We start from the raw sequence: 57,049 nt of genomic DNA on the forward strand, positions 1-57,049 counted from the left end.
CATGCCACGCCTCAAGACCCGACCCCGGTGGTGGCCGGGGTCGATACTCATCAACGCACCCATCACGCGGTCGTGCTCACCGAGACCGGGGTGTTCGGCATCACCGTCCCGGTCAACGGCGGCTGGGCGCCCTGGGTCGATGACGGCAAACCCTTCCCCGATCGCCACGATCTCTTCGACTACGTGCGTTACGAGACCTTCGACCCGGCCGCCTGTACGCCCTATGGCGCGATCGGCGAGCTGGCACGGACCCGGCCCGACCTCGGCCAGCAGACCGGTTGCGAGACCAATGCCGCGGTACCCGGGGCACGGGTGCAGACCTTCCAGAACGGGCGCGTCTACTGGTCGCCGGACACCGGGGCCAATGTGGTGAAGGGCGCGATCCTGGAGGCCTATGACGCCGCCGGCGGCGACAAGGCGCTCGGTCTGCCGCTGCAGAGCGAGATGGCCGTTCGCGGTGGCGCCTCACAGCGCTTCCAGAACGTGACCATGTTCTGGTCCCCGGGGACCGGGGCGCACTGGATGCGTGGCCGGATCCTGGACAAGTACGCCGAGATGGGCTGGGAGAACAGCAACATCGGCTTCCCGACCACCGATGAGATCTGCGGGATCCGTGACGGTGGATGTTTCCAGCGGTTCCAGGGCGAGAACGGGCACATCTACTGGTCGCCGGCCACCGACGCGCACTTCGTCCGCGGTGCCATCTTCGGGCGTTACGGGGCGATGGGTTGGGAGACCGGCTCGTTCGGCTATCCGATCAGCGATGAGATCTGCGGGATCCGTGACGGTGGATGTTTCCAACGCTTCCAGGGCGAGAACGGACACATCTACTGGTCCCCGGCCAGTGGGGCCTGGGGTGTCCAGGGATTGATCTTCGACCACTACGGCCGCGCCGGGTGGGAGACAGGCCGGTTCGGTTACCCGGTCGGCCCCGAGGAATGCCGCAATCTCCCCGATGCCAGGGAATGCACGCAGACCTTCCAGGGTGGCCGCATCGTGTGGAACTCGCGGTACGGGTTGAGCGGCTGACCTCCACGGTCCTCGAGTAGCTCGCGCAGCGAGCGTTCGTTCCCACGGTCCTCGAGTAGCTCGCGCAGCGAGCGTTCGTTCCCACGGTCCTCGAGTAGCTCGCGCAGCGAGCGTGTCGAGAGGACCTGCGTTGGTCTGGCTCATCTCGACACGCGAGCCATTGCTCCGCTTCGCTGCGCATGGCTCGCTACTCGATGAGCGTGGGTGGGGTGCTGCGCATGGCTCGCTACTCGATGAGCGTGGGCAGGCTTGACCCTGACGTGGCGTCAGGGTCGGACGATGGGCGGCATGCCGCGTACCCGTCTGTCCTTACCGTTGTTCCTGCTCGCCGAGGCGTCCTCGCTGTTCGGCAATTCGGCGATCTCGATCGTGCTGCCCTGGCTGGTCCTGGCGCGTACCGGTGATCCGGCCGCGGCCGGTCTGGTCGCCACGATCTCCAGCCTGCCGGCGATTCTCGCCACCCTGGTCGGTGGCCACCTGATCGACCTGATCGGCCGGCGGCGGATCGCGGTCCTCGCCGACTGCGGGTCGGCGATCTCGGTCGCCGCCCTGGCGATCGTCGACGCGGTCGTCGGGCTGAACCTCGGGTGGTTCATCGCGCTCGGCGTCCTCGGGGCGCTCTTCGACGTGCCCGGGATGACGGCCCGACAGACCCTGATCGCCAACGTGTCCGAGGCCACCGGGATCAGCGTGGAACGGATCTCCGGGCTGCGGCAGACGGTCTTCGGGCTCAGCTTCCTGGCCGGCCCGGGGATCGCCGGTGCGCTGATGGCGGTCCTCGACCCGATCCGGGTGGTCTGGTTGACCGCCGGTTGCTCCGCCCTGGCCGCGCTCTGCACCGCGCTGATGCCGCTGGCCGGATCGACGAACACACCGGCGGCGGAGGCCGACCGGAATCCGTTCAGCGGCTTCCACCTGATCCGCCGCGACCGCGGGCTGTTCGCGATGCTGCTGATCGGCTCGCTCGCGACCATCCCGGTGGCTCCGCTGCTCGGGGTGATCCTGCCCGCCCACTTCCAGCGGATGGGTGCGCCCACCCTGCTCGGGGTGACCCTGTCGGCGTACGCCGTCGGCACGGTCGCCGGATCGGTGCTGTGGACCGCCGGCATGTCGCGCTGGCGGTGGCCGACCTGGCTGGTGGCGAATCTGCTGCTCGGCGGCTCGTTCTTCCTGATCGCCACCCTGGCCGGCTTCTGGCCGGTGGCCGTCGGCATCTTCCTGGCCGGCCTGGGCGGTGGTCTGGTCGGCCCGATGTTCACCGTCGCGATGACCGAGAAGGTGCCGGATGCGTTGCGTGGCCGGGTGATGGCGGTCTATGGCGGGATGACCATGCTCGGTGCGCCGATCGGGCTCGGGCTGATGTCGATGCTGCTCGTCGGTGGGTCGATCGGGGTCGGCGCCTGGGTCTGCGCGATCGCCTACCTGCCGGTTCTGGTCTACTCGTTGGTGGCGCCGGGGCTGCGTGATTTCGTGGTACCGCCGGTGGAGCCCGAGCCCGAACCCGTGGAGGATGCGTGCTGACGATCGGCCAGCTGGCGGCGTACGCCGAGGTGAGCGTACGCACGGTGCGGCACTACCACCAGATCGGCCTGCTGCCCGAGCCGGACCGGGACGCGTCGGGCTATCGGCGGTACGCCGCGGCGGACCTGGTGGCGCTGGTCCGGATCCGTACCCTGGCCGACTCCGGCGTACCGCTGAGCCGGATCGCCGAACTGATCGATGCCCCGCAGGCCGAGCTGGACCAGGCGGTGACCGAGATCGACCGCGAGCTGCGGGTCCGGATCACCGAACTGCAGCAGACGCGGAAACGGTTGGCCCGGTTGCGCGAGGGTGGCGAGCTGGTGCTGCCGCCGAATGCGGTCCGGTTGTTCGAACGGATGCGGGAGATCGGGGTCGATGAGGACGCGGTACGGATCGAGCGGGAGTCCTGGATCCTGATGCGGGCGGTGCATCCCGACGGTCTGGACGACTGGGCCGACCGCCAACTGCGCGCGCTGGAGGATCCACTCGGGCAGCGGCTCTATCCGCTGATGACCGCCTGCCGGAGCTGGGCGGCCGACGATCCGCGGCTCGAGGAGGTGATCGAGTTGTCTGTCGAGCTGACCCAACGCCACTTCCCGCCCGAACTCGCCAACGACCCGCGCTGGCAGATCAACGACCAGGTCGGGATCGACATGGTGAACACCCACTCGCTCGGGGATTCACCCGCCTGGCAACGGGTCTCCCGCGAGGTCGCCGCGCGGCTCAAGGAGCACGGGTACGGCTGAACCTTCGTAGGGGCTCCTCTCGACACGGCCGCGGGCGGCCTACTCGAGGAGCGTCAGAGTTCGAGGCCGGGGTAGAGCGGGTGGTTGCCCAGCAGCTCCGTGGACTGCGCCTTGACCCGGTCGGCGACGCCGTCGGCCAGGGTGTACTTGGCCTTGCCCGGCTTGCCGGTCGAGGCGGTCACCGGCTCGGTGTTCTGCAGCACCTCGACGATCAGCTCGGCGACCTTGTCGAACTCGTCGGCACCGAAGCCGCGGGAGGTGAGGGCCGGCGTACCGATCCGGACACCGGAGGTGTACCAGGCGCCGTTCGGGTCGTTGGGCACCGCGTTGCGGTTGGTGACCACCCCGGCGTCCAGCAGCGCCGACTCGGCCTGCCGCCCGGTGAGCCCGAAGTTGTTCACATCGATCAGCACGAGGTGGTTGTCGGTACCGCCGGTGACCAGCTTCGCGCCCCGGGACAGCAACCCCTCTGCCAGCGACTTGGCGTTGTCGGCCACGTCCCGGGCGTACGCCTGGAAGTCGGGGGTGCGGGCCTCGGCCAGCGCCACCGCCTTGGCCGCCATCACATGCGACAGCGGACCGCCGAGCACCAGCGGGCACCCGCGGTCGACGCTGGGGGCGTACTCCTCGGTGGCCAGGATCAGGCCACCGCGCGGGCCGCGCAGCGACTTGTGGGTGGTGGTGGTGACCACATGGGCGTGCGGCACCGGATCCTCATCACCGGTGAACACCTTGCCGGCGACCAGGCCGGCGAAGTGCGCCATGTCGACCAGCAGCGTCGCACCGACCTCGTCGGCGATCTCGCGCATGGTGGCGAAGTTGATCCGCCGCGGGTACGCCGAGTAGCCGGCGACCAGCACCAGCGGCTTGAACTCCCGCACCGCCTCGCGGACCTTGTCGTAGTCCAGCAGCTGGGTCTCGGGGTCGGTGCCGTAGGAGCGCTGGTGGAACATCTTGCCCGAGATGTTCGGCCGGAAACCGTGGGTCAGGTGACCGCCGGCGTCCAGCGACATGCCCATCAGCCGCTGCTCACCGAACTCCTTGCGCAGCGTCTCCCAGTCGGCCTCGGAGAGGTCGTTGACGTTCTTCGCGCCGAACTCGGCCAGCCGCGGCTGCTCCACCCGGTGCGCCAGGATCGCCCAGAAGGCGGTCAGGTTGGCATCGATACCCGAGTGCGGCTGGGCGTAGGCGTACTCGGCGCCGAACAGCTCGCGGGCGTGCTCGGTGGCCACCGACTCGACGGTGTCCACGTTCTGGCAACCCGCATAGAAGCGGTGTCCGACGGTGCCCTCGGCGTACTTGTCGGAGAACCAGGTGCCCATGGTGGCCAGCACCGGCAGCGAGGCATAGTTCTCCGAGGCGATCAGCTTCAGCGACTCGCGCTGATCGGTCAGCTCGGCCCGGGTGGCGTCGGCGATCCGCGGCTCGATCTGGTCGATCACCGACAGGATCGTGCGGTACGCGCTGGACAGCTCCCGATTCACATCGGTTGAGGACACATCTGCTCCTGAAGTTCGGCGGCACACGCAAATCTAGTGTGGACCTCCCACTTACCGGGCATTAGGGTGACGCGGGTCTCACAGGGAGGTGTGCAGGATGAGCGTGCTGGACAAGCAACACATCGTAGCCAGACCGGGGTACAGCAAGTGGCTGATTCCACCGGCTGCGCTGGCGGTGCATCTGTCCATCGGACAGGTGTATGCCTTCTCGGTCTTCAAGAACTCGCTCGTCGCCCATTTCCAGTCCTCGCAGACCGCGGTGGCCTGGATCTTCTCGATCGCGATCCTGATGCTCGGCCTGTCGGCCGCGATCTTCGGCACCTGGGTGGAGCGCAACGGACCGCGCAAGGCGATGCTGGTCGCCGCGATCTGCTGGTCGGTCGGCTTCCTCGTCGGCGCCGCCGGCATCGCCACCGGCCAGCTGTGGCTGCTCTATCTGGGTTATGGCGTGATCGGCGGCATCGGCCTCGGCATCGGCTACATCTCGCCGGTCTCCACGCTGATCAAGTGGTTCCCCGACCGGCCAGGGCTGGCCACCGGGATGGCGATCATGGGATTCGGCGGTGGCGCGCTGGTCGCCTCGCCGCTGTCCAACGCGCTGCTGCGGACCTACGACCCGGCCTTCGATCCGAGCGGCCGCGGTGCGCTCGCCAACGGCACCGCGCTCTGGCAGACCTTCCTCACCCTGGGCATCGTCTACGGGTTGTTCATGATGATCGGGGTGGCGCTGATCCGGCTCCCACAGGGTTATGCCGACGATGCGACCGCACCCCACAAGGCGGGCCGCGGCGGGGCGCTGGTGCGGGCCAATCTGGGCATCCGTACGCCGCAGTTCTGGCTGTTGTGGGTGGTGCTGTTCTGCAACGTCACCGCCGGTATCGGCATCCTCGAGCAGGCCTCGCCGATGATCCAGGACTTCTTCCGCAACGAGAACGGCACCTCCACGGTGACCGCGGCGGTGGCCGGTGGCTTCGTCGGCATCCTCAGCCTGGCCAACATGGGCGGCCGGTTCGCCTGGTCGACGCTGTCCGATGTGATCGGCCGGCCGCGGATCTACATGTTCTATCTGGGGCTGGGGGCGGTGCTCTATCTGATCCTGGCGTTCCTCGGCAGCACCCATACCGCACTGTTCGTGATCCTGGCGCTGTTCATCATCTCCTTCTACGGCGGTGGTTTCGCGACCGTGCCGGCCTATCTGAAGGACCTCTTCGGCACCCTCGAGGTGGGTGCCATCCACGGCCGGCTGCTCACCGCCTGGTCCGCTGCCGGCATCGCCGGGCCGCTGATCGTGAACGGCTTCCTGGACGCCGCCGGCAAGCCCGGTGAGCTGATGGCGGCCGACTACCGCCCGGCGCTGCTGACCATGGTGGTGCTGCTGGTGATCGGCTTCGTCTGCAACCTGCTGATCAAGGACGTGCCGGAGCGCTTCCACGACACCGAGGCCATCGCCACCCTGCGTGGTGCCGGCGATCACGGGGCCACCCGTCACCGCGAGTCCGCGGCCGAGACCACCGGAGGACACGAATGAGCGAGCACGATCAGACGGCCGGGGATGCCCGGTCCACACCGGCCTTCCTGGTGCTGCTGGCCTGGCTGGCCGTCGGCATCCCGCTGGCGTACGGCCTCTGGCAGACGCTGCTGAAGGCTTCCGCGCTCTTCCTCGGCTGACCCGCTTCCAAACGCTACGGAAGTGCTGCCACAGCGGCAGCACTTCCGTACACGTTGGCGGGCCTACTCTGGGGAGGCAGGGGAGGTAGCGGATGAGCAATCCGGTGGAGCCGAGCGTCGCACGGGTGCTGTGGTTGGCGCGGGCCGAGTGGCCCGATGAGGTCGCGGGGCGACAGGCGTGGATCGGTGCTCTGGGGTTCGAATCGGCGGTGGTGTTCGACCCCTTCGACAAGAACCCCGGTCTGGCGGATGGGCTGGTCCATGTTCATGGAACGAAGGTGGTCTCGGTCGGCTGGTTCGAGAAGCACCCCCGCCATGCGGCCCGAACTCGAGCGAGCGGCACGCGAACGCAGCCGGCGTGAACAACGCTCGCGGCGCGACGGCCGGTAGTCACAGGCGCAGCGCGGCGTACGCCCGGTGGCTCGGCCATGTGGTTGTCTGGGTCGGAGCCGGCAGACCTGGAGCAGTTGCGTGACATCTCGAGCAGCCGACGCGGATGAGAGCGTCGACGAACCCACCGCGGGTGCCACCCGGGTCACCGGGCCCGGACCCGGACCCGGACGATGGCGCCCGGATCTGGCCAAGTGGCGCAAGGTGCTGCTGATCTTCCTGATCTGCAAGGTGGCGGCCTTCGGGGTCGGTGCGGTCGCGGTGACGGTGATGGAGTTCCCGCGCCAGCAGCTCCTGCCGAGCGGCCAGCTGTGGCCCGACGAGCTCAGCGAGGCCAACTTCGGCCCGGTGATGATGTGGCAGCACTTCGACTCGGAGCACTACATCGCGCTCGTCGACCGGGACTATCTTGCGCCGCTCACCCCCGAGGAGCAGACGCTGATCCAGCGCGCGGAGGCGGGGGAGCGGTTCTCGGTGCCCGGTTCGCTGCATCGCTTCACCTTCGGCCCGCTCTATCCGCTGCTGGGTAAACCGCTGGCCCCGCTGGTCGGCGCGGCCACCTCGCTGTGGATCGTGTCCAACCTGGCGATGCTGGCCTGCATCGCGCTGATGTACGACCTCACCCACACCGTCTTCACACGGCGCGGTCCTGGGTCGTCACCGGGCGCCGAACGCGCCGGCCCGCGCGCCGCCGGGGTGACCCCGCTCGATGCGACCACCTGGCTGGTGGTGCTGCCGAGCGCCTTCCTGCTGCAGGCCGTGCTCACCGAATCCCTGTTCCTGGCGCTGGTGCTGGCCGCGTTCGTGCTCGCCGAGAAACGTCGCTGGGGCTGGGCGATCCTGGCCTGCGTCGGGTTCGCGCTGACCCGATCCTCGGGCTTCGTGCTGGCCCTGCCGCTCGGTCTGATCGCGCTGCGCCAGGGCGGCTACTCGTTCGTCCGTTGGGAATCCTGGAAGAACTATCTGAAGGCCGCGCCGGCGGTGCTCGCGCCGATCCTCGCCTGGGCCGGGTTCCTGCTCTACTGCCGCTGGATGACCGGTGACCTGCTCGCCTACAGCCATCTGCAGTACGCCGGTTGGGGGGTGGTCGCCGAACCGCCGACCGATTTCTGGCAGCCGCTGCTCACCGGCCAGTTCGGCCGACCGATGGTCAAGATGCTCTCGGTGCTGCTGATCGGGGCACTGCTGATCTCCGGGATACGACTGCTGCCGCTCGCCTACCAGGTGACCGGCTGGCTGCTGCTGCTCATCCCGCTGATGATCGGGGAGAAGTGGCAGCAGTCCATCTGGCGGTACGCCGTGGAGATCTTCCCGCTGGCCTGGGTGCTGACGCACTGGCTGCGCACACCCGGCAGCCGGCTCGCCGGCATCGCCACCTCATCGGCCTTGCAGGGCGTGCTGCTGCTGGCCTGGCTGATGAGTTGGACCCGGATGATCGTGTGATCCCGGCCTCGTTGATCGGTAGTGCTGGCAGCCGACACCGCTCTGGGATAGGTTCGCCGATGGCCGGGGCGCCTCGTCGCGGTCACCGGGGGGAGGGCCGATGGCGATGACCGAGCTGTCCTCTCGGCGTACCCTTTTCGACCGCGCCCGCTCCGCACTGAGCCGCGGCAACAACCGGGTGCTGGCCCAGATGATCCGCTACGGTTTCGTCTCCGGGCTGGCCTTCCTGGTCGACTTCTTCAGCATGTACGCCGGCATCCACGCCTTCAAGCTGCCGGTGCTCCTCGCCACCACGATCGCGTTCAGCCTCGGCATCATCGTGAATTTCATCACCAGCACGCTCTGGGTGTTCGACTCCTCCGCGCGGCGGCGGCACGTCGAGATGGGCCTGTTCCTGCTGGTCGGTGTCACCGGACTCGGGCTGAACGCCCTGATCGTCTGGTTCGGCCACGAGGTGCTCGGGATCTGGGCGATGGTCGCCAAGCTGATCTCGACCGCGGTCGTCTTCTTCTGGAACTTCCTGCTCCGCCGTTTCCTGATCTACACCCCCAAGCCTTCATCCCATGCACCAGAGGAATGACCAGATGTCAGACAAGAAGACCGCAATCATCATCGGGGCCGGCCCGGCCGGGCTGACCGCGGCCTACGAACTGCTGCAGCACACCGACATCCACCCGATCGTGGTGGAGGCCTCCGACGAGATCGGTGGCATCTCGAAAACCGTGAACCACAAGGGGAATCGGATCGACATCGGCGGTCACCGGTTCTTCTCCAAGTCCGATCGGGTGATGGAGTGGTGGACCTCGATCATGCCGATCGAGCAGACGCCCGAGGGCCGGAAGTTCACGATGCGCTACCGCGGTCAGCAACGGGATCTGCCCGCGGGCGGGACCGCCGACCCGGAGCAGACCGACGAGGTGATGCTGGTCCGCAGCCGGCTCTCGCGGATCTACTACAACCGCCGCTTCTTCAACTATCCGGTCACGCTGGAGCCGGAGACGATCCGCAACCTGGGACTGGCGAAGATGGCGAAGATCGGCTTCTCCTATCTGAAGGCGCGGGTGCATCCGCTGACCGAGCAGTCGCTGGAGGAGTTCTATGTGAACCGCTTCGGCCGCGAGCTCTACAACACCTTCTTCCGCGACTACACCGAGAAGGTGTGGGGGGTGAAGGTGAACCAGATCGCGCCCGACTGGGGTGCGCAACGGGTCAAGGGGCTGTCCATCTCGGGCACCCTGGCGCACGCCGGCAAGAAGATCTATTCCGACAAGATCGCGCCGAGGCTCGGCCGCGAGGTCGAGAAGGACCTCTCCCAGAAGGATGTCGAGACCTCACTGATCGAAGCCTTCCTCTATCCGAAGTTCGGTCCCGGTCAGATGTGGGAAACCGTGGCCCGCAAGGTGGTCGAGGCCGGTGGCGAGGTGCGGATGAAGCAGGCCGTCACCAAGGTCTGTGCCGAGCAGGGCCGGATCACCGCGGTCGAACTCACCGACTGGGACGGCAACGTCGAACGGCTGGCGGGGGATCACTTCTTCTCCACGATGCCGGTCGCCGACCTGATCGCCGCCGTCGACGGTGTCCAGGTGCCGGCGAAGGTCGCCGAGATCGCCGGATCCCTGCCCTACCGCGACTTCCTGACCGTCGGCGTACTCGCCAAGCAGCTGAAGATCCGCAACAACACCGACCGGGAGACCCGCTTCCACCTGGTGCCGGACAACTGGATCTACATCCAGGAACCGGATGTGAAGGTCGGCCGGTTGCAGATCTTCAACAACTGGAGTCCGTGGATGGTCGCCGATGAGCGCAATGTCTGGCTGGGCATGGAATATTTCGTCGACGAGGGCGATGAGCTGTGGAGCGCATCCGATGAGGAGATGGCGAAGTTCGGTGTCGAGGAGCTCGCCAGGATCGGCGTGGTCAACAGTGAGGATGTGTTGGACACCTGCGTGATCCGGGTGCCGAAGACCTACCCCGCATACTTCGGGTCCTATGCCGAGTTCGACCGGATTCGCGAGTTCACCGACCGGTTCGAGAACCTGTGGCTGCTGGGCCGCAACGGCCAGCACCGCTACAACAACGCCGACCATTCGATGCTCACCGCGATGGTGGCGGTGGACAACATCGTCGCCGGCAGCACCGACAAGGATTCGGTCTGGGACGTCAACGTCGAGCAGGAGTACCACGAGGAGAAGTGAGCTCCGGTCAGCCGCCCACGCCGAGCTGGTCGAAGACCGGTTTTCCCTCGAGCAGGGTGAGCACCGAGCGGATCTCGCTGATCTCGGTCTCCGGGATCGTCAGGTAGGGGCGATCGAGCACTGCCAGGTCGGCCAGCTTGCCCGGCTCGATCGAGCCGCGATCCGCATCAGCAAAGGAAAGCCAGGCCGAGTTGGTGGTGTAGAGCCGAAGCGCCTCCATCCGGTTCAGTCGCTGGTCGACCGGGCGGACCACGGCATCGCCGGGGGAGGCGCCGGTGACGTTGTATTCCAGCGCCGGCCAGATCCGGTAGTCACCGATCCGGGTCGCGTCGCTGCCACCCGCGGCGAGCACCCCGGCGTCCAGTGCCATCCGGGTGGCCGAACGACCGGCCACCTCCGGACCGTTCGCGGCCTGGATCGCCGGCCCTTCGAAATAGGGGCCCATCTGCACCGAGAACGCCATCCCCAGCGCCTGCATCCGCCGGATCGTCTCCGGCGACCCGGTGTTCAGGTGCGCCATCGCCCAGCGCAGATCCTTGATCGGATACTGCGCGTTCACCCGCTCGAGCACACCCAGGATCTGTGCCGCCGCATCATCGGTGTAGGCGTGCAGCTCCATCGGGATCCGCCGCGACGCTGCCAGGGTCGCGACCTCTTCCAAGCTGGCCAAGGGATTCCGGGGAGGCGACGAAACCGGGGCCCATCGTCACCCCGTCGTTGACGCCGGCGACCGGGCCTTCGCCGATCCCCAGGAACGGGGTCATCCCCTCCGGTTGGGTCGGCGCCCGATAGGCCATCTGGGTCTCGAAGAACTCGGCCTCCCTGCCCGGTGTCGGGGCCGAGAGTCGGAAGCCGGTCCGCACCGTCAACCGGCCGGTGTCGCGCAGCGTCCAGAGCGGCTGGTACGCCTCGGCCGGGCCGGCGCTGTCGTCGATGACGGCGGTGATGCCGCGACTGTTCAGATCCTGGAGGTACTTCTGCAGGCTCTGTTCGCGTTTCGGCGCGTCGGCGGCGAGCAGCCGCGAGGTGAGCGCGTTGAAGGAACCGATGGTGCCGGTCAGCTTGCCGGTGGCCCGACCCTGGGGGTCGCGTTCGACGACGATCCCGGGCACCGGTGGTTCGGTGCTGGCGTTCAACCCGAGAGCGTCGATGCCGGACTGGTTCACCAGCGCCCAGTCGTAGAGATATTGCACATAGGCAGGATTGTTCGGCACCGCGGCGGACAGTTCCTCCACCGTCGGCACCCGATTCTCGGCGAACTGGTTCGGCACCCAGGAGCCGACCACGGCCACCCACTGGTTCGGCTCGCGGTCCCGGGCCGCGGTGGTCAGCTGACCGAGGGCGTCGGTCAGGGAGGTGGCGTCCAGCCAGTAGGTCTCCTGATCGAAGGTCTGGCCGCCGCGGATCGCGTGGGTGTGGCCGTCGGTCAATCCGGGGACGACGGTGCGACCGGCCAGATCGACGGTCTTCGTCGTGGATCCGGCGAGCCGGTCGATCTCCGCGCTGCTGCCGACCGCGGTGATCCGTCCGTCGTCGATGGCCACCGCCTGCTGGGTGGTGGAGCCGGCGTCCATGGTCAGCACCTCACCGTTGGTGAGGATCAGATCGGGGGCGACGGTGCTCGGTGCCTGGGTGCACCCGGTGACGACGAGCACCGCCCCGGCGAGCAGTGCGCTCGCGCGGCGCACGGTTGGCTTGGGCATCCGGGTGACCTCCTGGCCGTCGGGGGTGTCGGCTATCTGGTTGAAAAAGATCGTATCCAACGCCCCCAAGCGGGCTCAGTGCCGAGAATCCAACGGTCAGCGGTGCCGGCTCACCTCGTAGAGCGCGATCCCGGTGGCGACGCCGGCGTTCAACGATTCGACATCGCTGGCGCTCGGGATCGAGGCGAGCACGTCGCAGTTCTCCCGGACCAGCCGGGACAGGCCCTCGCCCTCGGAGCCGACGACCAGCACCAGCGGGCCGTCGACGCCGGGCACACCCTCGATGTCGGTGTCGCCGTCACCGGCCAGGCCGACGATGGTGAAACCGGCCTTGGCGTACGCCTGCAGCGTGCGGTTCAGGTTGGTGGCCCGCGCGATCGGCAGCCGGGCCGCCGCCCCCGCCGAGGTCTTCCAGGCCGCCGCGGTCATCGAGGCCGAGCGGCGCTCGGGAATCACCACCCCGTTCGCACCGAAGGCGGCCGCGGACCGCACGATCGCACCGAGGTTGCGCGGGTCGGTGATCTGATCGAGCATCACCACCAGCGGCGGCTCCTCCGAATCCAGCGCGTCGGCCAGCAGGTCGTCGGGGTGGGCGTACTCGTATTCCGGCAGCTTGAGCGCCACCGACTGGTGGATCGCGCCGCCGGTCATCCGGTCCAGATCGGTCCGGGTCGCCTGCATCAGCGGGATCGAGTGATCCGCGCAGAACTTCATGATCTCGCGCAACCGGTCGTCGCGGTCCGCGCCCTCGGCCACAAACGCTGTCTGCACAGGGATCCCGGCCTGCAGCGCCTCCAACACCGGATTGCGACCGGCCACCCATTCCGGGCCCGAACCGGGGCGTCCGGTGCGCGGGGCCTGGCTGCGCGGGCGCTGCCCACCACCACCGCTGGATTGGCGCTGCTTCTGCTTGTGCGCCTTGTGATACGGGCGATCCTCGGCCTTCGGCGTCGGACCCTTGCCCTCCAGGCCGCGACGGACCCGGCCGCCGGAACCGGCGGTGTTGCCGCGGCCCTTGCGACGGACCGCGCCCTTTCGCTGCGAGTTCCCGGGCATCAGGCTCCCTTCGGCTCGAGGCTCCAGGTGGAGCCATCGGGGGTGTCGGTGATCTTCAGGCCGAGCTCGGCCAGGGTGTCGCGGACCGCATCGGCGGCCGCCCAATCCTTGCGGCTACGGGCTTCCTGGCGCTGGGTGAGCAGCGCCTGCACCAACCCGTCGACGACCGGTTCCAGGGCCTGCTCGGTGCGGTCGGTGTCCTGCCAGGTCGTCGAATCCGGATCCAGGCCGAGGACATCGAGCATCCGGGTCACCTGGTCCAACACCTGCGCCAGCTCCGCCTGGTCCCCCTCGGTGAGCAGCTGGTTGCCGCGCCGGATCGCCGCGAACAACGCGGCCACCGCCTGCGGCGTACCCAGATCGTCATCCATGGCGCGGGCGAAGTCGTCCCAGAAGGGGGCCCCCTCCCCGTTCCCCGAGCGAGCGGAGCGAGTCGAGGGGTCCTCAGCCGATGTGGCTGCGCGGGCGCGGTGGACGAAGGAATCGATGCGCTCGATGGCCTTCTCGGCCTCGGCGAGCGATCCCTTCGTCTCCTCATCGGCGGGGGAGAACTCGATCGTCGAGCGGTAGTGCGGCGCCAGCAGGAAATACCGCACCGCGCGCGGATCGTTGGTGCGGGTCACCTCGGCGACCAGGGCGGTGTTGCCGAGCGACTTCGACATCTTCTCCCCGGCCATCGTGACCCAGGCATTGTGCATCCAGTAACGCGCGAACGGGCGACCCGCCGCCGCCGACTGGGCCAGCTCGTTCTCGTGGTGCGGGAAGCGCAGATCGATGCCGCCACCGTGGATGTCGAACTCCGGGCCGAGATACTTCCCGGCCATCGCCGAGCACTCGATGTGCCAACCCGGCCGGCCCCGCCCCCAGGGCGAGGGCCAGCTCGCCGTCTCCGGTTCGGATTCCTTGTGTCCCTTCCACAGTGCGAAATCCCGGGGATCGCGCTTGCCGCGCGGGTCGGCATCGGTGGCCGCCTCCATCTCGTCGACCCGCATCCCGGACAGCTCGCCGTAGCGGGGCCAGGACAGCACATCGAAGTAGACATCCCCCGAACCGTCGGTGGCCGGATAGGCGTGCCCGGACTCGATCAGCTCACCGATCAGCTCCACCATCTCCGGGATGTGGCCGGTCGCCCGCGGCTCATAGGTCGGTGGGATGCAGCCCAGGGCGGCGTACGCCTCGTGCAGCTCCCGCTCGAAGCGGTACGCCCAGGCGTACCAGGGCTCACCGGCCTCGGCGGACTTGTTCAGGATCTTGTCGTCGATGTCGGTGACGTTGGCGATCACACTGACCCGGTAGCCGCTGTGGCTCAGCCAGCGGCGCAGCACATCGAAGACCACCTCCTTGCGGATGTGGCCGACATGCGGAGCCGACTGCACCGTCAGCCCGCAGTGATAGATGGACACGGCGCCGGGTTGCAGCGGGACGAACTCGCGCACCTGGCGGGTGGCGGTGTCATAGAGGTGGAACGTCACCCGGCAAGCCTATCGGCGTCACCCAGTTCGGCGAGCAATCTGTCGACATCGGCGTCGTTGGTGTAGGGCGCCAGGCCCACGCGTACCCCGCCGGCGGTGCCCAGGCCGAGCGCCGTCGCGCACTCGATCGCATAGAAGCTGCCGGCCGGTGCGTTCACCCCACGGCTCGCCAACCGGGTCGCAAGGGCGGCGGGTTCGCTGCCGGGCAAGGAGAACAGCAGGGTCGGGGTACGCCGGCCCGCGCGCGACCAGACGGTCGCTCCCAGCTCGGTCAGCCGCGTCTCGATCCGCTCCCGGAGCCGCAGCTCGTGCCGTTCCAGGGCGGCGAAACTGCGCGCCAGGCGTTCGCGGCGGGAACCCGGGCCCGGTGCCAGGTCGGCCAGGAAATCCACCGTCGCCGTGCAGCCGGCGAGCACCTCGTAAGGGAGGGTGCCCAGCTCGAAGCGCTCCGGCACCTGCTCGCTGGACGGCTTCAGCTTGTCCGGATGCAGGGTCTCCAGCAGCGCCGGGTCGCCGGCGAGTACGCCGCAGTGCGGCCCGCAGAACTTGTAGGGCGAGCAGACCAGCAGGTCGGCGCCGAGGGCCTTGCGATCCACCAGCTCATGGGCCGCGTAGTGCACCGCGTCGACGAAGAACACCGCACCGGCCGCGTGCACCGCGGCGGCGATGGCCGGCAGGTCCGGCATCGTACCGAGCAGGTTCGAGGCCGCGGTGACCGCGACCAACCGGGTCCGCGGGCTCAGTTGGGCGGTGACCGCCTCGACCGGCAGCTCGCCGGTCGCCAGTTCGAACTCGGCCCAGCGGACCACCGCGCCGACGCGCTCGGCGGCGATCAGCCAGGGGCGGATGTTCGCGTCGTGATCGAGGCGGCTGACCACGATCTCGTCGCCCGGCTGCCAGGTCTGGGCCAGGGTGCGCGCGAGGTCCATCGTCAGCTGGGTCATCGAGCGGCCGAAGACGATGCCCTCGGGCTCGGAGCCGAGCAGGTCGGCCAGCGCCTGCCGGGCGGCCCGCACGGTCTCCTCCGCGTTCCGTTCGGCGAGCGTGTTCCGGCCGCGATTGGCGAGTGGTGCGGTGAGGGTGTCGGCGATCGCCCGGGCCACCGGGGTGGGCGTCTGCGAGCCACCCGGCCCGTCGAAATGGGCCGCCGCGTCGGGGCCCTGCAGCGACGGGAACTGGGCGCGGATCCGCTCGACATCGAGCTCGGGGTCAGCCATGGGTCCTCTCTAGCACGACGCTCAGCGAGTGGCGAGCCACGATCCCTGTGCCGGTGTCACCGCGAGACCGATCCTGGTATCGTTATCATCGTGTCCGACCTCACTCCGCCCAGCCACCGGCGCCCCACCACCGAAGTGACCCGCCCCTGGGGTCGCTTCCTGCAGTGGGCGCACAACGAACCGGTCACCGTCAGCCTGATGCACGTCGATGAGGGGAAGCGGCTCAGCTATCAGTCGCATCCCGGCAGGGCAGAGCTGTGGATCGTGCTCGATGAGGGTGCGGTGGTCACGGTCGATGACAAGGTGTGGCGCCCCGTCGTCGGCGAGGAGATCTTCATTCCGGCCAACGGCAAGCACCGGCTGGCCAGTGAGCGCGGCACCGTGCGGGTGCTGGAGGTCGCATTCGGCGACTGGCAGCAGGACGACATCGTCCGCTACGACGACGACTTTGGGCGCCCGGCCTCCGGCGACTGACCGAGACGCGGCCCGCTCAGGCGCGGACGGCGGCCAGCACGAGCTGGGCGAGCTGGGCGTACGCCTCGGCATCATCGAGGCCGGTGTTGGACTGCACCCGGCCGGAGCCGATCCGCTGCATGGTCGCGGTGACCACCTCGACCAGGAAGTCGGCCTGCACCTCACGGAAGGCGCCGGCGGCGGTGCCCTCGTCGACCAGGCTGCGCAACCGGGCGGCCGCGGCGGTGGTGTTCTCGACATAGATCTCGCGGGTCGGGGTGAGCCGGGAGAGGTCGTTCAGGAACTGCCGGGACGCCGGCCGCAGCGCCTCGGCGACAGCCTCCAGATAACCGGTGACCCGCCGCTCGGGGGAGCGCAACCGGGCGATCGCGGCCTCCACCTGGTCGGTCGCGCGGCGGAAGAACAACCGGGTCACCGAGGTGGCGAGCTGTTCCTTGCTGTCGGCCAGGGCATAGAGCGTCCGCTTGGAGCAACCGAGCTTGCCGGCCAGGTCGTCGAGGGTGAAATCGACGAACCCCTCGGCCAGGAACAACCGCAGCAGCTGGTCGCGGAGCTGCTCCTGGCGGCCCGTCAGTCGAATCACATTGCCCGGTGAAATGTCCCCGGAGATGCTGGCAGAGGAACCCATAGTGGTACTACAGTACTGCTTTGAGTACCGCTGATGAATCCCCTGCCCGAGGTGTGAGATGGCCGTAGACCGCCTGTTGCCCGACGAGGACGCCCGCGAACTGGTCGATCTGGTGGCCGCATTCTCCCGCGCCGAACTGCAACCGGTCGCCGCCGCGGCCGAGAAGGCGGAGGAGTTCCCGCGGGAGATGTTCCGCCGGCTGGGGGGGCTCGGCCTGCTCGGCATGCCCTACCCGGATGAGTTCGGCGGGATGGACCAGCCCTACGAGGTCTATCTGCAGGCACTCGAGGAGGTCTCCGCGGCCTGGCTGAGCGTCGGCGTCGGGGTGTCGGTGCACATCATGACCTGTTTCCCGCTGCTGAAATTCGGTACGCCGCAGCAGCGCGAGCGGTTCGCCGGAGACCTGATCGGCGGGCGACTGCTGGGGGCGTACGCCCTCTCCGAGGCCCAGGCGGGCAGCGACATCACCTCGATGACGACCACCGCCAAGGCCGACGGTGACGACTATCTGCTGACCGGCGCGAAGGCCTGGATCACCCACGCCTCGCACGCCGACTACTACACGACCTTCGCCCGCACCGGTCCGGGGCTGCGCGACCTGTCCTGTTTCCTGGTCCCGGCCGATGCCGAGGGGCTGAGCTTCGGCGCCCCGGAGCAGAAGATGGGGCTGACCGCCTCGACCACCGCGGCCGTCTATTTCGACGGGGTCCGGGTGGCGGCGGACCGCCGGATCGGCGAGGAGGGGCAGGGCATGCGGATCGCCCTCTCCGCCCTCGACAACGGCCGGCTGGGGATCGCCGCCTGCGCCACCGGACTGGCCCAGGCCGCCCTGGACAATGCGGTGGCCTACGCGAAGGAACGCCAGCAGTTCGGGCAGCGGATCGCCGACTTCCAGGGTCTGCAGTTCCTGCTCGCCGACATGGAGGCCGCCGTGGCGACCGCCCGCGCGACCTATCTCGATGCCGCCCGCCGCCGCGACGCCGGCCAGGACTTCACCCGGGCCGCGGCGGTCGCCAAGCTGGTCGCCACCGATGCCGCGATGAAGGTCACCACCGACGCCGTGCAGGTGCTGGGCGGATACGGCTACACCAAGGAATTCCCGCTGGAGCGCTTCATGCGCGAGGCCAAGGTCACCCAGATCTTCGAGGGCACCAACCAGATCCAGCGGATGGTGATCGCGCGCCGATTGCTGGGGTGAGCGGCGCTCAGCTCGCGGGGCTCATCTCGACACGCTGCCCCGGCTCCGCTTCGCTGCGCCGGGCCAGCTACTCGATGAGCGTGGGGCCAGCTGCTCGATGAGCGTCAGGCCTTGCGGGCGGCGGCCTTGGCGCGCAGGGCGTTGATGTCGAGGTAGCCGCTGGGTTCGGGTTCCTCGGCGGCGGTGACCTCCCAGGGGTCGACCGGGATCGGGCCGGTGTCCTGCTCGTCCTCGTAACCCTGGCTGGGATCGAAGGGGTTCGCCAGCCGGCGCCCGCCCTCGGTGACCACCGGCGTGAGGTTGTCGGTGGAGACCTCCTCATCGGGCAGTTTCTCCAGCACATCACCGATGTAGCCGTCCACGGCCTCGGTGAGCGGGATCTCCTCACCGGCCTCCTCCGAGCGGTACCAGCGGTACTCCAGCACCTCGTGATAGATCTGCGCCGCCTCCAGCTTGCCGCGCAGATCGTCGGGGATCGCGTGCACCACCGGTTCGAAGCAGCGGGTCAGCCACTGGTGCGCGACGACCGCCTCGTCGGCGTTCTGCTGCCCGGTCCGCGCGCGATAGGTGTCCAGATCGTTCAGCAGTCGACGCGCCTGGTTCTCCTCGGTGTCCAGACCGGTGAGCCGCAGCAGTCGGCGGGAGTGGTGACCGGCGTCCACCACCTTCGGCTGGATCCGGATCGTGGTCCCGTCCAGGTCGGTGGTGATGTCCAGCTCGGCGACGTCGAAGCCCAACGCATTCAACCGGCGTACCCGCCGCTCGATCCGATAGATCTGGCTGTCGTCGAACTCCTCGACCCCGGTCAACTCCTGCCACAGCTCCCGGTAGCGGGACTCGATCAACTCCACCAATGCCTTGGGCTGCAGGGATTCATCCAACATCCCGCCGGCTTCCAGGTCGCAGAACTCGCCGAACAGATTGGTCCGTGCGATCGCCAGATCGTGCTCGCGCTGGCCGTCGGTCAACTGGTCGTGCAGCTCACCGGTCTCGGCATCCACCAGGTAGGCCGCGAACTCGCCCGCGTCGCGCCGGAACAGCGTGTTCGACAGCGATACGTCACCCCACAGGAAACCGACCAGATGCAACCGGGCCAGCAGCACCACCATCGCATCGACCAACCGGTTCACCGTCTCGGTGCGGACACCACGGTTGAACAGCGAGCGATAGGGCAGCGAGAACTGCAGATGCTTGGTCACCAGCACCGGATCGAGCGGGTTGCCGTCGCGATCCACCCGCCCGGTGACCACCGCGACCGGCTGCACCGCCGGGGTGTTCATCCGGACCAGATCGTGCAGCAGCCGGTACTCGTGGATCGCCAGATGCTCCAGCACCTCCTTGGCGGCATCCACCTCGGAACCGACCTTGATGAAGCGCACCACGTGCCGGGAGATGCCGCGCGGCAGCGCCACCAGATGCTCCAGCGGCCACTCCGCGAGCGGCACCTCCCACGGCAGCGGGATCAACCGGGCATCCGGCTTGGCGGACAGGAATCGAGGCACCGGCACATTCTCCCACGGGTGAAAAGCGGCACAAGCGGTTGGGCGTCTCATTCGCGATCAGGCAGCAGTCGATCGCGCAGCTCGGCGCGCCGCGCCAGGCGTTCGTCGTGGCGGTGCCGATGCTCGCCGAGCACCGCGGCCAGCACCGCTTCGGGGGCCGCCTGGGCCGGTGGCTGGGGGGAGAGTTCCCGGCACAGCCGGGTGGCCAGGTCGGTGGCGATGGCGGCCCGGGCGGCCGGGGTGAGCTGCTCGGTACGCGCCAGGAAGGCGCGCGCGGCGATCAACGTCGCCGGTTGCAGTGCGCCGAGATCGCAGCCCTGCACCCAGCGGGTCAGCTCCGGTGCGGGCGTGCTCGGGGCCGGTGGCTGCTGCCAGCGGACCCGCTCGGAGACCACATAGGTGCCGGCCAGGTGATCGCCGAGACGCTGCCCGCGCCGGCCGGCCACCGCCGCCACCAGCGCCGGCAACCCCGCCATGCCCCAGATCTCGACCGATCCCATCAGGGCCCGGGCCAGCGACTGCCGGGCCCGGACCGGGCCACCGTCGGTGCGCACCACCCGGGTGCCCAGCGCCCACTTGCCGAGGCTGCGGCCCCCGCTGAGCTGTTCGCAGAGCAGCGGCCAGCCGACCAGCCAGAAGATGCTGATCACCAGGCTGGTGGTGCCGGCGAGCGCCGCATCGAGATTGCGGGTGATCCGGTCGGCCAGCGTCAGGGACAGGATCAGGCCGAGCACCAGCACCACGCCGTCGATCAGGGTCGCCGCGATCCGCACCCCCGCTCCGGCGGCGGGCACCTCGAGGGCGACCGCGTCACCTGTCACCACGTCATCGGCGTACCTGGGCTCAGCCACGGGTCAGCTCCTCGGTGCCGCGGTCGAACTCGCGCAGGTCCCCGGTCACCCCGCGGTTCGCGGCCCGCCGGCCGGGACCGGCCACATAGGCGACGAAGAGCGCCAGCGCCAGGACACCGATCCCGATCCGGGTCCAGGCCGGCAGCCCCGAGGGGGTGACGAAGGCCTCGATCAGCCCGGACAGGGCGAGCACCACCGCCAGCCCCAGCACCACGGTCATCGCGGTCCGCCCCCAGTGGGCGAGGGAGGCGCCCCGGGTCAGATCACCCGGCGCCACCCACGCCCAGAACAGCCGCAACCCCACCGCCGCCGCGCAGAACACCACCGTCAGCTCCAGCAACCCGTGCGGCAGGATCAACCCGAAGAACAGGTCCGCCCGGTCGTGCCGGATCATCACCGAGGCGATCACCGCCAGGTTCATCAGGTTGCGGAACAGGATCATGATCACCGGGAAGCCGAGCACTCCGACGACGATGCACTGCGCCGCCACCCAGGCGTTGTTGGTCCACACCCGCAGCGCGAAGCTGCCGGCCGCGTTCTCGCTGTAGTACTTCTCGAAGTCCACCTCGATCAGCGACTGGAGCTGTTCGGGTGACATCAGCGCGTTCTCGATCCGCGGATTCGCCAGGAACCACCAGGTGAGCAGGACCACGGCGAGCACGTTCAGCCCCCAGCTCCAGCACAGCCAGCGGCGCATCCGCCACAGGGCGGCCGGGAAGTCCTGGCCGAGGAACCGGCCGATGGTGGCCGGGCCGAGCGGCTGGGCGGGGGCGGTCCGGTGCCGGGCCCGGGCCAGCAGGGCGGACAGCCAGGCCACCAGTGCGGGGTCGGGGGAGGCCGCGCGCAGTTCGGCCAGCTGGGAGCCGACCCGGGCGTACAGATCGAGCATCCGGTCCGCTTCGGCGGCGGTGAGCCGGCGCCGTTTCAGCAGCTCCTCGAGTTCGCGCCACTGCGGTTCGTTGGCGGTGATGAAGGCATCCAGATCCATCAGAGCCTCCCCTGGGCCTTGAGCAGCAGATAGTGGTCGGCGAGCCGGGCCGGGAGCTCGTCGGGGGCGGCGTCCAGCACGGTCACCCCGAGCCCGGACAGCACCTCGATCATCCGCATCCGCTCGGCCAGCGAGCGTTCGGCGGCCGCGGCGGTGTAGACCTGATCGACCGAGTCGTACGCCACCTCCCCGGCCAGGGCGTCCAGGCCCGGATCGCGGACCGAGGCGATCACGATCCGCGAGCGGTGTGTCATCCCCGCCAGTACCGGCAGCAGCGATTCGCGGACCGGTTGCGGTTCCAGCGGGGTGACCAGCACGATCAGCGAGGCCCGGCGGCCGGCGCGGGCGATCTCACCGCCCAGGCTGGTCCAGTCGGCCTCCGAGAGCGCCGCCTGCAGCGGGCTCATGCTGCGGCTCAGGGCGGGCAGCAGGTCATGGCGGGCCAGCCCGCTGACCCGGGCCCGCAGCCGCCGGTCGCCGGCCAGGAAGGTGACCTTGTCACCGGCACGCGCGCTCAGCGCGCTGAGCAGCAGGACCGCATCCATGCCGGCGTCGAGGCGGGGGATGTCGGTGTCCGGATCGGCCCGCCGGGCGGCGTCGGCGCTCGGGGCGACCCGGCCGGCGGAGAGCCGGGAGGTGTCCAGCAGCACGGTGATCCGGCGGTCGCGTTCGGGCTGCCAGGTCCGCACCACCAGCTCGCGGCGTCGGGCGCTGGCCCGCCAGTCGAGGGAGCGCACATCATCGCCGCGGACGTAGTCGCGCAGGGAGTCGAACTCGGTGCCCTGGCCGCGGGTACGCACCGCCGAGCGGCCGTCGAGTTCGCGGAGCCGAGCCAGCCGGCTCGGCAGTTGGCGGCGGGACTCGAAGGCGGGCAGCACCTGCAGCTCCCCGGGCACCTCGATACTGCGCTGGCGGGCGGCCAAGCCGAGCGGGCCGAACAGCCGCAGGGTCACCCGGTCGCTGCGCAGCAGGCCGCGCCGGGTCGGGGTCAGCCGGGTCCGGAACCGGGCCAGCCCGCGGGCCGCTACGGCGAGCCGGTGCCGGTCGCCGGCCGGTTCGGCGGCACCGGCCGAGGGCTGCCAGGCATCGCGCAGCACCCCGCGGAGCCGGCGTTCGGCGTACACCCGCAGCTCGGTCTCGACGCTCTCCCCCCAACGGATCGGGCCGAGCGGCGCACGGGACAGCCGCACCTGCTGCGGTGCCGGGGCCAACACCAGATCGAGCACCGTGAGCAGCAGGCACAACCCCACCCACACCAGCACCGTGATGCGCGTCGGCCAGACCAGCACCGGCAGCAGACCGGCCAGCAGCAGCCAGATCAGCCGTGGCGAAACGGCCATCAGCGCGGTACCGGGACGGATTCGATGGCGCTGGTCAGGACCGAGTCGATCGTGGTGCCCTCCAGTTCGGCCTCCGGGCGCAGGCTCAACCGGTGCGCCCAGGTCGCCGAGGCGAGCGCCTTCACATCATCGGGAGTGACGAAGTCGCGGCCGGCGAGCCAGGCCCAGGCGCGGCCGGTGGCCAGCAGTGCGGTGGCCGCCCGCGGGCTCACCCCGGCGGCCAGCGACGGCAGCGCCCGGGTGGCGCGGGCGAGATCGACGATGTAGGCCACCACCTCCGGAGCGACGGCCACCGACCGGACGCTCTGCTGGGCCCGGTCGATGTCCTCGGCGCCGGCGAGCGGCTCGATCGGCAACTGGCGCGGATCGAATCCGGCCGCGTGTCGGCTGACCACCTCGATCTCCGCCGCGCGCGGCGGGATCGGCAGGATCGCCTTGATCAGGAACCGGTCCAGCTGCGCCTCCGGCAGGGGATAGGTGCCCTCCTGCTCCAGCGGGTTCTGGGTGGCGGCCACCAGGAAGGGTTCGGGCAGTGCGCGGGTCACCCCGTCGGCCGACACCTGCCGCTCCTCCATCGCCTCCAGCAACGCCGCCTGGGTCTTCGGCGGGGTGCGGTTGATCTCATCGGCCAGCAGGATCTGGGTGAACACCGGGCCGGGGCGGAAGCTGAAATCGGCGCTGCGGTTGTCATAGACCAATGAACCGGTGACATCACCGGGCATCATGTCGGCGGTGAACTGGATCCGCCGGGTGGTCAGCGACAGGGAGGCGGCCAGGGTGCGGATCAGCAGGGTCTTGGCCACCCCCGGTACGCCCTCCAGCAGCACGTGGCCGCGGGCGATCAGGCCGATCAGCAGGCCGGCGACCGCCTGGTCCTGGCCGAGGACCACCGAGGCGACCTGATCGCGGACCGCCTGGATCCGTGCGCGGGCCAGATCGGCCTCAGTCCTGGGGAGCTGGTCGGTCATGACGGTCCTTTCCTGGGTGCGGTTCGGTGGCATCGGTGGGGCCGCCGTGCGGGGCGGTCAGAGCGGCGAGCGCCCGGGCCTGCTCCAGCAGCTCCCGGTCGGTGGCGGGGGCGGGGCCGGTGAGCAGCTCGGCGATCTCGGCGCTCGGTCGGCCGGTCTCGGCGGCGGCGTGGCGGATGAGGTCGGCGGTCGGGGCGTCGCGGCCCAACCGGGCGCGGCGGGCCAGTCGGCGTCGGCAGCCCTCGCGGAGTCTGGCCAGGGCGTACGCCCGATCTCCGGAGCGTTGATAGAGGCGGCCGCGGCCCAGGGTGGTCTCGATGGCGCGGACCACCACCGGCATCGGCTCGGTGGCCAGCGGGCCCAGCCGGCGACCGGCGACGAACACCAGGGCCACCGCGGCCAGCCCGGCCAGCCAGACCGCGGGACCGAACCAGTCCGGGATCGGGGAGGCGGCCTCACCCGGGACCAGATCGTCGGGGGAGGGGACGTACCAGATCACCCGTGGCCGTTCGCCGAGCAGCCGCAGCGCGAACGCGGCATTGTCCTGGTCGATCACCTGGGCGTTGCTGAAGGCCTCGCTGGTACCGACCAGGGTCGTCTGCCCGAGGGTCAGCACCCCGGCGCCCGCGGGGTCAGCGAAACAGCCGCCGGCGGGGGCCGGGTCCGGGGCGGGATCGGTTCGGGTGTAGCTCTGTTCGAACCCGGACACCCGGCCGGGGAAGCGATCGCAGCCGGCCGCCCGGGTGTCGACCAGCGGCTCCTCGATCCGGACCCCGTCGATGCCCAGATCGGTCAGGGTGCGCGGTGTCGGGGTGAGCAGCACCAACTGCCCGGCCGAGGAGGCCCGGTCGGCCAGGTCCGCGGCGGCGGATTCGGTGAGTCGGTCGGTGCGGCCGACGAGCACGGTGGTGTTCGCGTCCACGGCGGTGAGCTGGTCGCGGCGACGCGCCTCGTCGACCTGGATGCCCTGCTGGCGGAGCACCTGGGCCACCGCCCGGGTGCCGGGGCGGCCGAAGTTGTCCGGATCGCCGGCGACCTGGTTCCCCCGATCGGGGGTGAGCAGGGTGATGCCGAGCACCACGAGCAGCAGCACCAGCGGGGCCAGCAGCCACGCCAGCTTCCGGCGCCGGGTCACACGGCCGCCAGGTCGGGGGCGGCCTCGCGCAGCCGGTGCTCCAGCTCGCTGACCCGCGCCAGGTCCGCCGCGGAGCAGAGCTGCTGGGGCCCGTCGGGATGATGCACCGCGTAGCGGGCCAGGGCGAACCGGTCGGCGGCGAACCCGAGATCGGTCTCCTGCGGGAACACCGCGCCGAGTTGTTCGGCCGCTTCGCGGATCGTCATGCCGTCGTGCAGGTCGAGCAGGCCGCGTTCGGCCGAACCGGCGATCAGGGCCCGCACGGTCTCCAGGACCGCACGGTCCGACTCGCCGGCCTCGGCGGCGGCGTCCGCGTCCCGGCGATGGTCCGCGGCGCTGCGCCGGGCCTCGGTCACCGGCGGATCGGCCGGTGTGCCCGACCGGGCCGCACGGGGCCAGAATCTGCGTACCAGAAGAAAAAGTGCGATGATCGCGACGGCGAGCACGACGGCCACCACCGCGGTCTCCTGCCAGGCCGAGGTGCCGCGGCCGCGGAACAACGAGGCGAGCAGATTCTGCAGCCACTCCTGCAGCAGGGTCAGCGGATTCACACCCAGCCGGTAGTCACCGTTGGCCAGCTCCTCGCGCAGCAGCCGCTCCGCGGTCTCGGGATCCGGGGTCAGCGGGGGTGCCACGGGGTGCCTTCGGGTGCCGGTCGGTGGGCGGCGATCAGTTCGGCATCGTAGGCCTCCGCCCGCATCCGCCGGTCGACGTAGATCATTGTCCGGATCGACGCCAGATAGGGCTGGGTGAGGGCGACGGTGATGGCCTGGGTCAGCGCGATGGTGACGATGGCGAGTCGCGGGACCTGCTCCTGGCCGCCGGTCGCGGTCGCCACCAGCGGCAGGATGAAGCTGACCGCGGTGCTCAGCACCTGCGCGGCGGTGCTGGCGATCAGGCTGGCCACCAGGATGGTCGCGAAGGTGATCCAGAAGGCTCGCCGGGTCAGGGCGAAGGAGCGCCTGATGGCCGAGATGATGCCGACCCGTTCCACGATCACCAGGATCGGGCTGAGCAGCAGCCGGATGCTGAGCCAGGTCACCGCCACCACGCTGGCCAGCAGCAGCGCGATGCCGCCGATCAGCAGACCCAGGTCTGGGTCACCGTCACCGCTCAGCACCAGGGCGGCGATCAGCAGGCCGGTGCCCAGGGTGAGGATGAGCAGTTGGGCGAGGCTGAGCACCACGGCGACGAGCAGGTAGGGCAGGATCCGGCCGCGGACCCGGCGCCAGAGTTCACCGAGGCCGGGGCGGTGCCCCTCTACGCCGGCCATCGTGGCCCCGGCGGCGAGCGGGGTGATCGCCAGATCGGCGAGCAGCGGCAGCAGCATCGGCACCATCAGCAGCCCCACGGCCCGCGACAGTGCGCCCAGATCGGGGTTGTCGGTGTCGAGGAAGTTCAGGTCGGCGCTGGCCAGCCAGGCCAGCGGGGTGGTGATGACCGCGATCACGCCGAGCAGGAGCAGCGGGACCAGCACCATTGCCTTCGGGCTCCAGCGGTAGGTGCGGAACGCGCCCTCCAGGACCCCGGTGAAACCCAGCGGGCGCAGCGGGACGGTACCGGGCCGCAGCCAGTTCTGGACGGGTGGGCGGCCGACCGGTGGCCGCGGCGGCAGCTGGTTCGGCCCACCGGGGGGTCCGGGAGGGAACGCCGAGGGGCCGGACGGGGACGGGCCGGACGGGGATTGGCCGGGCGGGGTCGGTCGGTCTGCTCCGGGGGCCTCACCCCAGGGGTGGGGTACCGGTCCGGTTCCGGGCGGTGGCGAACTCGACATCCAGCTCCTTGCGCGTCGGGTCCGGCCAACCTAACAGAACTCTCATATTGAGTGGAGTCGGCGTACGCGGCCCGCTGGAAAGGCCGTGGAGACGCGAAACCGGCGGCCGGCCCGTGGGCCGACCGCCGGTTCGGCGGTGCATGTTCATCCCCGGGTGCCGGGGTGTGGGGCGGTGCCCCGCCGGGTCAGCTGACGCGGTCCCCGGTCTTGTTCGAGAACACGTGGATGTGATCGGGATCCACGCCGAGCCGCACCTGGGTGCCGCGCTGCGGTGGGCGCCGGGAGGAGATCCGGGCGACGATCTGCGGTGCCTGCAGCTGCTGGTCCTCGGTCAGCCCGGCCGGGGTGCCGTAGAGGTAGGCGTCCGCACCGAGTTCCTCGACCACGGCCACGTCCAGGCCGATGCCGGCGCCGTCGGAGAGGGAGAAGTTCTCCGGGCGGATGCCCAGGGTGACATCGGTCTCGCTGCCCAGGTTGCCGAGCACCTCACGCGGCACCGGAACGACGAAGTCGCCGACCTTGACGCCGCCCTCGCTGACGGTGCCCTCCATCAGGTTCATCGCGGGCGAGCCGATGAAGCCGGCCACGAAGAGATTCTTCGGGGTGTCGTAGAGCGCCAGCGGGCTGTCCACCTGCTGCAGGATGCCGTCCTTCATCACCGCGACCCGGTCACCCATCGTCATCGCCTCGACCTGGTCGTGGGTGACGTAGACGGTGGTGACGCCGAGCCGGGTCTGCAGGGCGGCGATCTGGGTGCGGGTCGAGACGCGCAGCTTGGCGTCCAGGTTCGACAGCGGCTCGTCCATCAGGAAGACCTGCGGCTGCCGGACGATCGCGCGGCCCATCGCGACACGCTGTCGCTGACCACCCGAGAGCGCCTTCGGCTTGCGGCTCAGGTATTCCTCCAGGCCGAGCAGCTTCGCGGCCTCGGCGACGCGCTGCTCGCGCTCGGCCTTGGGCACGTTCTGCATCTTCAGGGCGAAGCCCATGTTCTCGCCCACCGTCATGTGCGGGTAGAGCGCGTAGTTCTGGAACACCATCGCGATGTCGCGGTCCTTGGGCGGCAGCGTGGTGACGTTCTTGTCGCCGATCATGATGTCACCGGCGTTGACCTCTTCGAGGCCGGCGAGCATCCGCAGCGAGGTGGACTTTCCGCAACCGGACGGTCCGACCAGGACCATGAACTCGCCGTCACCGATCTCAAGATTGAGCTTGTCGACGGCGGGGTGGTCGGCGCCGGGGTAGACCCGGGTCGCGTCCCTGAAGCTGACTGAGGCCATGGGGCCACATCCTTTCCACGGGCAGGTACGTGCCCGACGATCCGTAGTGGAAATAAACGACAAGCCGACCACTCCGGTGGGGTCGGCGGGACCCATTGTTGCATCGCGTGTGGAACAGGTCACGTCGTCCGACCAGTTGAGACGGCTCCGTTATCTGTTACCGGTGGTCAGGATCGGCTCCGTCCTGCCATCCATCGAACCCTCGGCGTACCAGTCGATTGCTGCGGGGCGCGATGGGTGCACCCAGGGATCGATGGATCGCGGGAAGGGTCAGCATTCGACGATGTTCACCGCCAGGCCACCGCGCGCGGTCTCCTTGTACTTGACCTTCATGTCCGCTCCGGTCTGCATCATCGTGCGGACCACCTGGTCCAGGCTGACCTTCTGCGTGCCCTGGCCGTGCAGCGCCAACCGGGCGGCGGTGATCGCCTTGATCGATCCGACCGCATTCCGTTCGATGCAAGGAATCTGGACCAGTCCGCCGACCGGATCGCAGGTCAGTCCGAGGTGGTGCTCCATGCCGATCTCGGCGGCGCACTCGACCTGCTGCGGCGTACCGCCGAGGATCTCGGCCAGTGCTCCCGCCGCCATCGAGCAGGCGGTCCCGACCTCACCCTGGCAGCCCACCTCGGCCCCGGAGATCGAGGCGGTCTGGGCATAGATCGAGCCGATCGCACCGGCGGTGAGCAGGAAGCGGCGGATCGCGGCGGCGTCCACGCCGGGTACGAACGAGACCGCATAGTGCAGCACCGCGGGGATGATCCCGGCCGCGCCGTTGGTCGGTGCGGTGACCACCCGGCCGCCGGCGGCGTTCTCCTCGTTCACCGCCAGCGCCCACAGGGTCACCCAGTCCATCGCCGCGAGCGGGTCGATCGGGCCGGGTTCACCACCGCGCCGGGTCAACCGGTGGTGCAGTTCGGCCGCGCGGCGGTGCACCTTGAGACCGCCGGGCAGGGTGCCGGTGGTCGCCTGGCCGTTGCCGATGCATTCGGCCATCACCTGCCAGATCCGGTCCAGTCCGGCATCCACCTCGGCCGGGGTGCGCCGCGCGCACTCGTTGGCGTACGCCAACTCGCTGATCGACAGGCCGCTGTCGCGGCACTGGGCGAGCAGGTCGGCTCCGGTGCTGAACGGATACGGGACCGGGGTCGGATCACGGGTCACCACCGGGGCGCCGGAACCGTCGTCGTCGAGCACGAAGCCGCCGCCGATGGAGTAGTAGGTGCGCGCGGTGAGTTCGCGGTCACCGGCCCACGCGGTGAAGGTCATCCCGTTCGGGTGGAAGGGAAGGGTACGCCGCCGGTGCAGCACCAGGTCGTGGTCGGGATCGAGGTCGATCTCGTGGCTGCCGTCGAGCAGCAACCGGTGGGTCTCGGCGATCTCGGCGCTGCGCTGCGGGGCCGTCCGGGTGTCCACGGTCTCGGGATCCTCGCCCTCCAACCCCCAGAGCACCGCACCCCGGGAACCGTGGCCGTGACCGGTCGCACCGAGCGATCCGAACAGCTCGGCGCGGACCTTCGTGACCTGATCGAGCAGCCCATCGGAGGCCAGCCCCGCGGCGAAGCGGGCAGCGGCCCGCATCGGCCCGACCGTGTGCGAACTCGACGGTCCGATGCCGATCTTGAAGAGCTCGAAAACGCTGGTCACCCGCACCAGTGTGCCCAATATTCGAGACGGACGCTACAGTCTCGGTGTGCGTGCACTGGTGAAGACCGCCCCCGGACCGGGGCTCGAACTGACCGATGTGCCGATCCCCGAACCGGGTCCGAGCGAGGTGCTGATCAAGGTTCGGCTGACCGGCATCTGCGGTACCGATCTGCACATCGATTCCTGGGACCGATGGGCGGCGGCCACCCTGACCACCCCGCGGATCGTCGGCCACGAGTTCTGCGGCGACGTGGTCGCGGTGGGGGAGGCGGTCACCGAGGTCGCGGTCGGTGACTTCGTCTCCGGTGAGGGGCATCTGGTCTGCGGGCGCTGCCGCAACTGCATGGCCGGGCGCCGACACCTGTGTGCGAACACCCGCGGTATCGGCGTCCAGGTCGACGGCTGCTTCGCCGAATACCTGGTGATGCCGGCGATGAACGTCTGGGTGCACCGGATCCCGGTCGCCCCGGAGGTGGCCGCGATCTTCGACCCGTTCGGCAACGCGGTGCACACCGCACTCAGTTTTCCCTGCCTGGGTGAGGATGTGCTGGTCACCGGCGCCGGCCCGATCGGCATCATGGCCGCGATGGTGGTCCGGCATGCCGGCGCCCGACATGTGGTGGTCTCCGATCTGTCCGCCGAACGGCTGGAGCTCGCGGGCCGGCTCGGGGCGACGCTGACGATCGACCCGCGCGACACCCCGATCCCGCAGGCGGCCGAGCAGCTCGGCATGAAGGAGGGCTTCGACATCGGGCTGGAGATGTCCGGTGCCCCGGTCGCGCTGCGCGACATGGTGGACTCGATGGCGCACGGCGGCCGGATCGCGATGCTCGGGCTGCCCGGTGAGGAGATCTCGCTGGATTTCTCCTCGGTGGTGCTGCGGATGCTCACCCTGAAAGGGATCTACGGCCGCGAGATGTTCGAGACCTGGTACGCGATGAGCGTGCTGGTCCAGGCCGGGCTCGACATCTCCGGGGTGATCACCCACCGCTTCGACCACACCGATTACGAAGAGGCCTTCGCCACCGCCCGCGGCGGACACTGCGGCAAGATCGTGATGAGCTGGGAGTGAGATGTACCGATCGCTGAAAACCCATCTGGAGCAGGAGATCGCGGGCCTGCGCGCCGACGGCACCTACAAGGTCGAGGTCCCGCTGACCACCCCGCAGGCCGCGCACATCAGCACGGAATCCTCTGCTCTGCAAGCAACCGCGGCCGAGGCAGCGGTGGTGAACTTCTGCGCCAACAACTATCTCGGCCTGGCCGACGATCCGGAGCTGATCGCCGCGGCGACCGATGCCCTGCAGCGTTGGGGTTTCGGGATGGCGTCGGTGCGCTTCATCTGCGGTACCACGACCCTGCACACCGAGCTGGAGCGCCGGATCGCCGACTTCCTCGGGCAGCAGGACGCGATCCTCTACAGCTCCTGCTTCGACGCCAACGGCGGGTTGTTCGAGGTGCTGCTCGGGGCCGAGGACGCGATCATCTCCGATGAGCTCAACCATGCCTCGATCATCGACGGCGTACGCCTGTCCAAGGCGCGTCGGTTCCGCTACAAGAATCGGGACATGGCGGATCTGGAGGCCCAGCTGCAGGCCGCCGCCGATGCCCGGTTCACGATGATCGCCACCGACGGGGTGTTCTCGATGGACGGCTATCTGGCGCCGCTGGACGAGATCTGTGACCTGGCCGAGAAGTACGACGCGCTGGTGATGGTCGACGACTCGCATGCGGTCGGGTTCACCGGTGCGACCGGTGCCGGTACGCCGGAACTGTTCGGCGTACAGGATCGGGTCGATGTGCTGACCGGAACCTTCGGCAAGGCGCTCGGTGGGGCGTCGGGTGGCTACACCGCGGCGCGCAAGGAGATCGTCGAGCTGTTGCGGCAGCGTTCCCGGCCCTACCTGTTCTCCAACTCGCTGGCCCCGTCGATCGCGGCGGCGACGCTGGCAGCGGTGGATCGGATCGAGCGCTCCGGTGACCTGCTGCAGCAGTTGCGGGACAACACGGCGTACTTCCGTGAGCGGATGGTCGCCGAGGGTTTCGAGATCCCGGAATCGGAGCATGCGATCGTTCCGGTGATGATCGGTGACGCCGCGAAGGCTGCCCGGATGGCGGATTCGGTGCTGGACAAGGGAATCTACGTGCGGGCGTTCTCCTATCCTGTGGTGCCGAAGGGCAAGGCCAGGATCCGGACCCAGATGTCGGCCGCGCACAGCCGGGAGGATCTGGACAAGGCGATCGCCGCGTTCATCGCGGCCCGAGACGAGGAGAGCTGATGCCGCGCACCGTTGCCACCAACACCGAGGTCGAGCGGGCGGAACTGCTCGAGTTCGTCCGCCCGCGCCACAAGATGCTGATCGCCACCGCGCGCCGGGACGGCCGGCCGCAGATCTCCCCGGTCAGCGGCGGGGTGGACGCCGAGGGGCGGATCGTCACCTCCACCTATCCCGGCCGGGCCAAGACGCTGAACGCCGAACGCAATCCGCAGGTGTCGGTGCTGGTGCTCTCCGATGACTGGAACGGCCCCTGGGTGCAGGTCGACGGCGACGCCGAGGTGATCCACATGCCCGAGGCCGCCGACGCCCTGGTCGACTACTTCCGCTCGATCTCCGGTGAACACCCGGACTGGGACGAATACCGCGAGGCGATGCGGCTGCAGAACAAGTCGCTGCTGCGGATCACCCCGACCCGCTGGTCCCCGATCGCCACCGGCGGATTCCCCGCCGACATCGCCGCCAAACTGGACGCCCGCGACGCCTGACCGGTCCTCGTACGCTCATCGAGTAGGTCGCGCAGCGACCATGTCCCCACGCTCATCGAGTAGGTCGCGCAGCGACCGTGTCCCCACGCTCATCGAGTAGGTCGCGCAGCGACCATGTCGAGATGACCCCTGGCTGGAGTTCATCTCGACACGCAGGCCCGGCTCCGCTTCGCTGCGCCGGGCCGGCTACTCGATGAACGGGGTTGCCCGGCTCCGCTTCGCTGCGCCGGGCCGGCTACTCGATGAACGTCGCCCGGCTCCGCTTCGCTGCGCCGGGCCGGCTACTCGATGAACGTCGCCCGGCTCCGCTTCGCTGCGCCGGGCCGAACGTGGGACGCGGTGCGCCTAGACTCGCGGGGTGACTGAGCCCCGGCGCGACGAACCAGCGGACCCCGAGGAGACCGCCGAGGAGCGCGAGCCGGAGTGGTGGGAGGACCCGCGGATGCCGTGGGGGCACAAGCCCACCCGCGCCGACATCGCCTGCTTCGCGCTGATCAGCGCCCTCGGTCTCTACGCGCTGGCGCTGCTGCCGTTCCGCGCCGTGCTGGTCACCCAGCCCTATCTGGCGGCCACCCTGACCGGTTCGCGGACCGGGGTGGTGACCATCGGCGCGCTGACCGCGACCGGGGTCGAGACCACTTGTCCGCTCTGGCTGGTGCTGGCCACCCTGAGCGTGATGAAGTTCGACCCGGTCTACTTCTGGGCCGGGAAACTGTGGGGCCAGGGCGTTTTCGAGATGGTCGCCGGTCGCTCGCCGCGGGCCCGGCGGAACGCCGAGCGCGCCGAAAAACTCGCCCGCCGCTTCGCCGTGCCGGCGATCCTGATCACCTATCTGCCGATCCCGCTGCCGTCCTCGGTGATCTATGCGACCCTCGGTGCCGCGGGGATGAGCTGGCGGAGATTCCTGACTGTGAACGTCTGCTTCGCCGCCCTGATGCAGTCGGGCTACATGTACCTCGGCTATCGGATCGGTGCGCCCGCGGTGGCGGTGGTGACCGAGTACGCGAAGTACGCCTGGTACCTCACGCTGGCGATCCTGTTCGGGATGATCGTCACCTGGTGGTGGAACCGGCGGAAGAAGGCCGCGGCCAGCGCACACGACGGCTGAGCGAGGGAGGGACGACCGAGTCGAAGCCAATTCGGCAGGCCACGTGGCTTCGACTCGCTGGCGCTCGCTCAGCCGACGTCCGGGTCAGCGACGGGGCGGAGTGGGGCCGGAGAACGGATCCGGCGGATACGGCTGCTGGGGCGGGTACGCCTGGGGCGGCTGGTTCGGCCAGGGGGTCGGGCCGGGCTGCGGCGGCGGGTGCGTCTGCGGGGGGTACGCCTGCGGCGGATAGGGCTGCGGTGGCGGCTGCTGCTGCGGCGGGGCCTGCGGGTACGGCGGCTGCTGCGGGTACGGCCGCTGCTGCGGCCAGGGTGCCGAGGACCGGCCGTGCGGCCACTGCGGGCCGGGTTGGGGCGGCTGCGGTTGGGGTGGTTGGGGTGGGTTGGGCTCGCGCGGCTGGCGTACCCACTGTCCGGATGAGGTGCTGCCGGCCGATGCCGGGGGAGCCGGGGGACCGGGAGGAGCCGGGGCCGACGGGGCGGTCGTGGTCGCGGCCGGCCCGGTCTTCGCCCCGGCCGCACCGCGGCGGCGTACCACCAGCAACACGCCCCAGGCGATCCCGGCCAGGGCGACCACGCCACCACCGATCGGGAACCCGAGGCGGCGTAGCTGCGCCTCGGCGACCATGTCCTCATAGGACTGCTTGCGCGGTACGCCCTTGCTGGTGGTCTCACAGATCTGCCCCGGCGACATCGGGGTCGACCCACAGGAGGGCGCGTTCGGATCGATGCGCAGGCCGTAACCGAGCAGCACCAACCCGATCACCACGACCAGCGCCGGTTTCCAGATGTCGGTCAGCGATCGCTTCCCAGCCAAGAGTCCCCCTCCCGCGCGCCCGGAGGCCAATCCTGTCAGGCGCGCGGGCCAGTCGGTCAGTGGGTGGGGAAGCCGAGACTGATCTGCGACTCCGAGGGCTCCGGCCAGCGGGTGGTGACCACCTTGCGGCGGGTGTAGAAGTTGAAGCCCTCCGCGCCGTACATGTGGGTGTCGCCGAACAGCGAGCGCTTCCAACCACCGAAGGAGAAGGTGCCGATCGGTACCGGGATCGGCACGTTGACCCCGACCATGCCGACCTCGATGTCGAACTCGAACTGACGCGCGGTCTTGCCGTCGCGGGTGAACACCGCGACCCCGTTGGCGTACTGGTTGGCGTTGATCAGGTCGACCGCCTCGTCATAGCTGTCCACCCGGACCACCGACAGCACCGGGCCGAAGATCTCGTCGTCATAGACCTTCATGCCGGGCTTCACGTCGTCGACCAGGGAGACACCGATGAAGAAGCCGTCGTTGTCGAACTTCTGCTCGGTGCCGTCGACGACCACCTTGGCCCCCTCGCCGCTGGCCCCCTCGACGTAACCGGCGACCCGATCGCGGGCGGCCTGGGTGATCAGCGGGCCCATCTCCGATTCCGGATCGGTGCCGTCACCGACCTTCAGCTTCGGCATCCGCTCGGCGATCTTCTCGACCAGCGCGTCGCCGGCCTCACCGACCGCGACCGCGACCGAGACCGCCATGCAGCGCTCACCGGCCGAGCCGTACGCCGCGGAGACGGCCGCGTCGGCGGCCGAGTCGAGGTCGGCGTCCGGCATCACGACCATGTGGTTCTTGGCTCCGCCGAGGGCCTGCACCCGCTTGCCGTTGGCCGCGGCCCGGGTGTAGATCTTCTCCGCGATCGGCGTGGAGCCGACGAAGGACACCGCCGAAATCGCCTTGTGGTCAAGGATCGCGTTGACGGTGTCGGCGTCGCCGTTGACGACATTGAGTACGCCGGCCGGCAGGCCCGCCTCGGCGAACGCCTCGGCCAACCAGAGCGCCGCGGAGGGATCCCGCTCCGAGGGCTTGAGGATCACCGCGTTGCCGCAGGCGATCGCGGTGGTCGCCATCCACAGCGGGATCATCACCGGGAAGTTGAACGGGGTGATGCAGGCGACCACGCCGAGCGGCTGGCGTACCGAATGCACGTCGACACCGTTCGCGACGTTCTCGGAATAGTCACCCTTGAGCTGCTGCATCAGGTTGGTGCACCAGTCGACGTTCTCCAGCCCGCGGGAGACCTCACCGGCGGCGTCGGAGACGACCTTGCCGTGCTCGGCGGTGATGATCCGGGCCAGCTCCTCCTTGCGGTCGGTGACGATCTGGCGGAGCTTGAACATGATGTCCTGCCGCTTGGACAGCGGGGTCGCGCGCCAGCCGGGCTGGGCCTTCTGCGCCGCCGAGACCGCGGTCTCGAGATCGCTCGCCGAGGCCAGCGCGACCTCACCGGTCTGCTCACCGCTGGCCGGGTTGTAGACCGGGCCGACCCGGTCGCCGCCGTCGACCTGCTGGCCGTCGACGTAATGTCCGATTCGCTTCATTTCCTTGCTCCTAACGAAATTTCGTTGCTCAGAGGTTCTCGGTACCCGGCGCCTGCGGGTCGATGTTGCGGATCACCAGGCTGCAGTCCTTGTCGGCGTACCCGTCATCCATCAGCTTCTGCAACTGGTCGTACGCCAGCTGGGCGGCCGGCAGTTCGACACCGACCTGCTTGGCACCGGCGAGCGCCAGCCCGGCATCCTTGTGGGCCAGCGAGGTGGCGAAGGTGGCATCGAAGTTGCGGTTCGCGGCGGCGGTCTCGACCACCCCGGGCACCGGGTACCAGGTGCGCAGCGCCCAGCAGTTGCCGCTGGAGACCGAGGCGATGTTCCAGAACACCTGCGCATCCAGACCGAGCTTGTTGGCCAGCACCGCACCCTCGGCGCAGGCCTGCAGTTCGATGAACAGCATCATGTTGTTGCAGATCTTGGCGGCCTGGCCGGTGGTCGGCCCGCCGGTGGCGATCATGTTGCCGGCCATCGGGTCGATGAACTGCTTGGCGGCCTCGACGTCGGTCTCCTTGCCGCCGATCATGAACGCCAGGGTGCCGGCCGCGGCACCCGAGATGCCGCCGGAGACCGGGGCGTCGACGAACCGGAAGCCCTGGTCGGCCGCCTGCTGGTGCAGCTCGCCGGCGGTCTCCACATCGATGGTGGAGGAGTCGATCAGCAGCGTGCCGGGGGCCGCGTTGGCGAAGACGCCGTCGGCGCCGGCGTACGCGCTGCGGGCGTGCTCGCCCTTGGGCAGCATGGTGAACACCACCTCGGCGCCGGAGACCGCGTCGGCGATCGAGGTGGCCGGGGTGACGCCGTTCGCGGCGGCGGTGCGCAGCGCCTCGGGGTTCAGGTCGAATCCGCGTACCTCGTGCCCGGCCTTGACCAGGTTCGCCGTCATCGGGTTGCCCATGTTGCCCAGGCCGATCCATCCGATGGTCGCCATGTGTGCTCCTCCTCCTTGAGTTCCTGCCAGTTACGGTAAGGAGCCCGACGGGTGCGGAGCAATGCACCGAATAGACTGAATTCCGCAACCTTTCCGTGCGTTTCTGCACGGCGCGGTGGAGTGGAGGAGCGTTGATGAGCAGACCGCCGGTGAGCGCCGACGACCTGCTGGTGCTGCTCACGGTGGCCCGGCTGGGCCGCTACAGTGCCGCGGCCGATGTCCTCGGGGTCAATCACACCACCGTTTCCCGGCGGATCAGTGGCCTGGAGAAGGCGCTCGGTGCCCGGGTGCTGGTGCAGACCAGCGACGGCTGGGAGCTCACCGAGGCGGGCCGCTCCATCCTGGGTGCCGCCGAGACCGTGGAGCGGGCGGTGAAATCGCTCACCGATCGCGGTGACTCGCCCGAGGGGCTGTCCGGGGTGGTCCGGTTGGCGACTCCGGACGGGTTCGGCACCCACTTCGCGGTGCCCGCGCTGGTCCGGCTGCGGGAGCAGCATCCGCAGTTGCAGACCGAGCTGATCACCGCCACCCAGCGGCTCAAGCAGCACCGCTCCGGGGTGGACATCGAGGTGATCGTCGGCGAACCGAAGGTGCACCGGGCGGTGGCGGTGCAGCTGTGCGGCTACCACCTCGGGTTGTACGCCACCGCCGACTATCTGCGCCGCAACGGGGAGCCGACGTCGCTGGCCGACCTGGCCGAGCACTGCGTCGTCTACTACATCGAGCAGTCACTGCAGGTCGACGAACTCGACCTCGCCACCGAACGGTTGCCCGCGCCCCGGCAGGCGATGCGCTCGACCTCGGTGTTCGTGCACGTGGAGACCACGCTGGCCTCGGCCGGGATCGGCATCCTGCCCGACTTCATGGCCGACCCCGAGCCGCGGCTGGTTCGGGTGCTGGCCGACGAGTACGCCCACCCGGCCGACTACTGGGCGGTGATCCGGGAGGAGTCGCTGCGCAACCCGGCGGTCGGCGTCACCATGGACGCTCTGCGCGCCGCCGTCGGTGGGGTATAACCGACCCATGAAGGCCGTAGAGCAGGAGATCCGCTTCGAGGCGCCGGTGCAGACCGTGGGCACTCAGATCATCGTCCGGCTGCCGGCCGAGGCGAGTGCGGCCCTGCCGTCGCGCGGGCAGGTGAGCGTGACCGGGACGATCGCCGGGAGGCCGTTCGAGACCGTCGTCGAACCCGACGGCGAGAAGGGGCACTGGCTGCGGATCACCGCCGAGCTGGCGCGCGCGGCGGGCGTACAGGCGGGGGATCCGGTGAGCTTCACGCTCCGGCCGACCAAGGACTGGCCCGAGCCGGAGATCCCCGCCGACCTGGCCGAGGCGCTCGCGGCGGCCTCACCCAAGGTGGCCGAGAAGTGGCGCGAGATCACCCCGATGGCGCGCTGGGAATGGGTGCGCTGGGTGCACGCCACCGCCAACCCGGCGACCCGCGCCACCCGGATCGAGAAGACCGTCTCCAAGCTGGAGGGGGAGCATCGCCGGCCGTGCTGCTTCAACCTGGCGGCCTGTACCGACCCGGAGCTGGCCAAGAGCGGGAAGCTCGTTGCGCCCCGCTAGCGGTGCCGGCCCGCTGGCCGGGCTGCGGGTGCTGGAACTGCCCGCCATCGGACCAGTCCCGCATGCCGCCATGGTGCTCGCCGACCTCGGCGCCGAGGTGCTGCGGGTGGATCGGCGGGCGGCCGCGGCGCGGCTCACCGACACCCCGCCGACCGGCCCCGAGCCGATCCTGCGCGGACGCACCACCGTGCTCGCCGACCTCAAGGATCCGGCCGAGCTGGCATCGGTACGCCGGCTCGCGGCGGCAGCGGACGTGCTGATCGAGGGATTCCGGCCCGGGGTCGCCGAACGGCTCGGACTCGGGCCCGAGGAGTGTCTGGCCGCCAATCCGCGGCTGGTCTACGGCCGGATGACCGGCTGGGGGCAGGACGGCGAGCTGGCGCCGGCGGCCGGCCACGACCTGAACTATCTCTCGCTCACCGGGTTGCTGGACAACATCGGCCGGCCGGGGGAGCGCTCGGTGCCGCCGCTGAATCTGGTCGGCGATTTCGGCGGCGGTTCGATGCTGCTGCTGGTCGGCGTGCTGGCCGCGCTGTGGGAGCGGGAACGCTCCGGGCAGGGGCAGGTGATCGACGCCGCGATGGTCGACGGGGCGAGCATGCTCGGTGCGCTGGCCTGGTCGATGCGGGCCGGCGGGGCCTGGGCGCCCGGACGGGGGCGGAACCTGGTCGATGGCTCGCACCCGTTCTATGACACCTATCTGTGTGCCGACGGCAAGCAGGTCGCGGTCGCCTGCCTGGAGCCGCAGTTCTTCGCCGCGATGGTCGAGCGGCTCGGGGTGGAGCCGGCGGAGGTGCCGGGCCAGTGGGACCGGGACCGCTGGCCGGAGCTGCGTGCCCTGCTGACCCGGGTGTTCGCGAGTCGGACCCGCGACGAGTGGGACGCGATCTATCGCGGCAGCGACGCCTGCGTGACCCCGGTACTGGACTTCGACGAGGCCGTCACCGATCCGCACCTGCACTCCCGCGGGACGCTGGTCAGCCCGGAGGGCGTGGATCAGCCGGCGCCGGCGCCCCGGTTCACTCGGACACCCGCGGAGCTGCCGCCGCCCGAGGTGCGCGCTCCCGACGGCCTGGCCGACGCGGTGGCCACCTGGGAGTCCTGAGTTACCGATCGGTCGAACCCCAGAATTCGCCTCCAGTGATCGGGGGCCGACGAGCGGATGCGGGTTTGCGGGCCGCGGGTGAGAACGCGGGGCGCATTCTGGGGTTCGACCGATCGGTAAGTGGGCGGGTGGGACCTCCCGACAACAGCAGACCCGGCCCCGCTGCGCGGAACCGGGCCTGCCTACTCTGTGAGCGGACTCAGCGGGTGAGGTTCTCGTCGACGGCGGACTGCTTGGGGGCCCGGCCTTCGGCGTCCAGGCGATCCAGTTCGTGCAGCGAGGAGCCCTTGGTCTCCTTGGCCGCGATGACCGCGATCAGCGTGATCGCCGAGCAGATCGCCAGATAGATCGCGATCGGCACCGAGGAGTTGTACCGGGCCAGCAGCGCGGTCGCGATGATCGGCGCCATCGAACCCGCGAACAGCGAGGTCACCTGGTAGCCGAGCGAGACACCGGAGTAGCGCATCCGGGTCGGGAACATCTCCGCCATGATCGCCGGCTGCCCGGCGTACATCAGCGCGTGGAACATCAGACCGATGATCACCGCGACCACGATCAGGAAATCGCTGCGGGTGTCGAACATCCGGTATGCCCAGAAGCCCCAGGTCGCGGTCAGGATCGCGCCGGCCGCGTACACCGGGCGACGACCCAGCACGTCGGTGGCCCGGCCGACCATCGGTACCACGCAGAAGTGGATGGCGTGTGCGATCAGCAGCAGCAGCAGGATCCGGGAGGTGTTCATCTTAAGGTAGGCGCTGAGATAGGTGATCGTGAAGGTCACCACCAGGTAGTAGACGACGTTCTCGGCCAGCCGCAGACCCATCGCGGTGAACACGCCGCGCGGGTACTTCTTGAACACCTCGGCCACACCGTAACCGGCGTTGGCGGCCTCGATCTGCTCCTCCTTGGCGTTCTGGAAGATCGGGGCGTCGGTGACCTTGGTGCGGATGTACCAGCCGATCAGCACGATCACCGCCGACAGCCAGAACGCGATCCGCCAGCCCCAGCTGAGGAAGGCGGCCTGGGAGAGGGTGGAGGAGAGCACCAGCAGTACGCCGGTGGCGAGCAGGTTGCCCATCGGCACCGCCGCCTGCGGCCAGGAGGCCCAGAAGCCGCGCTCCTTGTCCGGTGCGTGCTCGGCGACCAGCAGCACCGCACCGCCCCACTCGCCGCCGACCGCGAAGCCCTGGATGAAGCGCAGCACGACAAGCAGCACCGGGGCCAGGTAGCCGACCTGGTGGAAGGTGGGCAGGCAGCCCATCAGGAAGGTGGCCGCGCCGACCATGATGATCGAGACCTGCAGCAGGTGCTTGCGGCCGAACTTGTCCCCGAAGTGGCCGAACACGATGCCGCCGAGCGGGCGGGCGACGAAGCCGACGGCGTAGGTGAGGAACGCCTTGATGATCCCGTCCAGGTCCGAGCCGGTGTTGGGGAAGAACTGCCTGCCGAAGACCAGGGTGGCCGCTGCGGCGTACAGGAAGAACTCGTACCACTCGACGACGGTGCCGGCCATCGAGGCCGCCACCACCCGACGCAGCCGGGTCCGAACATTCTGCGGAGATTCGTCAGCGTGCGCTGGCTGGGACGTGCTCATCAAGCCTCCTGGGTCTACGTTGACCGACCTGCCCCGTGCAGGCTGTGGCGAGTATGGTCACTCGGAATTGTCACCCGCAACCGCCAGTTACGCAGTCGACGTCTGCAAATTTGCAGGAACGTTATTCCTGACCCGAGGTCGGTTTTCGCCGCCTGGGGAATCCGCCCGGTCGCCGGACCTCAGCCGAGCAGGGCCTGCCGGGCCGGTGCGGCGGTGAACATCCCGACCGCGTCGTGTGCCACGCCCGGTACCAGGTGCAGCTGCTGGCGGGTGCGGATCTCGGGGCCATAGACGCTCGGCAGGTACGCCCAGTAGCGCTGGCCGCGCTCCAACCGGTTCGGCCCCTCGACGTTCGCACCGCAGGACTTGTCCATCGACGACGAGCGCGGGTCCCGGTCCCGGTCACCGAGCAGATAGACGACCTTCCGCTTCCCGTAGCGCTCGGTCAACCCCTTGGGGCCGCTGGCCGCCATGTAGGGATTCAGCTGGTTCAACCCGTAGCGGTAGTCGTTGTATCCCGGGCAGCGGGCCACCTCCTCGGGCGGCGTACCCGGGCGGGCCGGGGTGAAATAGAGGTAGGAGGAGGGGTTGGCGATCACGAACCGGTCCGGCTGGCTCGCCGACCCCGCCGCGAACCGGTTCACGAACTGGCCGCCGCCGGAGAAACCCGCCACCACCACCGAGCGGTGACCGACCCGGCGGATCAGCTCGTCCAGCACCGCGTACGAGGAGATCTGGGCGCCGGGATTGACCGACGGATCGCCCTGGGACCAGCCGGAGAAGGTCCAGTAGAGCTCCTTCGCCCGGTCCTTGGTGTCCTCGGCGCTGGCGAACCGCGGCGCCACCACCAGGGTCTGCTCGCGTTGGGCGTCGGTCGCCCCGGCGAGCACCGCACCGGCCATCCCGCAGGGGCGCCGATCGTTGCCGTGCACCACGAAGACCACCCGACGCACCTCGGCCGGCGGGTCGTCCACCGGCCCGTTGGAGCAGTAGCTGAAATCCTTCTCGGCGATCATCGTGCTGCGCAGCACCACATTGCGGCTCAGCCCGCGGGTCAGGTCATCCGCCGCCGCGGCCGAGGACGGGTGCGCGGTGCTGTGCGGCAACCCGTCACCGGTGCCGTCGGTGGCCAGCTCCGCCGGGGCGGGGCTGGCGGATGCCTCGACCGCATACCGGGTGGTGGCGCGTGGCGCGAGCACCACGGTGGCGGCGAGCAGCGCCACCGCCGCCAGCACGCCGACCAGAATCCCCCGAGCCCTGGTCATCTCTCGATCACCCGCCAGAGCTGGTCCTCGAACTCCTCCTTGAGCGTGGTCACATAGGTGCGACTCAAGTGGTTGTCATCCATGTAGACGTAGACATTCCCGATCACCCCGGGACACATCCCGCCGGGGCAGATGTATTCGGTGAGGTCCATCGTCAGCATCCCCGGCGTCGGCTCCAGCGCCACCTGCGGTGAGATCGGTGCCAGCTTCTCCGAGCGCGGTTTCAGGCAGCGCGGATCCGCGGCACCGTAACGCTGCACGCACTCGGGCATCTTGAAGTCGAAGCGCGGATTGTCGCGGATGTTGACGATCTTCAACCCGGCATCGGTGAGCGGTTTGGTGGCCTCAAGATAGGTGTCCACCGCGATCTCGGGACCGTTCGCCTGGGCCCGGCTGCCGACGGTGAAGACGAAGTCCGGGCGCAGCTCGAGCAGATACTGCACCATCTCCTGGCTGTACTGCACGCAGGCCGCGTCGCTGGCCGGATTGGGCAGGGTGATCCGGCAACCCGGCCGGATCGAGGTGATCAGGTGCCACTGCTCGCGCCGGGCCAGATCGCTCATCAGCGTCAGCCACTGGTTGCTGTGCGAATCGCCCATGATCACCACGGTCTTGTGCGCCTCACCGGGCGGCTTGATCTCGGTGCACTCCGAGGCCGGCGGCTTCGGTGTCAGATCGGCCGAACACGGTGGCTGCACCTCCGGCCAGTCGGTGAGGATGATCGTGTCCCCGGGTGCGATGCTGCGGTTCGGCACGGCGGTCTCGACCGGGGCACCCGGGGTGATCGCGCGGGCACCGGGGCGGGCCTCGGCCGGGGCCGAGTTGGTCTGCTGGACATCGCGCTGCAGCACCCAGGACCAGCTGCTGATCGCGCCGAAACCGATCAGCAGACCGGTGGCGATGGTGGCCAGGCCCCAGCGCTTGGCGCCGAGGAACTTCATCTGGTTGAACCGCTGCTCGATGGTCCGGGTGGTCAGATCGGCCAGGATCAGCGAGAGCGCGATCACGATCACGCTGCCGACGATGCCCGGAGAGTTGCTGACCGTCGCGTTCAGCCAGAACATCAGCACCGGCCAGTGCCACAGATACAGGGCGTACGCCCGATCGCCCAGCCAGGCGATCGGCCGGCTGTTCAGCAGCCGGGCCGGATGCCAGGCCTCGCGGGAACTGCCGCCGATGATCACCAGCGCGGTCGCGATCGAGGGGATCAGCGCCACCGGGCCCGGGTACGGCAGATTGCCGAAGAAGACCCCGCAGAAGGTGATCACGAACAGCCCGATCCAGCTCAGCACCGCGCGCGGCAGCACCGACATCTTCGGTATCGGCATCAGCGCGAACAGGGAGGCCAGCGAGAACTCCCAGGCCCGGGCGTAGGTGTCGAAGTAGGCCGCGACCGGATTGGCGCCGACCTCGCGCAGGGCGTACGCGAAGGAGGCGATGGTGATCACCGAGAAGATCACCGTCAGCGAGATCTTGATCGGCACCTTGGCGAGCCTGAACACCAGCATCGCCAGCAGCATCAGCAGCGGCCAGACGACGAAGATCTGCCCCTGCACCGACAGCGACCAGTAGTGCTGCAGCGGGCTGGTGCCCGAACGGTCGGGGGAGGTGTAGTCGGTGGCCATGCTGATCAGCAGCCAGTTCTGCCGATAGGTGATCGAGGCGAGCGCCTGATCCAGCAGCGGATACCAGCGCACCGGCGGCAGCAGCAGCCAACCGGCACCGCAGACCAGCAGGATCACCACCGCCGAGGAGGGGATCAACCGCCGGAACCGGCCCACCAGGAAGTCGAGGACGTTGAACGCCATCCCCTTGCGGGCGAAACTGCCGACCATCAGGTACGCCGAGATCATCAGGAAGACATCGACACCGCCGGAGACCCGGCCGCCACCCCACAGGTGGTACGCCACCACCAGACCGATCGCCAGGCCGCGCAATCCGTGGATCTCACCGCGCCGCTTGGTCTTCGGCGGGGTCGTGGGTGCGGCCGTGGTGCCGCGTTGCTCCGCGGACCGGGCGCCCGGGCGGGCAGGCTGAGCCAAGGTGGCGTACTCCTCGATCTGGTCAGGGGTCGGTCGTCAACTTATCCAACGCGTGGAGCAGCACCAAAGGTTTCGACACCGTGCGGTCGGTGCGGGCATGATGGATGCCTTGCCTCCGTAGCTCAGTTGGTAGAGCGTCGCTCTTGTAAAGCGAGGGTCGCGGGTTCGAATCCTGTCGGAGGCTCGAGTTCTTGTCGGCTCGCGCCCGCGCGCCCAATCCCCGCTCTTCGGCCCAGTCGTCGAAACCCCTCGCGGTGATCATGCTGGTGGTTGCGTCGGCGACGCGGGGATTTCTCCTTGGTGGGCCTGCATCGCGGGGGCGCGCTTCCGACGCTCGCCTCCCGTCTTGTCGGCTCGCGCCCGCGCGCCCAATCCCCGCTCTTCGGCCCAGTCGTCGAAACCCCTCGCGGTGATCATGCTGGTGGATGCGTCGGCGACGCGGGGTTTCTCCTTGGTGGGCCTGCATCGCGGGGGCGCGCTTCCGACGCTCGCCTCCCGTTCTTGTCGGCTCGCGCCCGCGCGCCCAATCCCCGCTCTTCGGCCCAGTCGTCGAAACCCCTCGCGGTGATCATGCTGGTGGTTGCGGCGGCGACGCGGGGATTTCTCCTTGGTGGGTCTGCATCGCGGGGGCGCGCTTCCGACGCTCGCCTCCCGTTCTTGTCGGCTCGCGCCCGCGCGCCCTGCGTTCATCGAGTAGGCAGCCATGCGGAGCTTGCGGAGCAATGGCTGCCGTGTCGAGATGAACGGGCCTGCCTCAGATGCCGCTGGCGGCGAGGAAGCCGCGGGTGGGGCCGTCGAGGCGGACATCGTCCTCGGTGGCGCCGATGAAGGCCGCGCCGCCGCGCGGCACCTCGAGCACCTCGGAGCCCCGACGCAGGGTGGCGGTGCCGTCGACGACCAGCAGGATCCGGCCGCGGCCGGTGGCCGGCAGCGCGGCGTCGGCGCAGTCCTGCACCTCCCAGAGCGCGAACTCCGGCGCCTCGGTCGGATAGCGGCGCACCCCGTTGCCCTCATCGACCGGCGTGACCACCCCCGGGAAGCCGGGGGAGAAGTCGACCACCTGGGCCAGTTCGTCGATGTCGATGTGCTTGCCGGTCAGACCACCGCGGAGCACGTTGTCGGAGTTCGACATGATCTCGATCCCGGTACCGCGCAGGTAGGCGTGCAGATTCCCGGCGGGCATGAAGAATGCCTCGCCCGGAGCGAGGGTGATCCGGTTCAGCAGCAGCGCCGCCAGGATGCCGGCATCGTTCGGGTAGTCGGCGTTCAGCTCCACCGCGGTGCGGCAGAACCGGCCGAAGTCGGAATCCTCGGCGGCGTACGCCGACGCGGCGGTGACCACCGAGGCGACCAATTCACCCTCCTGATCGGCCAGCCCGAGGACCTCCAGGAACACCCGCGCGATGCCGTCGGGATCGGTCAGCGGTTCCATCAGCTGATCCGCCTCATCCACGCCGAGCTTCGCGAACAGTGCCCGCGTCTCCGCCGGTTCGCGGAACCCGCAGAGCCCGTGGAACTCGGTCAGCGCGACCATCGCCTCCGGCTTCGGCCAGTCGTCGCGGTAGTTCCGGTCCGGGGCGTCGAGAGCCACCCCCGCGTCGTTCTCGCGGGCGTACCCCTCGATCGCCTGGGCGCGAGAGGGATGGGCCTGCAGCGACAGGGCCTGCTTCGCCGACAGCACCTTGAGCAGGAACGGCAGCCGGTCGCCGAACCGCTCGACCGAGACGCTGCCGATCTCGGCCGGGTGGTCGGCGAGGAACCCGGCCAGATCACCCTCGGCCAGGGTGGCCGGTGCCTTCGTGTGGGCGCCCAGCCAGTATTCGGCCTGCGGCCGGCCGGTGACCTCGCGGCCGAGCACGCCGGGGATGCCGTCGGTCGACCCCCACGGGTAGTCCTGGATGACTCCGGTGATGGGCTGCATCGGTTGCCTCCTCGGCCCTTACTCTGCGGATGCTGGCATCGTAGCCCGCGACGCGCCGAAGGTAATGACACCGTTGTTGTTTCCGCCTACGATGGGGGCCATGTCAGCCCTGAACCCGCAGCCGTCCACCGGCGCCCCCGCCGCACTCAGCGAGCGGGACGCGGAGATCCTCGACTTCGAGCGCCAGTGGTGGAAGTACGCCGGCGCCAAGGAACAGGGCATCCGGGAGCGCTTCGACATGTCGACCACCCGCTACTACCAGGTGTTGAACGCCCTCATCGACAAGCCCGAGGCGCTGGCCCACGACCCGCTGCTGGTGAAGCGGCTGCGCCGGCTGCGCGCCACTCGGCAGCGCGCCCGCTCCGCGCGTCGGCTCGGGTTCGATCCCGACAAGGACTGACCTCGGCACGACCGGCGCTCAGCGTCGCAGCCCGGACAGCGCGCCGCTGACCAGGATCGGGACCGCGAGCACGCCCAGCACGCACAGCACCGTGAGCAACCCACCCGCCGAGCGATGGTCGCCGGCGACCTGCACCACCTCGGTCCGCGGGTTGCTGCTCGTCCCGACTGACCACTGGGATCGGTACGCCTCCACGGCCACCTCACCGGAGACCGGCTCCCGCGCCTCGATCGTCGCCGGCGTCCGGTAACCGTCGGGGGCCGCCCCCGGATCCCATTCCACCGTCGCCACACACCGCTGCATCAGCCAGAGCTGGCTCGGATCGGCTCGGCACTCGGTCACCGTGGCCCGGCCACGGCCGAGCAGATCCGAACTGGGTTGCAGACCGATCCAGTGGCTCGCCGCGAGCAGCGCCCAGGTCGCCGCGACCAGGGAGAGCACCCCGGCAACGATCGCGAGCACCCGCGCCCGCTCGCCGCGGCGGGCGTACGCCGAAGAACTCGGGGATGGCATCCGGGCACCCTGACGGGTCGGTTCAGCGGTCGATGTCCTGGATCTCTTCCTGGGTGTCGTTGGCCTCCAGGGTGCCGCTGGTCTGCGAGCGGTCCATCGGTTTGACCACGTTCCGGTTCACCGTGCGCAGCCGGTCATAGATCTCCCCGCCCTTTTCGCCGAACACCTCCGCGGAGGTGGTGCGTCCGGGCATCTTCGGCTTCATCGGGATCCGGTCGTTGGGGATCGAGTGCCGGCCGCGGACCGCCGGCCGGGTCGCGTCGCCGGCGATCTTCAGCCGGGCGGAGCGGGCCAGCTTCTGCGAGACCTTGGACAGGGCCCGGGCGGCGTCGTCGAAGAATTTGCTGCTCAGGTTCATCTTCTTGGCCAGCTTCGACAGGATCCGCATCAGCTTGCCCATCTTGGACGCGATCTTGGCGCCGATCATCGCCATCCGTGCGCCGAACCAACCGGTGAAGGCGGCCAGCGAGGCGCCGACCGACGGCACCGCGGCGGCCGCCGCCAGGATCGCGGCCTGCACCACCTCGGTGACGAACATCTTGATCAGGTTCCAGATGGTCTCGCGGAAGATGCCGACGACCATCCCGGCGGTGGAGACCCAGTCGGCCATCTTCGCCGCCGCGGCCGAGGCGGACCGGTAGTTGTCGTTCACCCCCTGCATCACCTGGGTGTACGCCTCCGAGGCGCGGCCCTGCCAGCCGGGCAGGTCGCCCGCGGTACCGGCGTGCTGGTTGGCGACGCCCACCAGGTCGTCGGAGATCGTCTGCCACTTCTGCGCATGGGCGTAGATCGCATCCGGGTTGCCGAGCAGGAAATCCACCGGCTCCTTCAACCACGAGACGTTCGTGACCAGGATGTCCATCAGCGAGCCGACCGCGGCACCGATCAGCGCGTTCAGCGGGTCGAGGGCGACCGACAGGATGCCGAGGCCGATGTCGGCGACCGCGGTGACGTCGCCGATGGAGGCCTCACCGTCGGCCCAGTGCTGGCTGGCGCTGGCGATGTCGTTGTAGATCGGGAGCGTGACATTGGCCGATCCGACCGAGACGAAGGGCAGACCCTGACTGGTGGCGGTCATCGGCCCGTCGCCTCCCGCATGCTCGCCAGTTCGGCGGTGATCGACTTCGCCAGATCGACATTGCTCTGCTCGGTGGCGTCGTAGAGGTCGGCGGTGGTGCCGAAACCCTCGGTCACCGTCGCACTGACCCGGCCGAGCTCGTCGATGGTCCGCCCGTGCAGCTGGTCGCCGAGCATCAGGATCGGGCAGACGATCGGGCTGGCGAAGATGCCATACATCTTCCAGTCGCCGATGCCGGTGTCCTGGGCCCGGCCGACCACGTCCTGGGTGCTGGAATCCACTGCCTGCAGGTTGCTGTGATGCGTCCGCATCTCCGGCACGCTGAAGGTCTCGGTCACGTCGACTCCTGTGGTTGCGGGGTTGGGGCCAATCTAGATTCCGGCCGGCGCGCGCGCCCGGTCAGCGGGTGTGGAAACTTCCGGCTCGTCGTTGCCTCAGAGCTCGTCCAGGAAGGGATTGCCGGCCAGGGTGTCATCGAGCTGGTCGCGCAACTGGGCCTGCGCGTCGCTGCGCGCTGCGGCGTACGCGGCGGTGAAGCGCTCGCCGAGCACCGTGGTGCCCTCGCGGTCGAAGCCGGCGCCGAAGCGGGTGCCGAGGATCACCCCGGCGGCGTTCACCCGGACCTCGACCGCACCGTCGCTGCCGGTCCCGGTGACCCGTTCCATCAGCTCCGGCAGGCGGGTGGCGCTGGCCTTGATCCGCTCGATCTCGGCGTCGAAGTCGGCCTGCAGCTGATCCGGCGGCACGCTCGAGGGGACGTAGCCGATCTCGGCCATGATCGCCGCCGGGTCGAGCGGTTCGTCGTCGCTGTCCATCCGGTTCAGGATGTCGTCCAGCAGGTCCTCCTGCTGTTCCGGTGTCATCGGCGCATCCGCCTGCGGGGAGCGGTACGCCGCAGCGCCCGCACCCGCGTCCGCGTCCACGTCCACCGGGCGCTCCTCGGGGGCGACCGCGGCCACCCCGCGGGCCGCCGCCTCGTCGCCGAAGGCGTCGCGGACCACCGCCTCGGCGTTCTTGTTGGTCTGACCCGCACCGCGGCGCAGCGCCGCGTCCAGGGTGGCGGTGAGCTGGGCCGGGGTGAGCCGCAGCGCGGCCTGGTGGAACTCGATGCCGGTCAGGTGGTTGCCGAGCAACCGCAGCGTCACCTGCTCACCGGGCACCTCGACGCTCGCCTGGCGCAGCGCCTGGTTGGTTCGTTCGGCGCGGGCCTCGAACCCGCGGACATCGGCCTGCAGCTTCGCCAGCAGCCGCCTGGGATCGGGCATCGGGGGCATCTCGGATCCGGAGGTCACGGTTGCTCAGCGTAGGGCCCCACGGTTCATCGCGAACCGGCTCGGCCGGCGGGGATAACCGCCGTCGGCCAACCCGGCGAGGCGTTCGAACGGATTCTGGCTGGCCACATCACCGGTGCTGACCACCGACCAGGCCGCCGCCACGGCGTACAGGGGCAGGAAGGGCAGGCCACCGCAGACCGCGTACTGCCAGGCATGCCGGGCCTCGTGCCGCAGCATCCGACCGTCGTCGGCGAGCAACCGGTCCAGGCCGCCGGCGGTGATCACCACGTTTCCGACGGTGAACGCGCCGGCGATCGGGAAGCCGAGCCGGTAACCCTCGGCGAGCAGCAGCCCCTGCGGTCCGGGCCGAGGTCGCGCGCCGCCGAGCAGGGCGATACCGACCCCGAGCGGGGTGGACAGGTTCACGAAGTTCAGCAGCCAGCGCAGGCCGCCGCGGGGGCGCGGGAGGAGTTTTTGAGTATCCCGGCTCACGGTCTGAGTATCGCAGGGTGCTCGCGCTGGCCCCGCCCGGTGACACCGTTGTGGCAAGGAGGACCAGATGAGCCCACAGGATCCCATGCAGCAGCTGGAGCAATCGCTCGCCGAGCTGCACCAGTTGACCGCGAAACTGAAGGTCGTCAGCCAACCCGGTGAGGGGCACGACCCCGCCGGTGTGGTGACCGCCGCGCTGGACGCCGAGCAGCGGCTGACCGCGATCACGGTCGCGGCGAAGTGGCAGGAGAAGGTCGAACCGGATGCGCTCGCGCAGGCGGTGCAGGCAGCGATCAGTGATGGGATGGTGCAGTCCTTCGGCGGCGCCGACCAGCCCGAGGTGGCGGAGTCGGGGGAGCCCGAGATCACTCCGGCGATCCGCGACGAGGCGCAGGAGATGGTCGCCGAGCGGACCCGCTATTTCGACGCGGCGGTCGCGAGCGGGGATCAGGACGCCCTGCTGGCGCAGTTCAACCAGGCGATGGCGCAGTTCGACCGGATCGCCGCGGATCTCGAGCGGCGGGCGAACGAGGGCGCGCGGGTGGAGTACTTCAACAACTCCCGGCGCGCGTCGATCGTCTACGAGTCGGGCTTTCCGGTCGAGGTACGCCTGGACCGCAACTGGGTACGCGGGCTGAGCGGCAACACGATCACCACGGCCTTCGCCGAGATCCTCGAGCAGGCGGCCGAGCAGCGCCATCAACTGAGCAACTTCGGACAGTGAGCGGAGCGGGGAGATGACGACCGAGAGCAACGAGACCGACTACTGGTCGGGGTACGCCGGGGAGGGCGATGCGCCGATGGTGCAGCCGCCGGCCTCGGACACGCTGGACGAGGCGGGCCCGGCGTCGGACCTGCTGAGTGCGCCGGAGGACGCCCAGCAGGCGCCCGTCGACGACGCGGTCCTCGAGGAACAGCAGCTCCAGCAGGATCAGGTGGTCACCGAGACCGAGATCGGCACGAGCACCGAGGCGGTCGGCGATCAGGCGGTGAACCTGTCACCGGCACCGGCGCACAAGGAACGCCAGGATCCGGTGGTCGAGGTGCCGCCGGAGCACCAGGACATCAGTTCCGACACCACGCTCGCCGATGAGGAGGTCGGCGTGCTCGCTGACGGTGGGGTGGTCGACACCCGAGGCCAGGACACCGTGATCACCACCAACGGCGGGGTGCAGGTCACCCGGAAGGCCGACGGCTCGGTCACCGTCGATGCCGACATCAGCAACAACGACACTCCGGGTGCGGAGAGCGACGACGTCTCCGAACTGAACGGCGACGGCGTACTCATGACCGAGGACGGCACCAAGGTCCAGACCGACGGCGACAAGGTGACCGTCACCCAGCTCGACGGCACCCGGTTCGTCATCACCCCCGACGGCCAGGTCGAGGTCGACCTGTCCGATCGCAAACCGGACCCCGACGGCGGCAAGGATGCCGGCCAGGGCGAGGACGCGGATTCCGACGGCAAGGGCGACGAGGACAAGGCCGAGGACGAGGAAGACAAGAAGGACGACAAGGACGCCGAGGACGAGCAGGACTCGGGCGGCGGTGGTGGCAACACCGGTGGTGGCGGTGGCAACCAGGGCGGCGGTGGCGGCAACCAGGGCGGCGGTGGCGGCAACCAGGGCGGTGGCCCCGGTACCAACACGCCCCCGACCACGCCGCCCCCCACCACTCCGCCCCCGACCACTCCGCCCCCGACACCGACCCCGCCGACGAACCCGCCGGACGAACCCGGAGGGCCCAAGGAGGACACGCAGTTCAACACCGGGGACATGCGGGAGGACGCGAAGACCTACGCCGACCGGGCCAATCGGGCGGCCGGTATCGCCAAGACCTTCGGCTCACTCAAGAGCGGTGTCCCGTCCTGGGGCCTCTGGTTCGCCGCGGCCGGGCCGTACGGCGAGGCGATCGATCGCTGCGTGACCATCTATACCGACGCGGAGAAGGCGCTCGACCGGATGTCGGAGAAGCTGACCCAGACCGCGACCCAGTACGACCAGACCGAGATGCAGAACCAGCAGCAGGCGACCAGGACGGAGCCCTGAGATGACCTACATGGCAACAGAATCCCAAGACGGCGGGGCGACGGACGGTGTGCTCGCCAAGGAGTGCGATACCGGACCGCTGGGTGTCATGGTCGACGGTGTGGTCGCTGCGGTCGAAGTGCTGCAGACGATCTTCAACGGCGTGATGAACACCGTGCAGACGGCGATCGACTGGGCCAACAAGATCACGCTCGGCGTGATCCCCTGGCTCGACGACGTGCTTGCCGCCTGCCGCAAGGGGCAGGAAGCCGTCAACAAGGCCTATGACATCTATCAGCAGGCGCTCCAGGGCCTGGTGGCGCCGTGGTACATCAAGTGCATCGGTGAGAAGATCCGTGACGGCATGGGTCCGCGGACCGCCGACTTCGCCGAGTCCCTGGACCCGAGCCAGCTCAAGTCGAAGGAATCCTGGCAGGGTGCGGGCGCCGAGGCGTTCTTCAAGGCCGCCGACAAGCAGCAGGCCGCTGCCGGAGAAGCCAAGGGTGGCGTACTCACCTTCGGCGGTTCGATGGTCAAGCTGGGCGACTCCGGCATCACCGCCACCTATACCTTCCTGGTGGCGATGAGCTTCGCCGCGGTCGGCCTCGGGCTGGCCATCGGGAAGATGGCCGCGGTGCCCGCCGGTACCGCGATCGGGGCGGCCGAGATCATCGGCCTGATCGCAGCGATCGTCGCCACCATCAAGGTCTTCGTCGACCTGGTGAACTCCTTGGCCAGCCAGGCCCGCGAGTTCACCTCGGCGGTCGCCACCGTCCCGATGCAGGGCACCTGGCCGGCCGCCACGGTCTGAATCAGGCGTACCCCACCGGGCGGTCCCGACGAACCCGACGTCGGGATCGCCCGGTTTCGTCTGCCCGGATTGTTTGCACTCCACCGGTGAGAGTGCTAAACATGACTTAGCACTCGGTACGCCCGAGTGCCACCGTCAAGTCCGGTGAGGCACCCACGGGTGTCGTCCGTCGCGGGCATCGTCTTGGCGCATCACAGACAACCATGGGGCGTACGCCCCCGATGCGGGAGGACTCCCGGAACACATGGCAAAACTGATTGAGTTCAACATCGAGGCTCGCCGCGGTCTCGAGCGGGGCATGAACGTCCTCGCCGACGCGGTGAAGGTGACCCTCGGCCCCAAGGGCCGCAACGTCGTGCTGGAGAAGAAGTGGGGCGCCCCCACGATCACCAACGACGGCGTGTCGATCGCCAAGGAGATCGAGCTCGAGGAGCCGTACGAGAAGATCGGCGCCGAGCTGGTCAAGGAAGTCGCCAAGAAGACCGACGACGTCGCGGGCGACGGCACCACCACCGCGACCGTGCTGGCCCAGGCGATGGTGCGCGAGGGTCTGCGCAACGTCACCGCCGGCGCCAACCCGATGGGCCTGAAGAAGGGCATCGAGAAGGCCACCGCCGCCATCAGCGAGGAGCTGCTGGGGATGGCCACCGACATCGAGACCGAGCAGCAGATCGCTGCCACCGCGTCGATCTCCGCCGCTGACGAGACCGTCGGCAAGATCATCGCCGAGGCGATGGAGAAGGTCGGCAAGGAGGGTGTGATCACCGTCGAGGAGTCCAACACCTTCGGGCTGGACCTCGAGCTGACCGAGGGCATGCGCTTCGACAAGGGCTACATCTCGGGCTACTTCGTGACCGACACCGAGCGCATGGAGACCGTGCTCGACGATCCCTACATCCTGATCGCCAACTCCAAGATCTCCAGCCTCAAGGATCTCCTGCCGGTGCTGGAGAAGGTCATGCAGTCGGGCAAGCCGCTCGTCGTGATCGCCGAGGACGTCGACGGTGAGGCCCTGGCCGGCCTGATCGTCAACAAGATCCGCGGCACCTTCAAGTCCGTCGCCGTGAAGGCCCCGGGCTTCGGCGACCGCCGCAAGGCCATGCTCGGTGACATCGCCATCCTCACCGGTGGCCAGGTCATCTCCGAGGACGTGGGCCTGAAGCTCGACGCCGTCACCCTGGAGCTGCTGGGCACCGCCCGCCAGGTCCGCGTGACCAAGGACGAGACCACCATCGTCGACGGCGGTGGCGAGGCCGACGAGATCCAGGGGCGGGTCAAGCAGATCCGCAACGAGATCGAGAACAGCGACTCCGACTACGACCGCGAGAAGCTGCAGGAGCGGCTGGCCAAGCTGGCCGGCGGCGTTGCGGTGATCAAGGTCGGTGCGGCCACCGAGGTGGAGCTCAAGGAGCGCAAGCACCGCATCGAGGACGCCGTGCGCAACGCCAAGGCGGCCGTCGAGGAGGGCATCGTGCCCGGCGGTGGCGTGGCCCTGCTGCAGGCGACCAAGAAGTTCGACCTGGCCCAGCTGAACGGTGACGAGCTGATCGGCGCCAAGATCGTCATCGAGGCCTGCTCCGCTCCGCTGCGCCAGATCGCTGCGAACGCCGGCCTCGAGGGCGGCGTGGTGGCCGAGAAGGTGGGCTCGCTGCCCGCCGGCGAGGGCCTCAACGCGGCCACCGGCGAATACGTCGACATGATGAAGGCCGGGATCATCGACCCGGCCAAGGTGACCCGGTCGGCGCTGCAGAACGCGGCCTCGATCGCGGCCCTGTTCCTCACCACCGAGGCCGTCATCGCCGACAAGCCGGAGAAGGCTCCGGCCATGCCGGCCGGTGGCGACGAGATGGGCGGCATGGGCTTCTGAGTCCGTACGCCTGAGGCGCGCCGATGGCGCGCCGCCGAGCGACACCGCGGAGGCGGTCCCCGAACGGGGGCCGCCTCCGCCGCGTTTCGGGCACGATGGACCCATGCTGGTTCATCTGCGGCTCGTGGTGCCCGCCGAGTTGAGCACCGATGTGCGCGACCTCCTGGTGGATGACCGCCGCACCACCAATGTCACCGTGCAACCGGGTGCCTCGGTCGATCCGCCGGGCGACCTGATCGAGGCCGATGTGGCGCGCGAGGCCGCCGATGACATCTTGGCCAGCCTGGACGACCTCGGCCTCGACCAGGTCGGCGGGATCTGCGTCAGCGAACCGAGCGCCACGCCGTTCGCGGCCGCGATCCAACTGGAGCACAACGCCCATGGCGAGCCCGACGACGGGGTCATCTGGGATGTCGTGCTGCAGCAGGCGGAGAGCTCCTCGCGAGCCAGTTGGTCCTTCTACGCCTTCCTGGTGCTGGCCACCGCATTGGCCGCGGTGGCCGTGCTCACCGACGCGCCGATCATCGTGGTCGGCGCGATGGTCGTCGGCCCCGACTACGGCGTGGTGGCCGCCATCTGCGCCGGGATCGCGCTCGGCCGGCCGAAGCTGGCGGGCCGCGCCACGGTCACCCTGCTGCGCGGATTCGCGCTCAGCATCGTGCTCGTGGTGGCGGTCGCGCTGGTCGCCCGGCTGACCGGGGCGATCACACCGGCGGATCTGCTGCGACCGCGGCCGCTGACGGCGTTCATCTGGCACCCCGACTGGTGGTCCTTCGTGGTCGCGATCCTGGCCGGTACCGCCGGTGCGCTGGCGATGACCTCGGCGAAATCCAATGCCCTGGTCGGGGTGTTCATCTCGGTGACCACGGTGCCCGCCGCCGGCAACCTGGCGGTGGCCCTGGCGCTCGGGGTGGTCAGCGAGATCACCGGATCGCTGCTCCAGCTCGGCATCAATGTCGCCGGGCTGCTGATCGCCGGAGTGGCCACGATGATGGTGCAGAAGGTCACCCTGCGCCGGCACGGCCGGGCGGTGGAGAAAGTCGGCTCGGAAATCCTGCACTGACAGTAGAGTCGGGCGCATGACCACCCCGATCCCCATCGTCGACGGACACAACGATCTGCCCTGGGCGATGCGCAAGCACTGTCGTTACGACTTCGACGCCTGCGACATCGCCGTCGACCAACCCGCGCTGCAGACCGACCTGCCGCGGCTGCGCACCGGTGGCGTACGCGCCCAGTTCTGGTCGGTCTTCGTGCCCGGGGTGAAGGGCGAGGATCCCGTTGGCACAGGGGATTTCTTCGCCGACACCTGCGAGCAGATCGACGCGGTGCACCAGATGGTCGAGCGGTATGCCGGCGATCTGCGGCTGGTCACCACCGCCGACGAACTGGACGCCGTGCTGGCCGCCGGCCCGGACGCACCGATCGGGTCCCTGCTGGGCGCCGAGGGTGGGCACAGCATCGACAACTCGCTGGGCTGCCTGCGTACCCTGCACCGGCTCGGCGTGCGCTATCTGACTCTGACCCACAACCAGAACAACGAATGGGCCGACTCCGGCACCGATGAGCCGCGGCACGGCGGGCTGACCGACTTCGGCCGCGAGGTGGTCGCCGAGATGAACCGGCTCGGCATGATGGTCGACCTCTCGCACACCGCGCCGACCACGATGCGCGACGCCCTCGACGTGTCGACGGCGCCGGTGATCTTCAGCCACTCGTGCGCCCGGGCCGTGCAGGACCATCCCCGCAACGCACCCGACGACGTGCTGCAGCGGATGGCCGCCGGCGGGGGAGTGTGCATGGTCACCTTCGTCACCAAATTCCTTGCCGGTGAAGGGAATCCGGCACATCTTACCGATGTGGTGCGTCACATCGAGCACGTCCGTGAGGTGGCCGGGATCGAACACGTCGGCATCGGTGGTGACTATGACGGCACGACCCTGCTGCCGCCGGAACTGCCCGACGTCTCGCACTATCAGGAGTTGATGGCCGCGCTCGCCGATCGCGGGTGGAGCCGCGACGAGCTGGTCGCGCTCGGTTCGGGGAACATCGCCCGGGTCTTCCGTGCCGTCGAGGAATCCGCAGGCTGAGCGCGCCCTTCCGTTCGTCGAGCAGGGCGCGCAGCGCCCGTGTCGAGACGAACCCGTTCCGTACCGAACTCATCTCGACACGTCGGCCCTGCTCCGCTTCGCTGCGCAGGGCCG

The 57,049-nt window shown here is 69.4% G+C and carries 54 protein-coding genes and 1 tRNA gene; 26 read left to right on the forward strand and 29 right to left on the reverse strand.

Features of this window, described 5'->3' with window-relative positions:
* From C8D81_RS18970 to C8D81_RS18980, 3 genes are all read left to right on the forward strand, one after another.
* The coding region (locus C8D81_RS18970) for an LGFP repeat-containing protein (RefSeq protein ID WP_267873221.1) at positions 1-1,029 on the forward strand (1,029 nt) is incomplete at its 5' end.
* Positions 1,030-1,317: 288 nt separating this feature from the next.
* Positions 1,318-2,550, forward strand: a complete 1,233-nt coding sequence (locus C8D81_RS18975) for an MFS transporter (protein ID WP_166646899.1) — start codon at positions 1,318-1,320, stop codon at positions 2,548-2,550.
* A complete protein-coding gene (locus tag C8D81_RS18980; protein ID WP_094433184.1) occupies positions 2,544-3,296 on the forward strand; it encodes a helix-turn-helix domain-containing protein in 753 nt (250 codons plus the stop codon). The genes C8D81_RS18975 and C8D81_RS18980 overlap by 7 nt, the downstream gene beginning before the upstream one ends.
* A gap of 53 nt (positions 3,297-3,349) precedes the next feature.
* On the opposite strand, the gene C8D81_RS18985 is transcribed toward C8D81_RS18980, so the two are convergent.
* Complete coding sequence (locus tag C8D81_RS18985) at positions 3,350-4,795, reverse strand: glycine hydroxymethyltransferase (protein ID WP_407644082.1); 1,446 nt, start codon at positions 4,793-4,795, stop codon at positions 3,350-3,352.
* Positions 4,796-4,892: 97 nt separating this feature from the next.
* On the opposite strand from C8D81_RS18985, the gene C8D81_RS18990 reads away from it, so the two are divergent.
* The 6 genes from C8D81_RS18990 (at position 4,893) to C8D81_RS19010 (ending at position 10,491) form a co-directional block, all read left to right on the forward strand.
* Positions 4,893-6,323, forward strand: coding sequence for an OFA family MFS transporter (locus C8D81_RS18990; RefSeq protein ID WP_094355743.1), 1,431 nt, complete (start codon positions 4,893-4,895; stop codon positions 6,321-6,323).
* On the forward strand, positions 6,320-6,463 hold the full coding sequence (locus tag C8D81_RS21080; protein ID WP_166646901.1) for an MFS transporter small subunit: 144 nt from the start codon (positions 6,320-6,322) through the stop codon (positions 6,461-6,463). Before C8D81_RS18990 ends, C8D81_RS21080 begins: the two co-directional genes overlap by 4 nt.
* Before the next feature lie 92 nt (positions 6,464-6,555).
* Positions 6,556-6,825, forward strand: a complete 270-nt coding sequence (locus tag C8D81_RS18995) for a hypothetical protein (RefSeq protein ID WP_094433188.1) — start codon at positions 6,556-6,558, stop codon at positions 6,823-6,825.
* Positions 6,826-6,934: 109 nt separating this feature from the next.
* Positions 6,935-8,296, forward strand: coding sequence for a hypothetical protein (locus tag C8D81_RS19000; protein ID WP_133626618.1), 1,362 nt, complete (start codon positions 6,935-6,937; stop codon positions 8,294-8,296).
* A gap of 100 nt (positions 8,297-8,396) precedes the next feature.
* A complete protein-coding gene (locus C8D81_RS19005; RefSeq protein ID WP_094355740.1) occupies positions 8,397-8,876 on the forward strand; it encodes a GtrA family protein in 480 nt (159 codons plus the stop codon).
* Positions 8,877-8,880: 4 nt separating this feature from the next.
* Positions 8,881-10,491 carry an NAD(P)/FAD-dependent oxidoreductase gene (locus C8D81_RS19010; protein ID WP_133626619.1) on the forward strand — a complete coding sequence of 537 codons (1,611 nt, stop codon included), beginning with the start codon at positions 8,881-8,883 and terminating at the stop codon, positions 10,489-10,491.
* A 7-nt stretch (positions 10,492-10,498) separates the two neighbouring features.
* On the opposite strand, the gene C8D81_RS21810 is transcribed toward C8D81_RS19010, so the two are convergent.
* The 5 genes from C8D81_RS21810 to C8D81_RS19030 all read right to left on the reverse strand — a co-directional run bounded on the left by C8D81_RS21810 (position 10,499) and on the right by C8D81_RS19030 (position 15,939).
* The gene (locus C8D81_RS21810) at positions 10,499-11,161 is read right to left on the reverse strand and encodes an amidohydrolase family protein (RefSeq protein ID WP_324614834.1); all 663 of its coding nucleotides are present in this window, start codon (positions 11,159-11,161) and stop codon (positions 10,499-10,501) included.
* Entirely contained in the window at positions 11,085-12,194 is a 1,110-nt protein-coding gene (locus C8D81_RS21815; protein WP_208109403.1) for an amidohydrolase family protein, read from the reverse strand. The genes C8D81_RS21810 and C8D81_RS21815 overlap by 77 nt, the downstream gene beginning before the upstream one ends.
* Positions 12,195-12,290: 96 nt before the next feature.
* Complete coding sequence (rlmB, locus tag C8D81_RS19020; protein WP_133626620.1) at positions 12,291-13,250, reverse strand: 23S rRNA (guanosine(2251)-2'-O)-methyltransferase RlmB; 960 nt, start codon at positions 13,248-13,250, stop codon at positions 12,291-12,293.
* Complete coding sequence (gene cysS, locus C8D81_RS19025) at positions 13,250-14,722, reverse strand: cysteine--tRNA ligase (RefSeq protein WP_094460213.1); 1,473 nt, start codon at positions 14,720-14,722, stop codon at positions 13,250-13,252. Before cysS ends, rlmB begins: the two co-directional genes overlap by 1 nt.
* On the reverse strand, positions 14,719-15,939 hold the full coding sequence (locus C8D81_RS19030) for a cysteine desulfurase-like protein (protein ID WP_133626621.1): 1,221 nt from the start codon (positions 15,937-15,939) through the stop codon (positions 14,719-14,721). The genes cysS and C8D81_RS19030 overlap by 4 nt, the downstream gene beginning before the upstream one ends.
* Positions 15,940-16,029: 90 nt before the next feature.
* On the opposite strand from C8D81_RS19030, the gene C8D81_RS19035 reads away from it, so the two are divergent.
* Positions 16,030-16,413, forward strand: coding sequence for a phosphomannose isomerase type II C-terminal cupin domain (locus tag C8D81_RS19035; protein ID WP_208109404.1), 384 nt, complete (start codon positions 16,030-16,032; stop codon positions 16,411-16,413).
* Between the two features lie 16 nt (positions 16,414-16,429).
* On the opposite strand, the gene C8D81_RS19040 is transcribed toward C8D81_RS19035, so the two are convergent.
* The gene (locus tag C8D81_RS19040; RefSeq protein WP_229118013.1) at positions 16,430-16,996 is read right to left on the reverse strand and encodes a TetR/AcrR family transcriptional regulator; all 567 of its coding nucleotides are present in this window, start codon (positions 16,994-16,996) and stop codon (positions 16,430-16,432) included.
* Positions 16,997-17,099: 103 nt separating this feature from the next.
* On the opposite strand from C8D81_RS19040, the gene C8D81_RS19045 reads away from it, so the two are divergent.
* A complete protein-coding gene (locus C8D81_RS19045) occupies positions 17,100-18,239 on the forward strand; it encodes an acyl-CoA dehydrogenase family protein (protein WP_133626622.1) in 1,140 nt (379 codons plus the stop codon).
* Between the two features lie 104 nt (positions 18,240-18,343).
* On the opposite strand, the gene C8D81_RS19050 is transcribed toward C8D81_RS19045, so the two are convergent.
* The 10 genes from C8D81_RS19050 to C8D81_RS19090 form a co-directional block, all read right to left on the reverse strand.
* Positions 18,344-19,741: a DUF4032 domain-containing protein gene (locus C8D81_RS19050; RefSeq protein ID WP_229118012.1), complete on the reverse strand. Its 1,398-nt coding sequence runs from the start codon at positions 19,739-19,741 to the stop codon at positions 18,344-18,346.
* A gap of 47 nt (positions 19,742-19,788) precedes the next feature.
* Complete coding sequence (locus C8D81_RS19055) at positions 19,789-20,592, reverse strand: RDD family protein (protein ID WP_094399273.1); 804 nt, start codon at positions 20,590-20,592, stop codon at positions 19,789-19,791.
* Positions 20,585-21,580 carry a stage II sporulation protein M gene (locus C8D81_RS19060; RefSeq protein ID WP_133626623.1) on the reverse strand — a complete coding sequence of 332 codons (996 nt, stop codon included), beginning with the start codon at positions 21,578-21,580 and terminating at the stop codon, positions 20,585-20,587. Before C8D81_RS19060 ends, C8D81_RS19055 begins: the two co-directional genes overlap by 8 nt.
* On the reverse strand, positions 21,580-22,920 hold the full coding sequence (locus C8D81_RS19065) for a DUF58 domain-containing protein (RefSeq protein ID WP_133626624.1): 1,341 nt from the start codon (positions 22,918-22,920) through the stop codon (positions 21,580-21,582). The genes C8D81_RS19060 and C8D81_RS19065 overlap by 1 nt, the downstream gene beginning before the upstream one ends.
* Positions 22,920-23,888 (reverse strand): AAA family ATPase, encoded by a 969-nt coding sequence (locus tag C8D81_RS19070; RefSeq protein ID WP_094355718.1) that lies wholly within the window; start codon positions 23,886-23,888, stop codon positions 22,920-22,922. Before C8D81_RS19070 ends, C8D81_RS19065 begins: the two co-directional genes overlap by 1 nt.
* Positions 23,863-25,023 carry a DUF4350 domain-containing protein gene (locus tag C8D81_RS19075; protein WP_166646902.1) on the reverse strand — a complete coding sequence of 387 codons (1,161 nt, stop codon included), beginning with the start codon at positions 25,021-25,023 and terminating at the stop codon, positions 23,863-23,865. The genes C8D81_RS19070 and C8D81_RS19075 overlap by 26 nt, the downstream gene beginning before the upstream one ends.
* A complete protein-coding gene (locus C8D81_RS21085; protein ID WP_094460219.1) occupies positions 25,020-25,658 on the reverse strand; it encodes a hypothetical protein in 639 nt (212 codons plus the stop codon). The genes C8D81_RS19075 and C8D81_RS21085 overlap by 4 nt, the downstream gene beginning before the upstream one ends.
* On the reverse strand, positions 25,643-26,797 hold the full coding sequence (locus tag C8D81_RS19080; protein ID WP_133626626.1) for a hypothetical protein: 1,155 nt from the start codon (positions 26,795-26,797) through the stop codon (positions 25,643-25,645). The genes C8D81_RS21085 and C8D81_RS19080 overlap by 16 nt, the downstream gene beginning before the upstream one ends.
* 185 nt (positions 26,798-26,982) lie before the next feature.
* A complete protein-coding gene (locus C8D81_RS19085; RefSeq protein WP_094355713.1) occupies positions 26,983-28,077 on the reverse strand; it encodes an ABC transporter ATP-binding protein in 1,095 nt (364 codons plus the stop codon).
* 270 nt (positions 28,078-28,347) lie between these two features.
* On the reverse strand, positions 28,348-29,724 hold the full coding sequence (locus tag C8D81_RS19090; RefSeq protein ID WP_094460249.1) for an L-serine ammonia-lyase: 1,377 nt from the start codon (positions 29,722-29,724) through the stop codon (positions 28,348-28,350).
* A gap of 46 nt (positions 29,725-29,770) precedes the next feature.
* Here C8D81_RS19090 and tdh point away from each other — a divergent pair, with 46 nt between their 5' ends.
* The 4 genes from tdh to C8D81_RS19110 all read left to right on the forward strand — a co-directional run bounded on the left by tdh (position 29,771) and on the right by C8D81_RS19110 (position 33,596).
* A complete protein-coding gene (tdh, locus tag C8D81_RS19095) occupies positions 29,771-30,796 on the forward strand; it encodes an L-threonine 3-dehydrogenase (RefSeq protein WP_094460221.1) in 1,026 nt (341 codons plus the stop codon).
* Between the two features lie 13 nt (positions 30,797-30,809).
* Complete coding sequence (locus C8D81_RS19100) at positions 30,810-32,003, forward strand: glycine C-acetyltransferase (RefSeq protein WP_407644085.1); 1,194 nt, start codon at positions 30,810-30,812, stop codon at positions 32,001-32,003.
* Positions 32,003-32,488 carry a PPOX class F420-dependent oxidoreductase gene (locus C8D81_RS19105; RefSeq protein WP_094355710.1) on the forward strand — a complete coding sequence of 162 codons (486 nt, stop codon included), beginning with the start codon at positions 32,003-32,005 and terminating at the stop codon, positions 32,486-32,488. Before C8D81_RS19100 ends, C8D81_RS19105 begins: the two co-directional genes overlap by 1 nt.
* A gap of 358 nt (positions 32,489-32,846) precedes the next feature.
* Entirely contained in the window at positions 32,847-33,596 is a 750-nt protein-coding gene (locus C8D81_RS19110; RefSeq protein ID WP_094433226.1) for a DedA family protein, read from the forward strand.
* A gap of 84 nt (positions 33,597-33,680) precedes the next feature.
* On the opposite strand, the gene C8D81_RS21090 is transcribed toward C8D81_RS19110, so the two are convergent.
* The 3 genes from C8D81_RS21090 to mmsB are packed head-to-tail and all read right to left on the reverse strand — an operon-like array spanning position 33,681 to position 36,887.
* Positions 33,681-34,412, reverse strand: a complete 732-nt coding sequence (locus tag C8D81_RS21090) for a hypothetical protein (RefSeq protein ID WP_166646903.1) — start codon at positions 34,410-34,412, stop codon at positions 33,681-33,683.
* A gap of 56 nt (positions 34,413-34,468) precedes the next feature.
* Positions 34,469-35,950: a CoA-acylating methylmalonate-semialdehyde dehydrogenase gene (locus tag C8D81_RS19115; RefSeq protein ID WP_094433230.1), complete on the reverse strand. Its 1,482-nt coding sequence runs from the start codon at positions 35,948-35,950 to the stop codon at positions 34,469-34,471.
* A 28-nt stretch (positions 35,951-35,978) separates the two neighbouring features.
* Complete coding sequence (mmsB, locus tag C8D81_RS19120; protein WP_094427719.1) at positions 35,979-36,887, reverse strand: 3-hydroxyisobutyrate dehydrogenase; 909 nt, start codon at positions 36,885-36,887, stop codon at positions 35,979-35,981.
* Positions 36,888-37,021: 134 nt separating this feature from the next.
* Here mmsB and C8D81_RS19125 point away from each other — a divergent pair, with 134 nt between their 5' ends.
* Genes C8D81_RS19125 through C8D81_RS19135 form a run of 3 tightly spaced genes read left to right on the forward strand, consistent with a single transcriptional unit; the run spans position 37,022 to position 39,561 of the window.
* The gene (locus C8D81_RS19125; protein ID WP_172421983.1) at positions 37,022-37,903 is read left to right on the forward strand and encodes a LysR family transcriptional regulator; all 882 of its coding nucleotides are present in this window, start codon (positions 37,022-37,024) and stop codon (positions 37,901-37,903) included.
* Between the two features lie 7 nt (positions 37,904-37,910).
* Positions 37,911-38,456, forward strand: a complete 546-nt coding sequence (locus C8D81_RS19130) for a YdeI/OmpD-associated family protein (RefSeq protein ID WP_094433232.1) — start codon at positions 37,911-37,913, stop codon at positions 38,454-38,456.
* A complete protein-coding gene (locus C8D81_RS19135) occupies positions 38,443-39,561 on the forward strand; it encodes a CaiB/BaiF CoA transferase family protein (protein ID WP_094406117.1) in 1,119 nt (372 codons plus the stop codon). Before C8D81_RS19130 ends, C8D81_RS19135 begins: the two co-directional genes overlap by 14 nt.
* A gap of 199 nt (positions 39,562-39,760) precedes the next feature.
* Here C8D81_RS19135 and C8D81_RS19140 read toward each other — a convergent pair whose 3' ends face one another.
* From C8D81_RS19140 to C8D81_RS19150, 3 genes are all read right to left on the reverse strand, one after another.
* Entirely contained in the window at positions 39,761-41,155 is a 1,395-nt protein-coding gene (locus C8D81_RS19140) for an MFS transporter (protein ID WP_094433234.1), read from the reverse strand.
* Between the two features lie 179 nt (positions 41,156-41,334).
* On the reverse strand, positions 41,335-42,420 hold the full coding sequence (locus C8D81_RS19145) for a hypothetical protein (protein WP_094399295.1): 1,086 nt from the start codon (positions 42,418-42,420) through the stop codon (positions 41,335-41,337).
* Positions 42,417-44,462 carry an acyltransferase family protein gene (locus C8D81_RS19150; protein ID WP_166646904.1) on the reverse strand — a complete coding sequence of 682 codons (2,046 nt, stop codon included), beginning with the start codon at positions 44,460-44,462 and terminating at the stop codon, positions 42,417-42,419. Before C8D81_RS19150 ends, C8D81_RS19145 begins: the two co-directional genes overlap by 4 nt.
* 111 nt (positions 44,463-44,573) lie before the next feature.
* Here C8D81_RS19150 and C8D81_RS19155 point away from each other — a divergent pair.
* A tRNA-Thr gene (locus C8D81_RS19155) sits at positions 44,574-44,646 on the forward strand.
* A gap of 570 nt (positions 44,647-45,216) precedes the next feature.
* On the opposite strand, the gene manA is transcribed toward C8D81_RS19155, so the two are convergent.
* A complete protein-coding gene (gene manA, locus C8D81_RS19160) occupies positions 45,217-46,383 on the reverse strand; it encodes a mannose-6-phosphate isomerase, class I (protein ID WP_094427713.1) in 1,167 nt (388 codons plus the stop codon).
* Between the two features lie 100 nt (positions 46,384-46,483).
* Between manA and C8D81_RS19165 the strand changes: the two genes are divergently transcribed.
* Positions 46,484-46,783, forward strand: a complete 300-nt coding sequence (locus C8D81_RS19165) for a DUF3263 domain-containing protein (protein ID WP_172421987.1) — start codon at positions 46,484-46,486, stop codon at positions 46,781-46,783.
* Between the two features lie 18 nt (positions 46,784-46,801).
* On the opposite strand, the gene C8D81_RS19170 is transcribed toward C8D81_RS19165, so the two are convergent.
* From C8D81_RS19170 to C8D81_RS19190, 5 genes are all read right to left on the reverse strand, one after another.
* Positions 46,802-47,296: a hypothetical protein gene (locus C8D81_RS19170; protein WP_133626628.1), complete on the reverse strand. Its 495-nt coding sequence runs from the start codon at positions 47,294-47,296 to the stop codon at positions 46,802-46,804.
* A 22-nt stretch (positions 47,297-47,318) separates the two neighbouring features.
* Complete coding sequence (locus C8D81_RS19175) at positions 47,319-48,374, reverse strand: WXG100 family type VII secretion target (protein ID WP_094433236.1); 1,056 nt, start codon at positions 48,372-48,374, stop codon at positions 47,319-47,321.
* Positions 48,371-48,712, reverse strand: a complete 342-nt coding sequence (locus C8D81_RS19180) for a Rossmann-fold NAD(P)-binding domain-containing protein (RefSeq protein ID WP_094355695.1) — start codon at positions 48,710-48,712, stop codon at positions 48,371-48,373. The genes C8D81_RS19175 and C8D81_RS19180 overlap by 4 nt, the downstream gene beginning before the upstream one ends.
* A 96-nt stretch (positions 48,713-48,808) precedes the next feature.
* Entirely contained in the window at positions 48,809-49,639 is an 831-nt protein-coding gene (locus C8D81_RS19185) for a hypothetical protein (protein ID WP_133626629.1), read from the reverse strand.
* 33 nt (positions 49,640-49,672) lie between these two features.
* A complete protein-coding gene (locus tag C8D81_RS19190; RefSeq protein ID WP_229118011.1) occupies positions 49,673-50,140 on the reverse strand; it encodes a hypothetical protein in 468 nt (155 codons plus the stop codon).
* Positions 50,141-50,207: 67 nt separating this feature from the next.
* Between C8D81_RS19190 and C8D81_RS19195 the strand changes: the two genes are divergently transcribed.
* The 6 genes from C8D81_RS19195 (at position 50,208) to C8D81_RS19220 (ending at position 56,935) form a co-directional block, all read left to right on the forward strand.
* Positions 50,208-50,864 (forward strand): hypothetical protein, encoded by a 657-nt coding sequence (locus C8D81_RS19195; RefSeq protein WP_133626630.1) that lies wholly within the window; start codon positions 50,208-50,210, stop codon positions 50,862-50,864.
* Between the two features lie 13 nt (positions 50,865-50,877).
* Complete coding sequence (locus C8D81_RS19200) at positions 50,878-52,188, forward strand: hypothetical protein (RefSeq protein ID WP_133626631.1); 1,311 nt, start codon at positions 50,878-50,880, stop codon at positions 52,186-52,188.
* Between the two features lie 10 nt (positions 52,189-52,198).
* Positions 52,199-52,978: a hypothetical protein gene (locus tag C8D81_RS19205; protein ID WP_133626632.1), complete on the forward strand. Its 780-nt coding sequence runs from the start codon at positions 52,199-52,201 to the stop codon at positions 52,976-52,978.
* A gap of 244 nt (positions 52,979-53,222) precedes the next feature.
* On the forward strand, positions 53,223-54,845 hold the full coding sequence (groL, locus tag C8D81_RS19210; RefSeq protein WP_094433242.1) for a chaperonin GroEL: 1,623 nt from the start codon (positions 53,223-53,225) through the stop codon (positions 54,843-54,845).
* A 103-nt stretch (positions 54,846-54,948) separates the two neighbouring features.
* Positions 54,949-55,908 (forward strand): DUF389 domain-containing protein, encoded by a 960-nt coding sequence (locus C8D81_RS19215; RefSeq protein WP_094433244.1) that lies wholly within the window; start codon positions 54,949-54,951, stop codon positions 55,906-55,908.
* Positions 55,909-55,924: 16 nt separating this feature from the next.
* Positions 55,925-56,935, forward strand: a complete 1,011-nt coding sequence (locus C8D81_RS19220) for a dipeptidase (protein ID WP_094433246.1) — start codon at positions 55,925-55,927, stop codon at positions 56,933-56,935.
* Positions 56,936-57,049: the final 114 nt, after the last annotated feature.

Source organism: Enemella evansiae, from assembly GCF_004362375.1.
In the GTDB taxonomy this organism is placed as follows: Bacteria; Actinomycetota; Actinomycetes; order Propionibacteriales; family Propionibacteriaceae; genus Enemella; species Enemella evansiae.

Excerpts from the sequence above, each read along its gene's own strand:
- C8D81_RS19045 (WP_133626622.1), top strand. The coding sequence starts at position 17,100 with ATGGCCGTAGACCGCCTGTTGCCCGACGAGGACGCCCGCGAACTGGTC.
- C8D81_RS19005 (WP_094355740.1), top strand. The coding sequence starts at position 8,397 with ATGGCGATGACCGAGCTGTCCTCTCGGCGTACCCTTTTCGACCGCGCC.
- groL (WP_094433242.1), top strand. The coding sequence starts at position 53,223 with ATGGCAAAACTGATTGAGTTCAACATCGAGGCTCGCCGCGGTCTCGAG.
- C8D81_RS19030 (WP_133626621.1), bottom strand. The coding sequence starts at position 15,939 with ATGGCTGACCCCGAGCTCGATGTCGAGCGGATCCGCGCCCAGTTCCCG.
- C8D81_RS18975 (WP_166646899.1), top strand. The coding sequence starts at position 1,318 with ATGCCGCGTACCCGTCTGTCCTTACCGTTGTTCCTGCTCGCCGAGGCG.
- C8D81_RS19125 (WP_172421983.1), top strand. The coding sequence starts at position 37,022 with ATGAGCAGACCGCCGGTGAGCGCCGACGACCTGCTGGTGCTGCTCACG.
- C8D81_RS19165 (WP_172421987.1), top strand. The coding sequence starts at position 46,484 with ATGTCAGCCCTGAACCCGCAGCCGTCCACCGGCGCCCCCGCCGCACTC.
- C8D81_RS21080 (WP_166646901.1), top strand. The coding sequence starts at position 6,320 with ATGAGCGAGCACGATCAGACGGCCGGGGATGCCCGGTCCACACCGGCC.
- C8D81_RS19170 (WP_133626628.1), bottom strand. The coding sequence starts at position 47,296 with ATGCCATCCCCGAGTTCTTCGGCGTACGCCCGCCGCGGCGAGCGGGCG.
- C8D81_RS19200 (WP_133626631.1), top strand. The coding sequence starts at position 50,878 with ATGACGACCGAGAGCAACGAGACCGACTACTGGTCGGGGTACGCCGGG.
- C8D81_RS19195 (WP_133626630.1), top strand. The coding sequence starts at position 50,208 with ATGAGCCCACAGGATCCCATGCAGCAGCTGGAGCAATCGCTCGCCGAG.
- C8D81_RS19065 (WP_133626624.1), bottom strand. The coding sequence starts at position 22,920 with ATGGCCGTTTCGCCACGGCTGATCTGGCTGCTGCTGGCCGGTCTGCTG.
- C8D81_RS19085 (WP_094355713.1), bottom strand. The coding sequence starts at position 28,077 with ATGGCCTCAGTCAGCTTCAGGGACGCGACCCGGGTCTACCCCGGCGCC.
- manA (WP_094427713.1), bottom strand. The coding sequence starts at position 46,383 with ATGCAGCCCATCACCGGAGTCATCCAGGACTACCCGTGGGGGTCGACC.
- C8D81_RS18995 (WP_094433188.1), top strand. The coding sequence starts at position 6,556 with ATGAGCAATCCGGTGGAGCCGAGCGTCGCACGGGTGCTGTGGTTGGCG.
- C8D81_RS19130 (WP_094433232.1), top strand. The coding sequence starts at position 37,911 with ATGAAGGCCGTAGAGCAGGAGATCCGCTTCGAGGCGCCGGTGCAGACC.
- C8D81_RS18990 (WP_094355743.1), top strand. The coding sequence starts at position 4,893 with ATGAGCGTGCTGGACAAGCAACACATCGTAGCCAGACCGGGGTACAGC.
- C8D81_RS19185 (WP_133626629.1), bottom strand. The coding sequence starts at position 49,639 with ATGCCCGATCCCAGGCGGCTGCTGGCGAAGCTGCAGGCCGATGTCCGC.
- C8D81_RS19060 (WP_133626623.1), bottom strand. The coding sequence starts at position 21,580 with ATGGATCTGGATGCCTTCATCACCGCCAACGAACCGCAGTGGCGCGAA.
- C8D81_RS19220 (WP_094433246.1), top strand. The coding sequence starts at position 55,925 with ATGACCACCCCGATCCCCATCGTCGACGGACACAACGATCTGCCCTGG.
- rlmB (WP_133626620.1), bottom strand. The coding sequence starts at position 13,250 with ATGCCCGGGAACTCGCAGCGAAAGGGCGCGGTCCGTCGCAAGGGCCGC.
- C8D81_RS21815 (WP_208109403.1), bottom strand. The coding sequence starts at position 12,194 with ATGCCCAAGCCAACCGTGCGCCGCGCGAGCGCACTGCTCGCCGGGGCG.
- C8D81_RS19080 (WP_133626626.1), bottom strand. The coding sequence starts at position 26,797 with ATGTCGAGTTCGCCACCGCCCGGAACCGGACCGGTACCCCACCCCTGG.
- C8D81_RS19205 (WP_133626632.1), top strand. The coding sequence starts at position 52,199 with ATGGCAACAGAATCCCAAGACGGCGGGGCGACGGACGGTGTGCTCGCC.
- C8D81_RS19215 (WP_094433244.1), top strand. The coding sequence starts at position 54,949 with ATGCTGGTTCATCTGCGGCTCGTGGTGCCCGCCGAGTTGAGCACCGAT.
- C8D81_RS19140 (WP_094433234.1), bottom strand. The coding sequence starts at position 41,155 with ATGAGCACGTCCCAGCCAGCGCACGCTGACGAATCTCCGCAGAATGTT.
- C8D81_RS19115 (WP_094433230.1), bottom strand. The coding sequence starts at position 35,950 with ATGAAGCGAATCGGACATTACGTCGACGGCCAGCAGGTCGACGGCGGC.
- C8D81_RS19145 (WP_094399295.1), bottom strand. The coding sequence starts at position 42,420 with ATGACCAGGGCTCGGGGGATTCTGGTCGGCGTGCTGGCGGCGGTGGCG.
- C8D81_RS19105 (WP_094355710.1), top strand. The coding sequence starts at position 32,003 with ATGCCGCGCACCGTTGCCACCAACACCGAGGTCGAGCGGGCGGAACTG.
- mmsB (WP_094427719.1), bottom strand. The coding sequence starts at position 36,887 with ATGGCGACCATCGGATGGATCGGCCTGGGCAACATGGGCAACCCGATG.
- C8D81_RS19070 (WP_094355718.1), bottom strand. The coding sequence starts at position 23,888 with ATGACCGACCAGCTCCCCAGGACTGAGGCCGATCTGGCCCGCGCACGG.
- C8D81_RS19175 (WP_094433236.1), bottom strand. The coding sequence starts at position 48,374 with ATGACCGCCACCAGTCAGGGTCTGCCCTTCGTCTCGGTCGGATCGGCC.
- C8D81_RS19010 (WP_133626619.1), top strand. The coding sequence starts at position 8,881 with ATGTCAGACAAGAAGACCGCAATCATCATCGGGGCCGGCCCGGCCGGG.